Below are 57,024 nucleotides of genomic sequence, written 5' to 3' on the forward strand. Positions count from 1 at the left end.
TCGACTCCTCTCGGGCGCGCTTTTCTTTCGGGAAGTGGCTCAGCTTGGTAGAGCACCTGGTTTGGGACCAGGGGGTCGCAGGTTCAAATCCTGTCTTCCCGATATTCCCAAAAACTTGGGGCCTTAGCTCAGCTGGGAGAGCGCCTGCCTTGCACGCAGGAGGTCAGCGGTTCGATCCCGCTAGGCTCCACTTTATTTATTATATGTCTCGGAGGTATACCCAAGTTCGGCTGAAGGGATCGGTCTTGAAAACCGACAGGCGGTGAGAATCGCGCGGGGGTTCGAATCCCTCTACCTCCTCCATTTTCTTTTTAAATGGTTTAGATACATATAATAATAAAATTTTTATTTTTTCCTTCATGGAGGTATACCCAAGTTCGGCTGAAGGGATCGGTCTTGAAAACCGACAGGCGGCGAGAGTCGCGCGGGGGTTCGAATCCCTCTACCTCCTCCATTTTTTAAAAAACATTATATTGTCGCGGGGTGGAGCAGCACGGTAGCTCGTCGGGCTCATAACCCGAAGGTCACAGGTTCAAATCCTGTCCCCGCAACCAAATGGTCCCGTGGTGTAGTGGTTAACATGCCTGCCTGTCACGCAGGAGATCGCCGGTTCGACCCCGGTCGGGACCGCCATTTATGTTGGCTCGGTAGCTCAGTCGGTAGAGCAGAGGACTGAAAATCCTCGTGTCGGCGGTTCGATTCCGTCCCGAGCCACCATTTTTTTATGCCGACTTAGCTCAATTGGTAGAGCAACTGACTTGTAATCAGTAGGTTGGGGGTTCAAGTCCTCTAGTCGGCATCCTTTAGGGGCATAGTTTAAAGGTAGAACTGAGGTCTCCAAAACCTCCAGTGTGGGTTCGATTCCTACTGCCCCTGTAAAAGTGTATGGGCCTATAGCTCAGCTGGTTAGAGCGCACGCCTGATAAGCGTGAGGTCGATGGTTCGAGTCCATTTAGGCCCACCATATATTATTCCGCAGTAGCTCAGTGGTAGAGCTATCGGCTGTTAACCGATCGGTCGTAGGTTCGAGTCCTACCTGCGGAGCCATGGCCCGTTGGTCAAGTGGTTAAGACACCGCCCTTTCACGGCGGTAACACGGGTTCGAATCCCGTACGGGTCATAAAAAAAAGAGTCAGCATATTGCTGACTCTTTTTTTATTTTGTGGAATCCTCCTTTATCAACTGATTTTCCTGAAATAAATAAAGGGATTTAGGAAAAGCTATGGTATGTATAAAAAGGAGGAGACAAAAATGACACGAGTGAGAGACTTTATGAGTACTGATGTTGTACATTGTACACCGCTAGACAATGTATATGAGGCTGCTGTAAAGATGAAAGAAGAATCGATTGGATTGATTCCGGTTGTTGAAAATGAGCAAGTTGTTGGTCTTGTTACGGATCGAGATTTAGTTGTTCGAGGGATTGCTGAGAAACATCCTGGATCTAATAAAATTACAAATGTAATGACAACAAACATTGTTTCAGTTTCTCCAGATGAACCTATTGAAAAGGCTACAGAGTTAATGGCACAGTATCAAATTAGACGATTGCCAGTAGTTGAGAGTGGTCAACTCGTTGGGATGTTAGCACTAGGAGATTTAGCTATAAAAGAATCGGCAGATGATCAAGCGGGATTTGCTTTAAGTGAAATATCAGAGCATACGGAATGAAGTGAGACTTTAATTAGTGGAATAAGTTACGTATAAAAATCAGATACATTATTCTAGTATATAGGGTTAAGCTAATATGTTAGCATGATGTATCTGAGCCATTATATAATAAGTATACAGTTAGTAATTTCAACAGTTTATTTAAATTTGTCATTCCTAATTTTAAATAAGAGAAAAAATGATATACTGATAGATATAAGTATTATGATAGATTTCGAATATAACAATATTTATTGTTAATGATGTAATAATGGATTAATATTTCCTATGTAGACAAAAGGGAAGGGGAATTATATGAGGGCTATACAGCGCGATCCAAATTGGAATTTGGTTACAGATACATATATAGAACCAAATAATTTCGCTGAATTATTTTCTTTACTTGTACCTTGTCATCCGAAAGGTGAAGGGAAAGAAAGAACTATATTAGTGTGGAAAGAAAAAGAATTTTATAAAGAAGAAAATTTAGCGGCATTTATCGTATATGGAATGGATAAAGCAAAAAATTTACCACAGTTTCATAAAGATGAAATTCCAACTTTATTACGTATTCTTCGTTTATGCCAAGAGATTGGCTGGTATGAAGAAGCAAATACTTTTATGGTAACTCAAGGCCTAGCTGAGTTTGTTCACACTTCATTGGAATATGAAACGTGGGATCTTTTGACACAAGCGGTTGCTTTAAACTATTTAATTATTAAATATCGTATTGGTGAATTAACTGATGAGGATGTAGCAATTTGGGATAGAGTTAAATTTAATGAGAAATGTATAACGGACTGTAAACATTTATTATCCCATAAAGAAGTATTAGAATTTACATTCTTTTATATGTGTAAGAGAGCTAAATCTCTATCAAAAGAGCAATTAAATAGTGATATGATGAGTCTAGCAATGTATTGTAATACTTTTGTATATGACTTATATACACATGACTTATTACGAAAATATCGTAAGTGTACAGACTTCCTATCATACTATGGACCTAGTCAAGCGGTGTTAGCTTGTCAAAGAGCTGTACTTTCTCAAATTTCAGATCGATTAGACCCACTCAAGACTACTCATGTAGATGATTATTTATATGTAATGAAAGATATGATGGAGCACATGACGATAGGAATAATGGATCGATATGATCATTTCATCGGAAAACTATTATCATATGTGCCATTTTTCGAAATGATTCAAGTTCCACAACATGCGTATTATTGTGAAGAATTATTGTATATTTGTAAGGGCATTGAATATAAAGAAGAAATATTACGCAATTATATATTTATACAATTACATGATTGTTTACCATCATTCTTTAAACTATTTCTTAAAAATAAGCGTTATGCAACAATTCATGATATTCTGTTCTATTGGTGTGATGATGAACAAAGAATGAGCTTAGAGAAAAAATATAATCTTAGCTTTATTTATGAAAAATATGCTTGCGGATAAAGAGCATTTTCTATATAAATTAAAAAGGATCTCAAGTTTATGTGAGATCCTTTTTTTATTAGTAAAGCAAGGAGAACGCAATTAAGACGAGAAATAACATTCCATAAAGGAGAAATTGTGCCGTATTACTTCCTTGTATACCAAAAAAAGTATTTATTTTTGTGTATAAATTCAATATATATTTTATCGGATTATCTTTGAAAGATCGGTACACAGTGTCTCCTCTTTCTAAGCTTCTTGTTCGTGTTTTTTGGTATTAGGGACATGAATGTATCTAGCTATGAATAATAAAACAGCCATAAAGAATACAGGAAATACGGTAGATAAATAAAAACCATTACTAATAATATTTGTTATTAGGGCACTTAATAGAAAGATGGCATTATATATATGAGCAATTTTTTGTTTTAGTTGTACTTGAAAGGATTCCATCATAATTTCTAAAGTAACAAAAGCAATGATAATAGATAAAAATACAGTGTTTGTATTGTAAATGATTAAACAACAGATTAAACCTAAAAAGGCGAAGTATTCAATTAAGAGAGGTATATTGATATTGCGTTGCATACAATTTACCTAACTAAATATGGCAGTGGGTTTACTGCATTTGTTTTTTCAAAATTCCATTCTCCATTGTGTAATTCAAAATGAAGATGTTGCCCGTATGAATGACCTGTGTTTCCCATATGACCTACTAATTGTCCAGCTTGTACTTGATCACCAGCTTGTACAGTGCGATCTTTCATGTGTGCATAGACTGTTGTATATAATTTCCCGTTTATTTGATGGGCGATGAACACAACATTGCCATAGCTAGCTGAATAATATGATTTCACAACTTTACCTGCAGCTGCCGCCTGGATTGAGACATTACCTTGAGCCGCAATATCTATACCATAATGCATTTGTTCCCAACGTATATCAAAGGTTGAGCTAATTCTTCCTTGAGTAGGGAATTTGAAAACTGCTGGAATGGAAGTAGGTTGAGCCGTTTGAGCTTGTGATTGCATTTGATTTTGCACCACATAATGTTTTGCCACGTATCCGTATCCTGTGCCAAAACGAATTTTATACCAAGTTCCTACAGTTTCCACTACTTGTATTTGTGTACCATTTTGTAATGAACCAAGTAGTGCACCACTTGTACTAGCGTTGCCACGTACATTAAGTTTAGGTGTTGCAACTGTGTATTTCGTATTAGTTTGAACTGTGATGCCTTTTACTAAAGGCTGTGAACCATTGGATACGAATGCTTTTTGTACGTAACCTGTTTTGCCATTATGTAAAATTTTATACCACTCGCCTTGTTCTTCTTGAATGGTAACGAATTTCCCATTTGGTAATACATCTAAAATTGAAGATTCTAAATTAGGTTCAGAACGAACGTTTAATGCATTGGCATTAACGATGTATTGATTATTAGATTGAAGTTTGTTTTTTAGTAGAATAGCATCTTTTTGTACGTAACCTACTTTATTATTAACAGATACTTTATACCAGCCATTAGTTGTTTCAAGTATGTTTACCTTCGTATTAAAGCGAATTGTATCAATTGATGAGCTATTTGCGTTATCTTTTGTATGTAAGGCTACTTGATCGACTTTGACATATCCAGTTTTCACATTAGATAATTGTTCAGCGTTGGCTGTTTGTACATTTGTTTCTCCCATAGAAGGAAGTAAAGAGGCAATTGCGACAGTAGTTGCTGTTAAAGCAGTAGCTTTCATATTCATATAATAGAGACCTCCTCTAGTTGTATAGTTGTAATTTTATTATAGTATAAAGATATAATATAGTGGGTGTATTCACATAAATGTAATATGAAATCAATATAAAAATAAATTTTTTGAGGATAATGATTCCTTTTTATCCAATTAATTAGGATAATAATTTCTAAGATAGAATATAAGTATTATATAGTTTTGTTATTTTGTTGACAATTGGGAAAATTAAAACAGTTGATGATGTCTTATTACGATGTTATACTGACAGTGTTAATTTCATAGTTTGCTAGGAGAGCTGGTGTTGCCAGCTGAGAGTAGGCCGTAAGCCTTTGATCCTTTTCATTACCTGATCTAGATTATGCTAGCGTAGGGAAGCAATTCGGACACTAATAATGAGTCCCCGTTTCTTTGCGTATAGAAACGGGGCTTTTTTGTTTGAAAATTTCATATTGAAACCACTAGGGGTGCTTGTTGTGCTGAGAGAGGAATAATCCTTAACCCTTACAGACCTGATCTAGGTAATACTAGCGAAGGGAAGTGGAACAACGAATAAATTATAATTTTATTTGCTGTAACCACTTCTTATTTAGAAGTGGTTTTTTATTTAGATATATAAATTGAAAGGGGATAGAGAAATGAAATTTTGCGATAGATTATTAGAAACTGTACAACCAGTTTGGGAGATGAGTCATAATCACCCGTTTGTAGTAGGTATGGGAGATGGCACGTTAGAAAAAGATAAGTTTCAGTATTATATTATTCAAGATTATTTATATTTGTTAGATTATGCAAAGCTATATGCGATTGGTGTTGTAAAAGCAACGAATCCACAAGTAATGGGGAAATTTGCTGAACAAATTGATGGCATATTAAATGGAGAAATGACGATCCATAAACAATATGCAAAAAGACTTGGTATTTCTATAGAGGAGATAGAATCTGCAAAACCATCTGCTAAAAATTTAGCCTATACAAATTACATGATGTCTGTATCTCAAAATGGCACACTTGCGGAATTAATAGCAGCACTTCTTCCATGTATGTGGAGTTACTGGGAAATTGGAAAGCGTTTAAACGATATTCCTGGAGCAAGAGATCATGAGTTCTTTGGTGAGTGGATTCAAGGATATAGTTCAGAAGAATACGGTAGCCTTTGTATTTGGTTAATAGATTTATTAAATGAAATGGCAGTTGGAAAGTCTGACAAAGAGTTAGATCGATTAGAGGAGATATTCCTATATTCCAGTCGATTTGAATATTTATTCTGGGATATGTCCTATCGTAAGGAGATGTGGGGATTTGAGGAGCAAGAACATACTACAGTTTCATAATGTTTCTTTTCATTATGATGAGAAAACAATCATCAATGAATTAAATGCTTCTATACAAGATAAAGAGTTTGTAAGTATTATCGGACCGAGTGGATGCGGGAAAAGTACTTTATTTCGCCTTATTACAGGTTTAGAAGAGGTGAGTACTGGACAGATAGAGCTGACAGAAACAAAGAGACATCCTGTAGGCTATATGCCCCAAAAAGATATGCTCCTGCCATGGAGAACGATTATTGAGAATGCTGCCCTGCCGCTAGAGTGCCAAGGTGTACAGAAGAAAGAAGCGCAAATAAAGGCAAAGGAACTGTTACATAAATTTGGTTTACAAGGGTATGAGACAAAATATCCGAAAGATTTATCTGGTGGTATGAGGCAACGCGTATCTTTCATTCGAACTTTATTAACAGGCGGGGAGATATTGTTGTTAGATGAACCGTTTAGCGCGTTGGACGCTTTAACGAAGGCATCTTTGCAAGAATGGCTGTTTGAACAATGGAAAGAGTGGGAAAAAACAATTTTATTTATCACTCATGATGTGGAAGAAGCGTTGTTTCTTTCTAATCGAATTTTAGTAGTAGAGCAGCAACCGATAACTACTTTAACCGAGAGGGTTGTACCACTTGATCGTAATCGAACAAGAAAAGATTTATATAAGCCTGAAGTGTTAGCGCTTAAAGATGAGCTTCTTAGTATGTTACAAAGGCAGGTACTCGTATGATGAACCGGTTGAAGGAGCTATTACCTGCCCTTACACTTACTAGTATTTTACTTGCCTTTTGGGAAGTAGGCGCAAGAATCGTAGACGAAATGTACATTTTACCGTCACCGTCTGCAATTGTGATGAAGATATGGAAACTAAAAGATATATTATTTACGGTTCATTTGCCGGCAACCTTATCCGTCGTTTTAATAGGGGTGGCTATTTCTATCGTACTTGGGGTAGGGCTAGCGATGTTAATGAATGCGAGTAATTGGATGGAGAGAGCATTTTATCCACTATTAGTTGCCTCACAAACGATTCCGATTACAGCGCTTGCTCCGCTCTTCGTTTTATGGTTTGGATATACGATTTGGAGTAAGGTTGTTGTTACTGTTTTAATTACGTTTTTCCCAATTGCGGTCAATACGTATGATGGACTACGCAGTACGAAAAAAGAATGGGAGGAGCTATTAGTTACGTATGGGGCAACGAAAAAAGATGTTTTTCTTAAATTAAAATTGCCGTCTGCTCTTCCTTATTTTTTCTCAGCTTTAAAAATTGCAGTTCCGCTTAGTGTAATTGGGGCAGCAATTGGTGAATGGCTCGGTGCACAAGCTGGGCTAGGGTATTTCAGTAAAAGAATGATGACGCAGTTAGACGGAGCAGGTGTATTTGCACCCATTGTATTGTTATCATTATTAGCTATTTTCTTCGTCATACTTATTTCGATTTTAGAAAAGAAATTTATTAGTTGGAGGAAGCATGCATGAAATTTTTAAAACGCATCTTTATGTTGACATTATTAGTTGCAATGATTACTGGATGTTCTAGTAATTCAGCGTCAGATAAGGGGAAAAAGGAAAAAGAAATAACGGTCATGCTTGATTGGTACCCAAATGCGGTACATAGCTTTATTTATGCAGCAATTGAAAAAGGCTATTTTAAAGAAGAAGGAGTAAAGGTGAATATAAAATTCCCTTCTAATCCGACTGATCCATTAACTTTAGCAGCTGCAGGAAAAGTAACGGTTGGCTTATATTATCAGCCAGATGTTGTCATGGCAAAAGCAAATGAACAAATTCCAGTGAAATCAATTGGAGCTGTCGTACGTTCACCATTAAATCATGTTGTATCGCTGAAATCAGCAGGCATTCAATCGCCAAAAGATTTAGAGGGGAAAACAGTTGGCTATTCTGGAACACCTTTAAGTGAGATGTATTTAAAAACGATGGTAAAAGAAGCTGGTGGTAATCCAGATACAGTGAAAGTAGTCGATGTTGGCTTTGATTTAGTACCGGCATTAATTACGAAAAAAGTGGATGCGGTAACAGGGGCATACATTAACCATGAAGTACCTGTTATGCGTCATGAAGGTCATGAACCAGCGTACTTTAACCCAGCAGATTACGGTGTACCGAATTACCATGAGCTTGTATTTGTAACAGGTGATAAAACGTTGAAAAAAGATAAAGAAGCGTTACAAGCCTTCTTACGTGGTACGAAAAAAGGCTATGATTTCATGAAGAAAAATCCAGATGAAGCATTAAATATTTTATTAAACCATCAAGAAAAAGAAAACTTCCCTCTTGTACCAGAAGTTGAAAAAGAGAGCATGAAAATTTTATTAGAGAAGATGGAAACGAAAGATGAGCCATTCTTATCGGATTCAAAAGAGTCATGGGAGAAACAAAATAAATGGCTGAAAGATAAAGGAATGACGAAAAAAATCGTTCCGGCTGAGGAATTATTCGAAAACATTTTAAAGTAGGCGAATGAATATGAAAAATGAGCTTCATGTAATCTCAAATGGTCACATGTCATTCGAAGAGTTAGTGAATGTAGCGATGCAAATTGAGAGTGAGATTGATTATTTGCATATTCGTGAGCGTGAGAAAAGTACGAAGGATTTGTATGAAGGTGTGGAAAGTCTTTTGAAGAAAGGCTTTCCAGCATCAAAAATAGTGATAAATGATCGAATTGATATCGCTATTTTATTAAACATTCCACGCGTGCAGCTCGGATATCGAAGCGCAAATGTAAGGTCAGTGAAAGAAAAGTTTTCTTATTTGCATGTCGGCTATTCTGTACATTCTTTAGAAGAGGCGATCGATGCATTTAAGAATGGAGCGGATTCACTCGTCTATGGTCATGTATTTCCGACAGATTGTAAAAAAGGTGTACCAGCGAGAGGGCTTGAAGAGCTTTCAGACATTGCAAAGTGTTTATCCATACCGATTACAGCAATTGGAGGAATCACCACGGAAAACACTAGGGATGTTCTTGCTAACGGTGTCAGTGGTATTGCTGTTATGTCTGGGATTATAAGTAGTAGTAACCCGTATAGCAAAGCGAAATCTTATAAGGAATCAATAAGAAAGTGGGCGGAAAAACATGTGTAAGAAGTATGATGTAGCAATAATTGGCGGTGGTGTAATTGGTAGTTCAGTTGCACACTTTCTAGCAGAAAGAGGGCATAAAGTAGCGATTATAGAGAAGCAAAGAATCGCATCTGAAGCTTCGAAAGCAGCTGCTGGTTTACTCGGGGTTCAGGCAGAATGGGATGCATATGACCCGTTATTTGAACTTGCTAGAGAAAGCCGTGCTATATTTCCACAACTTGCAGCAGTTTTACGTGAAAAAACAGGCATCGATATTGGGTATGAAGAGAAAGGCATTTATCGCATTGCCCAAAATGAAGATGAGAAGGAAAGAATTCTTCACATTATGGATTGGCAGCAGAAAACAGGTGAAGATTCTTATTTTCTAACGGGAGACCTTTTACGAGAGAAAGAGCCGTTTCTATCGGAGTCAATTATAGGTGCTGTATATTATCCAAAAGACGGTCATGTTATTGCACCGAAGCTTACGAAAGCATTCGCACATTCCGCATCAATTTCGGGTGCTGATATATATGAACAGACAGAAGTGTTTGATATTCGTATTGAAAATAATAAAGTGACTGGGATTGTTACAAGCGAAGGTATTATCGCGTGCGAGAAGATTGTGATTGCGGGCGGTTCATGGAGCACGAAGTTACTAGGTTATTTTCACCGCGAATGGGGTACATATCCAGTTAAAGGAGAAGTAGTAGCGGTAAGAAGTAGAAAACCACTTTTAAAGGCGCCTATTTTCCAAGAAAGATTTTACATTGCCCCAAAGCGTGGTGGACGTTACGTAATTGGAGCAACGATGAAGCCTCATACGTTTAATAAAACAGTGCAACCAGAAAGTATTACTTCTATATTAGAGCGTGCTTATACAATATTGCCAGCTTTAAAAGAAGCAGAGTGGGAAAGCACATGGGCAGGATTAAGGCCACAATCAAATCACGAAGCTCCTTATATGGGAGAGCATGAAGAAATAAAAGGTCTATATGCTTGTACTGGACATTATCGAAATGGCATTTTATTAAGCCCGGTTTCTGGTCAGTATATAGCTGATTTAATAGAAGGAAAGCAGGAGAATCACTTGCTAGATTCATTGCTTTCTAAACCGGTTTAGAAAGGGGATGGAAGTTTGAATTTAAAAATTAATGGTAATCAAATAAAAGTGCCAGAGAGTGTAAAAACAGTAGCTGAGCTACTTACACATTTAGAATTAGATAACAGAATTGTAGTAGTAGAGCGTAATAAAGATATTTTACAAAAAGATGATCATGCAGATACATCTGTTTTTGATGGAGACCAAATTGAGATTGTAACTTTTGTAGGAGGCGGTTGATTATGTTAAACATTGGACCATTTTCATTTCATTCTAGACTTTTATTAGGAACAGGAAAATTCCCTGATTTTGATGTACAGCAAAAGGCAATCGATGTATCTGAGGCTGAGGTTTTAACGTTCGCAGTACGTCGTATGGATATATTTGATGCAAAGCAGCCTAATTTATTAGAGAAACTTGATGTGAAAAAATATAAGTTATTACCGAATACAGCTGGAGCAAAAAATGCTGAAGAAGCTGTTCGTATTGCAAAACTAGCAAAAGCTTCGGGGCTTTGCGATATGATCAAAGTGGAAGTTATTGGTGATGATAGAACGTTATTACCTGATCCAGTAGAAACGTTAAAGGCATCTGAAATGTTACTAGAAGAAGGATTTATCGTTCTTCCGTATACATCTGATGATGTTGTATTAGCACGTAAATTACAAGAACTAGGTGTGCATGCAATTATGCCAGGAGCATCACCAATCGGTTCAGGACTTGGTATTGTAAATCCGTTAAATTTAAGTTTCATTATTGAACAAGCGACAGTGCCAGTTATCGTTGACGCTGGTATTGGTAGCCCGGCTGATGCGGCATTTGCGATGGAATTAGGAGCGGATGGTGTGTTATTAAATACTGCTGTATCGGGAGCAAAAGATCCAATAAAAATGGCACAAGCAATGAAATTAAGTATTGAAGCAGGACGATTAGGATTTGAAGCAGGTCGTATTGCACGTAAACGTTGTGCAACAGCAAGCAGTCCTTTAGAAGGAATGAGCGTGGTTGAATAATCGATATTCTCGCCAAGAATTATTTTCTCCAATTGGAGAAGAGGGGCAACGAAAGATAAGAGAAAAGCATGTACTCATTATCGGTGCAGGTGCATTAGGTAGTGCAAATGCAGAGATGTTTGTAAGAGCAGGTGTTGGCACAGTAACGATTGTTGACCGAGATTATGTCGATTGGAGTAATTTACAAAGGCAACAATTGTACGCAGAGAGTGATGTGGAAAATAATCTTCCAAAGGCTGTAGCGGCAAAAAAACGTCTAGCAGAGATCAATCGTGAAGTAAGAGTAGAGGCTCTCGTTCAAGATGTAACAGCTGAGGAATTAGAAGAACTCGTTACAAAGGTTGACGTAATTATTGATGCAACTGATAATTTCGAAACGCGTTTTATTGTGAATGATATAGCGCAAAAACATTCCATTCCATGGGTTTACGGAGCATGTGTAGGGAGTTACGGCCTTTCTTACACAATTCTTCCTAGTAAAACGCCATGTTTATCTTGTTTATTACAATCGATTCCGCTGGGCGGGGCGACATGTGATACAGCGGGCATTATATCACCTGCTGTATCTCTCGTCGTTTCTCATCAAGTAACGGAAGCTCTTAAATTGTTAGTGGAAGATTATGAATCACTTCGAGATGGACTTGTGTCGTTTGATGTGTGGAAGAATGAATATTCATGTATGAATGTGCAAAAGCTTCGTAAGCATAATTGTCCTTCGTGCGGAGAGAATGCGATATACCCGTATTTAAATAAAGAAAACACATCGAAAACAGCAGTTTTATGCGGGAGAAATACAGTTCAAATTAGACCACCTCATAAAGAGGAAATGGATTTTGAACGATACAAAGAGCTGCTGAATGATCGTGTGCATGATTTAAATGTAAATCCATATTTATTATCATTTTCTGTGGAAGAAAAGAGATTAGTTGCTTTTAAAGATGGTCGTGTACTTGTACATGGAACGAAAGATATAAGCGAAGCAAAAACAATTTATCATCGCTATTTTGGATAGAAAAGGATGAGTGGGATGAAAGTAAATAAAGCTTTAACAATTGCAGGATCTGATAGTGGCGGCGGTGCCGGCATTCAAGCAGATTTAAAAACATTCCAAGAGCTTGGTGTGTATGGGATGACGGCTATTACGGCAATTACTGCTCAAAACACGCTTGGCGTTCAAGGGGTATATCCAGTTTCGTTAGAAGGTATTACGGAACAGTTGAATTCAATTGGTACGGATTTAACACCAGATGCTGTGAAACTAGGAATGTTATTTAGCAGCGAAATTATTCAAATTGTAGCAGAACATATTAATAAATTTGGCTGGAATAATATTGTACTAGATCCTGTTATGATTGCTAAGGGCGGTGCATCATTATTACAACAAGAAGCAGTACAAGCATTAAAAGAATATTTATTACCAGTAGCAACGGTTGTAACACCGAACGTGCCTGAAGCAGAAGTGTTAACTGGAATGGAGATTCATAATATTGAAGATAGTAAGGAAGCTGCGAAAGTACTGCATGAATTGGGTGCAAAATATGTGCTTATGAAGGGCGGACATGCAGAGTATCAAGGTAATGAAGTAGTTGATTTACTCTTTAATGGTGAGCAGTTTATCGAATTTAAAAGTGAAAGAATTCCTTCAAAGCAAACGCATGGAAGCGGGTGTACATTTGCTTCAGCGGTTACAGCAGGGCTTGCGAAAGGATACTCAATTGAAGAGGCAGTTCAAGAAGCAAAACAATTTATTAGTATAGCAATTGAAGAGCCGCTGCATATTGGAAGTGGTCATGGACCGACGAATCATTTTGCATATAAAGTGAATAAAACGCGTGTATAAGTAAGTGGAAAGTCAGTTTTGTAACTGGCTTTTTTTCTGTTTACTTTTTCCAAATACAGGAGTAATATATCAGCCAGAATATATTTTTTGTAATACGCTGAGTCCAATTATATGGAGCGGAGGAACCAACTTGTGCAGTGTCACTAGGGGTGAATCTTTCAGTTTTGAAAGTAGGGCTACTCTCAAAGTCCGAATCCGACAGCTAACTTCGTAAGCGTCTTGAGAGAGGACGGTGCCATGATGGATACATCACTTCATCGATCTGATTAGTATAGGGGAATATCAATCTATGTTTGAGTTCTTTTATGCTAAGGAGGATGAGGTATATGGAATTAACACTTATTTGTGTTGGGGAAGAAAGCAAGGTAAATAGTTTAAGAGATTTAGTAGCATTTCAACATGAGTTAATTATTTTTACAGCAAATGAAGAGATAGCTGCTGAAGTTAGGAATTGTGGGTTTGATTGGACTTATAGCTGTAGTAAGGCACAAGATTTTACTAGTATTTGTGAGTGTATTAAGAAGGTGATTTTACTAGGGGATGAGCTTCCAATCATTAGTTTCTTCACAGAACACATTCGCTTTTCTTTTCAAGCACCTATTACTGTTGTTACAAAGAATAAACGATATCCAACGAGGCTCTATGAAACAATTGGAGCTACATTTGTCGTGTTTACGAATTGTGATAATATTTCTTTTTTATTTTTTGAATAGGGCGGGGGAAAAAGATGAAGGTGTTGTTACTAGGAGATATAGCGAATCGTTGGGCGGTATCAGTAGAACGAGTTCAAGAATTGGTGGTGCTTGATCCCATTTTTCCGAGGCCCTATATCATATTGCCATCGAAAGATGCTTTATATTTAAAAACAGATGTTATCGAATATGAGCAGCTACATGCAGAATTGTTACAAGTTTATATTCGTGGGAGAAATTTGCGCGCGTTTTTGCGTAGAGAATAAATAGTGAAAAAAAAGAGCGAATGCTAAGTGCAACAAGCTATGCACTTCATGTCATTCGCTCTTTTTGTTTCGTATTTAAAAGATCATTTCTGTGAAAAAGAAAGAAAAGACGAGAAAACAGATGAAATAATATTAATAACACTCAATGTAAGCGTTTAAATAGATGGATATTTTCTTATTTTAAGTAATTTGACTCTTTACAAGTTAAATATAGAGGAGTATATTTACTCTCATAAATCATTCATAAAATTTCCAAAAAAACCTAAAATCGCTGAGTTCCAGAAATGGAGCGGGGGAACCAATTTTGTGCATCGTCACTTGGGGTGAATCTTTCAGTTTTGAAAGTAGGGCTACTCTTTAGGCCCGAATCCGACAGCTAACCTCGTAAGCGTTTAGAGAGGAGGTTTACTTTGTGTTGTTCATTTCGAACACTAAGTAGAGCTTAGTGTTCTTTTTTTGATAATTTAATGGTAAATTTTTACAGTAGGGAGAGGGGTAGCTATGTTAGATGTTGTAATGATCGGGATTTTTGTTGTGTTAGTCGCATCGATGGTAAGTCTTGCAAGTTGGTCAGATAAAGTTGTGAAAGAAGGGAAGCAATCATGACGGTTGCCTTATCGGTTATTGTTGCAGCAATTACTGTGTACTTAGTGTATGCATTATTAAATCCAGAAAAGTTTTAATTAGGGGGAATCATTCATTATGATTTGGGTCGCAGTTGTTATTACAATGCTGTTGTTTATTCTTGTGGCAAAGCCAATGGGGATTTATTTAGAGAAAGCCTTTCAAGGTAGTAAAAAGTTAGATAAAGTATTCGGGCCTTTTGAAAAACTTATTTTTAAAATTACGGGTGTAAAAGAATACAATCAAACGTGGCAACAGTACGCATTGTCATTAGTTTTATTAAATGGATTTATGATTGTTGTCGTATATTTCATTTTCAGACTACAAGGAGTATTGCCATTAAATCCAGCGCATATTGAAGGGATGGAGCCTACGCTTGCTTTTAATACAGCAATTAGTTTTATGGCTGATACAAACTTACAGCATTATAGCGGTGAAAATGGTTTATCTTATTTATCACAATTAATCGGAATTACATTTTTAATGTTTGCAGCACCAGCAACGACTTTAGCACTTGTAATGGCGTTTATAAGAGGGCTTGCTGGGAAGGAACTCGGTAACTTTTTCATTGATTTTACGAGAGCTTTAACGAGAGTATTTCTTCCTATTGCGTTTGTTGCAGCGCTAATCTTTGTCGCACTTGGTGTACCACAAACGTTAGACGGGGCAGTTACAGCACAAACAATTGATGGGGCAAAGCAAAGTATATTACGTGGGCCTGTTGCATCATTCGTGTCCATTAAGGAACTCGGAAATAACGGCGGTGGATTTTTCGGAGCAAACTCTACACATCCTTTCGAAAATCCAGGGCAAATGAGTAATATTTTACAAATGATGCTTATGATGTTATTGCCAACAGCACTTCCATTTACGTACGGACGAATGGTAGGAAATAAAAAACAAGGTCGTATCCTTTTCGTATCACTATTCATGGTGTTTTTACTAGGATTTATAACGATTACTACATCTGAATTACATGGGAATCCAGCGTTAAATGGAATGGGCATCGAACATGTACAAGGGAGTACAGAAGGAAAAGAAGTACGATTTGGAACAGTATTTTCTTCCCTATACGCAACAGTGACGACAGCTGCTGAAACAGGAGCCGTTAATACGATGCATGATACGTTAACACCAATTGGCGGGTTAGTACCACTCGTAAATATGATGTTAAACACAGTGTACGGCGGCGTTGGGGCAGGTTTTGTGAACATTATTATGTATGCGATTATCGCAGTCTTTATATCTGGATTGATGGTTGGACGGACACCAGAGTTTTTAGGTAAGAAAATTGAAGGTAAGGAAATGAAATTAATTGCGGTAACGATACTATTTCATCCACTGCTTATTTTAGGGTTTTCAGCATTAGCTCTTTCAACAAGTTTAGGAACGGATGCCATTTCTCATTCTGGTTTCCACGGTTTAACGCAAGTGGTATATGAATACACATCGTCAGCTGCGAATAACGGATCCGGATTTGAAGGGTTAGCGGATAATACACCGTTTTGGAATATTACAACTGGCTTAGTTATGTTTTTAGGGCGCTATTTCAGTTTAATTACGATGCTAGCTGTTGCAGCTTCATTGAAAGAAAAGACGGTAGTACCAGAAACAGTCGGAACGTTCCGTACGGATAATAGTTTATTTGGCGGCATTTTCATCGGAACAATTGTAATTGTCGGTGCATTAACATTCTTCCCGATGTTAGTACTCGGCCCAATTGCAGAATTTCTTACATTGAAGTAATGGAGGGTAAATGATGAGACCGGTAGTAGTAAAAGAAAAGAGAGTAAATGAGTCACAAATACATGCTGTAGAAGATGAAGTTAGACAAGCGAAAACGATGGATCGTGATATCGTGAAACATGCGATGAAACAATCCTTTGCGAAATTGAATCCGAAAGTCATGATAAAGAATCCGATTATGTTTGTTGTAGAAATTGGATTTATCATTACGTTCATTTTATCGTTTCTTCCAAGTCGTTCTAGTAGTGTACCAGGATGGTTTAATATAACAGTTTCTCTCATTCTATTATTTACAGTTTTATTTGCTAACTTTGCAGAAGCGTTAGCGGAAGGACGGGGGAAAGCTCAAGCCGATTCTTTAAAACAGTCGAAGAAAGATGTGTTTGCAAATGTTGTAAAAGAAAATGGAGACATTGTTCAAGTTTCAGCAACTGATCTAAGAAAAGATGATGTTGTTATTGTAAAACAAGGAGAAATGATTCCGAGTGATGGGGAAGTAATTAAAGGATTAGCGTCTGTTGATGAATCTGCGATTACAGGGGAATCAGCTCCTGTAATAAAAGAAGCGGGCGGCGATTTTTGTTCCGTAACAGGCGGGACGATGGTCGTCAGTGATGAGATTACAATTGTCATTACGAGTAATCCTGGTGAATCATTTATTGATAAAATGATTTCGTTAGTAGAAGGAGCTGCTCGTCAAAAAACGCCGAATGAGATTGCTTTAAATACAGTATTAACGAGTTTAACGCTTATTTTCTTAATCGTTGTTGTGACGTTGCCGATTTTTACAAACTATTTAGGGTTTCAAATTGATACAGCTGTACTTGTAGCGTTGTTAGTTTGTTTAATTCCAACGACAATTGGTGGTTTATTATCAGCAATTGGTATTGCTGGGATGGACCGCGTGACAAAGTTCAATGTGTTAGCGATGTCGGGTAAAGCAGTAGAAGCTGCGGGTGATATTAATACAATCATTTTAGATAAAACAGGGACGATTACTTTCGGGAACCGAATGGCTCATACATTGCTTCCTGTAGGAAATGAAACGATTGAGCAAGTAGGAAAATGGGCTGCGATTAGTTCAGTTTTAGATGAAACACCAGAAGGTCGATCGGTTATAGAATATGTAAAAATGAAATCTATATCATATAATCGAGAAATTGCAGAACAAGGTGAGTTTGTTCCGTTTAAAGCAGAAACGAGAATGAGTGGTGTCGATTTACAGGACGGAACGAAAGTGAGAAAAGGTGCTGTAGGTAGCGTAATTGAATGGGTTAGGTCACAAGGTGGAACGATTCCGAAAGATGTAAATCAAAAAGCAGATTCCATTTCCAAAGAGGGCGGGACACCACTTGTAGTTGCAGTGGATAATCGTATTTACGGTTTAATTTATTTAAAGGATACAGTAAAGCCAGGTATGCGTGAGCGTTTTGAGCAATTGCGTCAAATGGGGATTAAAACGGTTATGTGTACAGGTGATAACCCGTTAACAGCAGCAACGATTGCAAAAGAAGCAGGGGTAGATGAGTTTGTTGCTGAGTGTAAGCCAGAAGATAAAATTGCGGTTATTAAAGCAGAGCAAGATAAAGGGAAACTTGTAGCGATGACGGGTGATGGTACAAATGATGCGCCGGCATTAGCACAGGCTGACGTTGGATTAGCGATGAATAGTGGTACGACAGCTGCGAAAGAAGCAGCGAATATGATTGATTTAGATTCGAACCCGACAAAAATTATTGAGGTTGTAGGGATTGGTAAGCAATTGTTAATGACGCGTGGTGCGTTAACGACGTTTAGTATTGCGAATGATATCGCAAAATATTTTGCAATCATTCCAGCAATGTTTACACTTGCGATTCCGCAAATGGAAGCATTAAACATTATGAAACTAACATCACCACTGTCAGCGATTTTATCAGCATTAATATTTAATGCAGTTATTATTCCATTACTCATTCCATTAGCGATGAAAGGTATCGCATATAAACCGATGAGTTCGAATGCACTACTTAGCCGAAACCTACTTATTTATGGACTTGGCGGGGTTATTGTACCGTTCATTGGAATTAAAGTAATTGATATAATTGTCGGCTTGTTCATATAAGGGAGAGGGGAAAAAGATGGCGAAGAAACAAAGTATACTATCATCGATTGTCCGTATTACTTTTACATTTTTAGTGTTGTGCGGCCTTGTATACCCGCTTATTGTAACTGGTATTGCACAAGCGGTAATGAAGGATAATGCGGATGGAAGTCTAATATATAATGATAAAAATGAAGTGATTGGTTCTAAATTAATCGGTCAAAATTTCACAGATCCACGTTATTTTCATGGGCGTGTTTCTAGTATTGAATATAAGGCAGAAGCATCTGGTTCAAATAACTATGCACCGTCTAATCCAGATTTAGAGAAACGAGTAGAGAAAAGTATTGAAGAGTGGAAGAAACAAAACCGGGCTGTTCCGGTAACAGAAGTGCCGATTGATCTAGTGACGAATTCAGGTTCAGGGCTAGATCCTGATATTAGTTCGCAGGCAGCTTCTGTGCAGGTGGATCGTATCTCTAAATTAACGAATATTCCAAAAGAAAAGCTAAATCAGTTGATTAAAAATCAAACAGAAGGTGCTGCACTTGGCTTATTTGGAGAGAACCGCGTAAACGTTTTAAAGTTAAATTTAGAATTGCAGAAACTACTGAAATAGTAACAGTGCTACCTCAATCTAACGGATTGAGGTAGTGTTGTTTCGAAAGAAAGGTTGTGAGTGTGTTGTATGCGGATGACTATAAACCAACGTTTCAAAGGCGAACACCAGAAGAGTATTTAGAATATATTCGTCAGCAAAACCGCGGGAAGTTAAAGCTATACGTAGGAGCGGCTCCAGGAGTAGGGAAAAGTTATAAAATGCTACTTGATGCTAGAGAGATGAAAAAGGACGGTATGGATATTGTAATTGGTTTAATTGAAACGCATGGAAGAAAAGAGACAGAAGACGCAATTGCTGATTTAGAAAAGGTTCCTTTAAAAGAAATAGATTATAAAGAGAAAGTGTTTTATGAACTCGATGTAGAAGGAATTATAAAACGTGCACCACAAGTAGTTGTTGTGGATGAACTTGCGCATAGTAATATTCCTGGATCTAAAAATAAGAAACGTTATATGGATGTACAGGAATTGCTAGACGCTGGTATATCCGTATTATCAGCGTTTAATATTCAACATTTAGAAAGCGTACATGACATTGTAGCTCAAATTACAAATGTTAAAGTGCGAGAACGTATTCCAGATTTTATTTTACAAAAAGCAAATGAAATTCAGCTCGTTGATGCAACCCCAGAAGTATTAAGGAAGAGATTAATAGACGGGAAGATATATAAGGAAGAAAAAATAGAGCAAAGCTTACAAAATTTCTTCACGCTTAATAATTTAGGGGCACTAAGAGAATTATCACTTCGGGAAGTTGCCGATGATATGGACGAGAAAATTAGCCAAACCGTTATAGAACCGATTGGTGTGAAAGAAAAAATTCTCGTTTGTGTACAATACAGTTCAACAGCAGAGAAGTTAATACGAAGAGGTTGGCGTATGGCGGATCGGTTAAATGCTGAATTGTATGTATTAAATGTTGAAAGGGAAAATATAGAGTCCCTTTCAGCAGGGAAAAAGCAAACGATTGAAGAGTGGAAGTTGCTAACGAATCAATTTGATGCGAGTTTTGTTTTAGAAGAGGCAAAAGGAAGAAAGCCAGCGGGTGTTATTATTGAAGTCGCGAAAAGGCTACAAGTAACGCAAATTTTACTCGGACAATCAGCAAGAACAAGATGGGAAGAAATTCGAAAAGGTTCAATTGTAAATGAAATTATGAGGCAAACGAAGTATATTGATATTCATATTGTTGCGGATCAAAGAGTTTAGAATAGAGACCATTTGTAGGTCTCTATTTTGCTTTTTGTGTGGCAGGGAAGCGTAGCAGTTTCATCGCATATAAGATTATGAGTAGAAACATAATTGCACCTATGAAGAAAATCCAAAATTAATTTTGATTAAATAAAAGAAATCCACCTACAAGTGGTCCTGTTCCCATACCGAGATAGCGAATAAAGTTGTACATACCGATAGCAGTTGCGCGTTCTTGTACGAATTCTTCTGTTAATAAAGTAGTGTGAGTTGGCATAGAAAGTCCCATACTAAAACCATATAAAGATGTAACGATAATGATGAATGAGATATTGATGCTATATGTGAAAGAGAATAAAGTGACACATATAATATTGAAGAAACTAGTGATGAATAAAGCTTGCTTTGTTGTGAGGCGTTTTTGCAAAAGCTTGTAGCAATAACTTCCTAACATAATAGAAAGGGACATCGGTACAAATATAAGACCAATTTCACTTGCAGTTAAGTGAAATAAATTTGTTAAAATGCTCGGTAAAAAAATGAGGAAGCAAAAATAAATACAAAATTGAATAAAGCCAATAAGAGTAATAGAAAATCCAGTTTGATTTTTTAAGATAAACCAGTAATTCTTTTTTGCTTGTGGTTGCTTAATTACAGTGGGTTTTGTTTCTGGAAGTAGTGAAATGTTTATAATTAATAAGAGAATGCCAAGTGTAGATAAAAACAAAAATACGTATAAATGGCCATTTATACTGCCGAGATAACCACCTATAAGAGGGCCAATTGCAGGTGCGAGAGCAAGTAACATTTGATACAGGCTCATCGCTTCTCCGCGTTCTTTTCCTTCAAATAAATCACCGATAATCGTTGCTGCAACTACAGGTATAGCCGCTATTCCTATTGCTTGAACAGCTCTAAAAAATAGAAATAAATAAACGTTCGCCGAAAAAGCATATCCGATTGAACCAATTGTACTAATGATTAAACTAGGGATAAGGATAGATTTTCTCCCTTTTGTATCAATTAAAGGTCCATATATGAGCTGCATAATTGCAAGAACGAATGTGAATAGTGAAACTGTTAAATTTACTAGATAAAGAGAAGTGTGAAAAGAAGCTTGAATCATAGGCAAGATAGGTGTGTAAATATTTTGAGCGAAGGAACCGAGTAAGGCACTCATACAGACAACGTATAAAATGAAATGTAGTTTGGATTTTTTCATTATGTTAACCTCCTTGTAATTTAGTTTCCTAGGAAACTAAATTTATTTTAACATGTTTTTCTCACTTGTAAATATGAAAAAATGATTTTAAAATGGTATATAGTTAAATTGTTTCTTTGGAAACTTAGGGGGCGAACGGATTGGATCATGCAACGAAACAAATGGAAATACTTTCGGACATTCGTACACTTTTGCATAAAAAAGAAGAACATTTGAAAGGGCAAAATGAGAAGTTTCTTCGTGAGACAGGTATAAGTGGTATGTCTTTATCTGAACTACATGTGATCGAGTGTATCGGAAAAAATGCTCTGATGAATGTAACTGCTATTACGACAGAAATGGGAATGACGAAGGGTGCAATCTCTAAAATTTGTACAAAGTTGTTTCAAAAGCAATTCGTTGAGAAGATGCAAATGTTAGATAATCAAAAAGAAATTTTCTTCCGCTTAACGGAAAGCGGAAATGAAATATATAAAGCTCATGATAAATTGCATAAACAAGCTGAAGAAAAGTGGCTATTACTTTTAGATGGATATACGAAAGAAGAACAAGATTTTATTCAAAGGTTTATAAAGGATGTCTCCGGTCATTTGGAAATATAATTGGAAGAAAAAACTCCTTTATTTCAAGACTTTTGAATATAATTTCTAAAAGAACTCATATATAATAGAAAAAGATACTTAACATGGTGAATAATTAAAGAGTCAATATATAAAGAGGAGAGAATAACATGCTTGAAAATACGGGGTTAGTATTAGAAGGCGGCGGTATGCGTGGTGTATATACGGGCGGGATATTAGAATACTTTATGGAACAAGATTTATATTTTCCATATGTAATTGGTGTATCAGCTGGTGCTTGTCATGCAGCGTCGTATCTTTCCAGACAAAGAAATAGAAATAAAACGGTCAATATTGATTATGCATCACACCCACAATATTTATCGTATAAAAATTTATGGAGAAAACGCCAATTGTTTGATATGGAGTTCATTTTTCATGAAATTCCAGAAAAACATGTCCCGTTTGATTTTGAAACATATTTTAATAGCCCAGAGCGTTTCCTTGTAGGAACAACAGATTGTGAAACAGGACAGTCTGTTTATTTTGAAAAAGAAGGAACGAATGATGATGCACTAAATTTATTACAAGCATCTAGTTCATTACCTTTCATTGCACCTGTAGTAAATTACCGTGGTAAGCAGTTATTAGATGGTGGGATTTCTGATCCAATTCCAGTTCGTAAAGCACAGGAAGATGGGTTTAAAAAATCAGTCGTTATTTTAACGAGAAATCATGGTTACGCGAAGAAAAAGTCAAAGTTTGGATGGGTGGCAGCGAAAGCATATAAAAAATATCCGAACCTTGTGAACACGATGTTGAATCGTTATGAAGTATATAATGAAACACTTCACTACATTGAAAAAGAAGAGCAAGCCGGGAATTTATTTGTTATTCGCCCAGAAGTGCCGCTTCAAGTAGATCGTATGGAAAAAGATACAGCAAAACTACAAAATCTATATGAGCAAGGCTATGAAGATGCAAAGAGACAGTTTGCAGATTTACAGTCGTTTTTACAAAAATAAGTATTAGACTGCGGGGAAGAGTTTCTCCGCAGTCTTTTTTGTATTGCTCGCTTATCCGTTACTTTTTAAAAATGTATGAATGTTTAAGTGTTTAAAGAGTTTGTAAAACATATGGGTGTCTTATTGAGGAGAATTTACTTGAGAGGTATTATGACGATGTAGCGCTACAAAAAAACTATTTAATTTACGAGGTGATTGTTAATGAAGGGAAAGTTTTTTTCGATTACGACTTTAGTATTATTAGCAACATCAATCTCAACAAGTGCATTCTATCCAACTCTAAGCGGTCACATAAGCGGTAACCCACTATCTTACTGAGCTCAAACAACTACGAATCAAAATGCATCTCGTTGTTCAGTAGCAATTTCTTTTATTAATTCAAATGGAAATAATTCATATATTGAAAGCGCTTCGGATAAATTAGGATCCCATGAATCTGGAAGAGCATTAAACGCAACTGTGAGTAATGGTGCATATAACGCCTTTGGTGCAAAAGGACTATACTCTGAGCATTATGCTAATGAGAATAATGGCTATCAAGAAGATACACACAAAGGTACTTTTACTTCTTGCATTGAAAGTAGTTCGTTGGATTGTTACAAATGGAAAGTAGCGCATCGAAATTCGATACGCTACTTTTTACGTATAAAAAAATCCCTCTTTATGAGGGATTTTAATGTGGTAAGAAAATTAATTGATAAGCGAACAAGATTCCGAATACATACACAAGTGGGTGAACAGAACGGAATTTACCTTTTGCCACTTTCATAAGTGGGTATGAAATAAATCCAAGTGCGATACCTGTTGCGATACTTGATGTAAGTGGCATGCTTAATATTACTAAGAATGCTGGGAATGCTTCATCAAATGCGTCCCAATCGATGTGGCGAACTGATCCCATCATAAGACTACCAACGATAATTAATGATGGTGCAGTAATAGCTGATACGCCAGAAACAGCACTTACTAATGGTCCGAAGAATGCTGCTAGTACAAATAGAACAGCTACTGTAACAGTTGTTAAACCAGTACGACCACCAGCTGCAACACCAGCAGATGATTCAATGTAAGCTGTTGATGGTGTTGTTCCGAACATAGAACCGATTGTTGCTGAGAATGAGTCAGATAGAAGAGCTCGTCCAGCTTTTGGAAGCTTTCCATCTTTCATAAATCCACCTTGTTGAGCAACTCCAAGTAATGTACCTGTTGTATCGAATAATGTAACAAGGAAGAATGAAAATACAACGCCGTACAATCCGTAGTTAATTACATCAGATACAGCAGTAATTGGATTGGAAACGATGATTCCTTCTGGTAATCCAGGCATTGATGTAACGCCGTTTGAGAACGATAATTGTCCTGTGAAGTAAGCGATAATACCAGTTAATAGCATGCCGATAAATAGTGCACCATTTACATTTAAAGACATAAGGACAATTGTAATTCCAAGTCCAGCTAATGCTAGTAGTACTGGAGCAGAGTGAAGATCACCAAGTCCAACTAAGTTTGCTTCATTTTTTGTAACGATACCTGTTAAACGTAAACCGATAAAGGCGATGAAAAGACCGATACCAGCAGTAATTGCATGTTTTAAGTTTTCAGGAATTGCTTCCATTAATTTTGTACGGAAAGATGTGAATGATAACAAAATTAAAATCATACCTGCTACGAATACAGCAGAGAATGCAATTGCGAAAGTCATGCCTTCATGAGCTTTTACAACAGAGTAAGAGAAGTAAGCATTTAATCCCATACCTGGTGCGATTGCGATTGGTAAGTTTGTAAAGATTGCCATAAATAATGTTCCGACAACAGCAGCGATAATTGTTGCTGTAAATGCTTGTTCAAATGGAACACCTGCATCCCCAAGGATGACAGGGTTTACGACAATGATATATGCCATTGTTAAGAAGGTAATAATACCTGCCATAATTTCAGTTTTAATAGAAGTTTTATGTTTTGAAAGGTTAAACATATAAACATCCTTTCTGTTTACGAATAATTTTCACAACAGTTATATATAATATTCGTTTTTTAACTATTTTGCAATAGTTTTGCATAAAAAGTTTACAACAATTCATATTTTGTGTCTTAAATTCGAATATTAATCGTAAAACGATGTGTGAATTTCAGTTTTTATTGTGCGCATATTATAAGGAAAAGGAGTTGAAAGAAGATATGCCGCAGCAAAAAAACTTTGTAACAATGCCAGCGCAACATCAAAATAAACAACCTGGTATTGAATCCTTAATGAATCCTCTACCACAGTGCGAGGACCCAAATTATAAAGGAAGCGAAAAGTTAAAAGGAAAAAATATATTAATTACAGGAGGAGATAGTGGGATTGGACGCGCAGTTTCCATCGCTTTTGCGAAAGAGGGAGCAAATATTGCGATTGCGTATTTAGATGAGGAGGAAGATGCAAATGAGACGAAACAATATGTTGAGAAAGAGGGGGGGAAATGTGTATTGTTGCCGGGTGATTTAAGTAATGAACAGCATTGTAAAGATATTGTAGAAGAGACCGTTCGGCAGCTAGGTAGTTTGAATGTTTTAGTAAATAATGTCGCGCAGCAATATCCGCAGCAAGGGCTAGAGTATATTACAGCAGAACAGCTAGAAAAGACTTTTCGTATTAATATTTTTTCTTATTTTCACGTTACGAAAGAAGCACTTTCTCATTTAAAGCAAGGGGATGTCATTATAAATACGGCGTCTATCGTTGCGTATGAAGGAAATGAAACTTTAATTGATTATTCCGCAACGAAAGGAGCAATCGTAGCTTTTACAAGATCGCTTTCTCAATCGTTAGTGCAAAGAGGGATTCGTGTAAATGGTGTTGCGCCGGGACCAATTTGGACACCACTTATCCCATCGAGTTTTGATGAGAAGAAAGTCTCTCAGTTTGGAAGCAATGTCCCGATGCAAAGACCTGGTCAACCATATGAACTAGCGCCAGCATATGTATACTTAGCGTCTGATGATTCATCCTATGTTACCGGACAAATGATGCATGTAAATGGAGGCGTTATTGTAAATGGATAGTTTTCATTGATAAGAGCAAAGTAAAGTTAATTCCACTAATTATATTAAGCGCTAGGGGAGGGATATAGATGAAAAAATTATATTTCGTCATACTATTATTTTTCATCCTACCGGTTAGTGCTTTTGCTGATACAGATCATTTAATATTAGTGAATCTTACGACAAACCAGTTGTCTTTTTTTGAAAATGGAAATTATACAAAAACATTCCCCGTAACAACTGGAAGAGATCGTACACCTACGCCTGAAGGTAATTTTTGTATTATAACTAAATTTAAAAATAAAGAATACCATCGAAAAAAAATAGCTGGTGGTGCACCGAATAATCCTCTCGGTACGCGTTGGTTAGGTTTAGATAAAAAGGAGTATGCGATTCATGGAACAAATCGGGAATGGACGATTGGAAGCCGGGAGTCGAATGGCTGTATTCGCATGCATGACCGGGATATACAATGGTTATATGATCGGGTGCAATTACAGACGAAAGTAATCATTTCTCGTTTTCATATGAGCCCCGAATATGAAGCGAATAAGCTTGGTTACCGCGTTGTGAGCTGGAATGGTCGTAAAGTAGAAGAAGAGCAAATTGGCATGCTTACGTTAGTAGACCGTGCTGATATATATTGGCAAGAACCAAATGGGCAGTTAACGAAAGTGAAAACGGTATTGCCGAACGAAAGATATGCAGTGTACTCAAAACGAAAAGATGGAATATATTATATAGGAAACAATTTGTATATTGTGGATGAAACAGGAGAAAAAATTCGTTATGAGCAAATTCCTGCCTCGACTTTAAGTAATATATATAAACGGAAATATAATGTTCCATAATGGCTACCGTATTACAGACGGTAGCTTATTTCTACTTCGAGTTTAACTGCAACTATTGTATTTTGATGAATATAATACAGTACAGATAGGGGGCGGTTACATTATGAAAAGTGAATTTGCTTTTAAAGTTTTCTTAGTAACGACCTGTTTATTTATCGTGTACTTGTATGCGTTTCTCGTCTTTTCTTTTTATGTTCCATATTTTGATTTAATATTATTTTTCGGATTTATTTGGGCATTTGTGAAAGCGAGAGAAGGAGAGAAGAGTATATATCGGCGCATTACCTTATGTGGGACAGTTGTTCTCGTTATTTTGTACTTTTTTATCATGCATGATTTTTGGAGAGGAATGTAAAAAAAGCATACGAGTAATCGTATGCTTTTTATGTTTAATATTTTGGCTTAAATGTATGACAACAAGTTTCTACACTCGTTGCTACAGAACTTTCTAGCGTCTCGTTTGTTAAAACCGCACCTGTATACGAATCATTTGCATTCGAACCAGCCTCTTGTGCATCTGGTTGAACAACGATTGCACTTGCTTGACAAAAGTTACCTTGTCCCCAAAATGAGCAATTGGAAACAGAACATTTCACTTCTGGCATAAAACCCCCTCCTTATACATTAGTTTGGGATTTTACGCCCATTTCATGTGTAGAAGGAGTTTCCTTTTCGCATTATTTTTTCGTTTGCTCAAGCCATTCTTTTAATTTGTCTTTCGGTTGTTCACCACTAATACGGCTTACTTCTTTGCCATCTTTAAAGTGAATGATTGTTGGAGTTCCTTTAATTTTATATTCATCCCAAGGAGCATCTAGTTTTTCAATATCCATAACTTTCATATCAACGTTCAAGTCTTTAGCCATTGGTACTAAGACAGGAGATAGCTTTTGGCAATGAACGCAAGATGTTTGATAAAAGTATACTGTTTCTTCTTTTTTCTCTTTTAAATTCTTTTGAAGATCTGAAAGAGAGATTTTGTTTGTATAGTAGTCAGGGCCATTTGTCTTACTCTCAGTAGTATTATCAATTTTTTGGCTAGTAGCATTTTTTTCTTCCATTTGTGTGACAGCGAAAATTGCTGCAAACAAGGCGATAATAATACCACCAAATATAAGCATTTTTTTCATTGTTTCATCTCCTTATTTGTTTTTTATTGCAATAAAGCTACATACAGCGATTGTAATAAAGCCGATAAGTGCTAAAAACGGGATTGTAATAAAACCAAACCAGTTTATGAATTCTCCGGTGCAAGGTACACGGCCGCAAGCTGCTCCAGCAGCTGAAAATGCTGCAACTTTTTGAATTGCGTAGTGATATAAAGAAATACAAGCACCGATACTTGCAATTGGTAAAGAATAACTTGCGATGCGATAATCTTTCTTTGCTACAGCGATACCAAGCCATAAAACGAATGGATACATAAAAATACGTTGATACCAACAAAGTACACAAGGCTCAAATTTCATGATTTCGGAAAAATACAGACTTCCTAGTGTAGCGACAAAAGAAGCTCCCCATGCGGTAAGTAAAGCATATTCTTGCTTTTTTTCTCGTCTCATATTTTATACCTCTCTTATAATAGTTACATACTAAATTATAGTATGAAGTGGCACAGAAAAGAAAGAAAAAATATGTTTATCAATAAAAGTTTTATAAGGAAAACTTTTATTGATATCGATATTTAAAAAAGCGCCATTCTCCTGAAGAGAATAGCGCTATATTTTACATTTGAATTTGCTCTACTTCTTCTATATGTGACTTTTGGGATGCATGGTCAATATATTGAAATAGGAGCTGCAATTGTTTATCAACTTCTGGCATTTCTTTACTGTATTGATAAGCGTGTAAAAAATGTTCAATACGCTTAGAAAATAGTTGATCGTTCGTTTGAACCATAAGAACGAGTAATTTATCCCAATTACAGCTATACGTGTAATAGAGAGCTTTGTCATAGTCGTTATATGTTTGCACTGTGTACCCTCCTTACTGAGGAGTTATATATAGTGTGTGACAAGTAAGGGGAAATACACTTGAAAGAATTTGTTAAGAAAAAAAGTGAATGAAAAGAAAAAACGAGGTGTTTCCTCGTTTTTAAGCTTTTGGCATTGGTGTAGGTGTTGGTTTTCCATATCCTTCTTTATATTTATTGTCAATATAGTTGCGAATTTCCAATGTTGATTTTCCTTTTTGTTTCATGGACGCAGATTCAATTGCGATTTCTAAGCAATTGACACAAGTCGTTGCGTGGGAATCCCAAACAACTTCACCATTCTTTTTAATTTCACGAATAAAGCAGTTTTTATTATTTTTATGTCCTACACTCTCACCACAACCGCAGTAACATGGAATCCAATCTAATAGCTCTGCATTTTGCCCAGCGACAGTGTAGATATCTTTCATTTGTGGATCAAGCTTGTCTAGGAAGGTAGGAAGTGTGTCGACTCCTTTTGTTTTTTCTTGAATGTCAGCTTGCTGAGTATGCGATGCGTGGTCATGCTCTTCTTTTGATTCAGATGATTTCTTTTCATTTGTACTAGTAGCTCCGCAACCAGCAAGAATTAAACTCAGTATTGCAAGTAAAGAAAATACATATTTCTTCATACGCTTGTCCCCTTTACAAATGTATTAATCAAATTGTATCAGAGATTATGGTGTATCGGTTGAAGATTTTTTCGACTGATTTTTGAAACGCCATCGTAGTGAATGAAATAGAAATAGAATTGGGATATAGGCGTATACAATATATAAACCAGCTTGAGATAGCACCGTATTTAATGTATTGATACTCTCACGGTTTGTGAAAAATAAGGAAGCTGTAAAGACCATGAAAATAAAAAATGGTAATGTGAATGTAAAGGGAATATGGAATGAACGCTTCATCGTTTGACATGATGACCAAATGGTTAAACAAAGGTTTGGCAAAATAATTAAAAACCAAACGAAAATAATAATATATTCAAAGCGTTGAATGAAAGGGACTTTAATGATTTTTAACATTGTTAAAGTAGGCCAAATCGTGTGATTTAATTGGCCCTCGCTATAATACATAAAAGATACGATGGCTAAAACTACATAAATTAAGGTACTAAAAGCAATACCTGCATGAGCCCATCTTTTTAAGGATTTTCCTTTTTCAATAAATGGATAGAAGATTAAGATTGTCTCAAAACCAAGAAACTCTAACGCAGAGTGTTTTGCAGATATAAGCATGTCAAAAGGTGAATGTGTAAAAACTGGTAAAATATTGCGGAAATGTGCATATTTCATTGGATAAATTAAAAAGAATACAACGAAAATAGGAAGAACGACTCCCCAAAAACATATTCCCGTCACAGAGCGAAATCCTCCCTTTATAATATAGTAAGTCACTAATAAAAACATAAGGGTTAGTTTCCATAACTTAATGGTAGGGAAAATCCAAACTTGTATTACTTCCATATATGTACGAAGAACAGTAAGGCAAAATAATAAGCAATAAAGAGTAAAAATTACAGAAAATATAGAACCAATCCATTTTCCAAAGCTCGTTGTATGAATGCTAATTAAATCGCCATCTTTTTCTAACATTTTTAGCATGCAAAACAGTACAATATGAGTTGCAATACCTGCTATGATTAGAGATATCCAAGCGTCATAACCAGCATTTTTTAAAATTACCCGTTGATATCCTAGAATTCCTATTCCAATTTGAAGAGAATGTAACAAAACAAATGCAAAATATGGAGAGACAGTCTTTGTTTTATTCATTGTATGCATTGCTTATTTCACCTCACTATTCCCCAATTCCAGATTGTACAATGTTAATATCTAAATTTATATCCACAGCTATATTCGGGTACATATTCCGAATTTGGTTTATATTCCATTTTCTCGTATGGCTTCTAATTTCATCGCGTATTCCTAAAGGATCAATTCTCTTTTGTTGAAATTTTTTTATTAATTCTTCACAATCTTGTTCAACGTTTCGTTCAATTTGTTTTTTTATATAATTGATATTTGTTTTTTTTCTTAAATCAATCCAATTAGGGGAGTTTTTAATTAGTCCATTTAGTTTTAAATGGATTTTTACTTTTGGTATGTCACCAGTTTGATCAATATCATACTTGCTTTCCCCAGCTAAGTTTTGTATGACAATCATACCTTTATGTTTGTTCTTCTTTATCGCTGCTTCGTAACGTCCATTTTTCGTAGGGTTAATAAGTAATTTTGCTAAAACAGAATGTCTTTTATCTGTATACATAACGACTTTATCACCTTTTAAAAAAGCAAGTCCTTTGACAGCCACGGAATGATTATCGTCCATTTTAATATAAGGAACATACGCATCACATACAGAAGAGTAGTAATTATATAAAAAAATGTTTAATGTGGTTTGTGGAATGTTCTCGTTTCGTATATTTTGTTCAAGTAAATCAGCAATGTATAACGAACCATTTTTTTTTCCATAATTTAAAAGCTCTTCAGCCGATCCATCTACAATTGCTAGTTGTACATCACGCCCGATATTTGGGTCACGTTGTAAGTTAGTAATAATTTCCCCCATTCCTTGTTCTCCTAGATCTTTTCCAAATAGAACGACACGCATTTGACCTACAACTACATTGTGGGGGGATTTTGCATTTAATCGTGAAGCGATTGTTTCAAGTGAGCGGGCAGATGTTGATTGAGTTTCTGGTTTCGATTTTACACCATGTGTATACTCTGGAAATAAGATCGTTCCTTGGAATCTTTTGTTTTTTGTGATGTCAAATCCAGCAATATGAATAATACGCTGTGTATCCACTATATACGTTTGTGTACAGCCAGTTTGTAGAACAAAAAGGGTTATAATAAGGAACAATAAGAGTTTTTTCATTCATTATCACCATCACGTTTTTGCTTCGCTTTGTTCGGATTATAGCGCCATTTAGATTTTGGTCTAAGGAAAGAAGGCCTTTGTGCAGTTTGGCTAAACGGTAAACGGAAAAAACCTTCCGCTGTACCTAAACCACGAAATGGGTATAAAGGTAATAAATAAGGTGATCCAAGTGATTTTAATTTAATTAAATGAGCTAAAATAAACACAAACCCGACAATAAGACCTAATCCACCAAATGCACCAGCTAAAAGAATAAGCGGAAATCGTAACAACCGAATAGTAGAAGACATTTTTACAGTCGGCGTTGTGAAAGATGCAAGAGCGGATAAAGCAACTGCAATTAATAAAATCGTACTCGTTAAAGCGGCTTCAACAGATGCTTGCCCAATTACAATCCCGCCAACAATACCAATTGTTTGTCCGACTTTCGTCGGTAAACGTGCTCCCGCTTCACGAAGCAATTCGATTGTAATCTCTAGAAAGAGTGCTTCTAGAATAGGCGGGAAAGGTACGTTCGCTCTCGAGAAAATAATAGGTCCTAGTAAATCAGCAGGAATCATTTGATAATGATATGTTAAAGCCGCTGTATAAATAGCGGAGGAAAAAAGAGAAAATATAGCTCCGAAAAAACGGATAACGCGAAAGAACGATCCAATCATCCACGGTAAATAATAATCTTCTGGTGAAATGAAAAAATCTAGTAACGTTGTCGGTCCTAATAAAGCATATGGAGAGCCATCTGTTAAAATTAAAACTTCCCCGTTAATTAATGCAAATACGGCTCGATCTAATCGTTCTGTAGGTAATAGAACAGGGAATGGTGAATTGCTATTATCACTAATAAATTGCTCAATCATAGTCGAATCAAATGGAACATCAAAGTCAATGTCTTCTAGTCGTTGTATTGCAGTGTTGATAAATTGTTCATTTGTAACCCCTTCAATATAAGCAACTGCTACTTTCGTTTTTGACATAGATCCAACGATAACTTCTTTGAAAATGAGTTGCTCCGTTACAATATTTCGGCGCAATAAGTGTATATTTGTATCAAGGTTTTCAACGAAACCGATTTTAGGTCCAATTACGCTATACTCATTTTCTGTATCGTTATATAATCGTGTTCCTAAAACAGTACTTTCGGCACGAATTAAAGCATATTGATCGGGATTCGAATTGCTTTTTAAGCGTACTAAAATATATCCACCTAATAATTTCTCACGAATATCATCAATAGAGGGAGAGGTAATAATATCTTCAATGGAGACAATATTACATAGGTCAGAGATATTCTGAATATGTTCTGATTCCTTTTTCATAGGAGTTAAAATAAACTGTTTAATAATAAGTGCTTCCACGACAGATTTATAATAAAACAAGCATAACGTTTCATCTTCAAGTACGTTATAAGATACAAAATCGCTAGATTCTTTCATGGTATGTATAAATTCTGGAATAGAACAAAGTGGTTTTGCCGTAGTCTTTTTGGATTTTTCAGATGAGAAACCGAACATTTTTACCCCCCTGACATATATCATTTACTTATGTTAGTTTTTGGGAAAGGCGGGAATTTATACTTGAAAATTGAAAGTTCATAAAGAAAAGGAAGGATATTGGGAATCCCTTCCTTTTTTTGGCGTATTAATTTGTTTTCTTTTCCTTAATAGACTTCACTAATTTAATCATTTCTGCTCGTATATCTTCCTTTTTTACATTTAATTTTTCTGCAATTTGTTTAATATCCATTCCGTCTTTTTTCATTTTTAGTACATCGTCAAGAGGGGTATTACTTTTTTGAGAGATGATTGTTAATACCGTGAGCTGACGTAATCCGATATTATAATCTTTCATTTTTTGTTTTAGTCCGTCTGGTGTAGATTTTTGCATATTTGCTAATTCTTGCAGCAGTGCTTTTTTCGTCTCTTTATTCATATGATGCTTTTTTACTTTACTTGGATCTACACCGAAATGCTGGGCTGTTTTCTCCCAAGATTTATTTTGCTTATAGTAAGCTAAAACGTCTTTTATTTCTTTTTTACCGATTCTTGCAATATGAGCAGCTTTCCAAATTTCATGTTTGTTATAGCCGAGTTTTTCGAGCGACTGCATTTCTTCTTCTGAAATAGGCTTATGATGGTGCAATGTTATTTCTTTTGGCGTGGCAGCGAAAGTAGGGAAGACGGTTGCCCCGAATAATAATGTTGCCATAGTCATACTTACTGCGATTTTTTTGTACATATAAACTCCTCCTAGATGGATAATGTGGAAAACTGTACACATATCATTTCCATAAAATGTGAAATACTTGTGAACAAGTTAAGTTTTTTTATTCACAGTATAAAATGACGTTTTTGGAAGTTTTCCAACATAAAACATTGATTAATAGTAAAAAACTAAGGTATAATCGAAATTGAAAATCAATATCAATAACAAATGTATACATATAGATGAAAATAAGGGAGAGAAAAATATGACTACATATACTTCCATCGCAAATGTGATTAAAGAAAGACGCTCTGTACGTACATTTACAGATAAAGCTGTAGATAAAGAGTTATTAATTGAACTATTAAACGACGCAACATGGGCACCGAATCATAAACACCGTGAACCATGGAATTGTAAATTATACATTGGAGAAGGCCGCAAAAAATTAGTAGATGCAGTATTAAACTCTTTCACAGAAGAAGAAAGAGCGAAACGCGGCAAAATTTTATCAGATCGTTTCTTAAGCACGCCGGCACAAATTGTTGTTTATATTAATGAAGATCCACGTCAAATTCAACGCGACGAAGATTACGCTGCAACATGTGCATTTATGCAAAACTTCCAACTGCTTGCTTGGGAACGCGGATTAGGTTGCGTTTGGAAATCAGGCGGATTAAACTACAATCCATTATTTATAGAAGGACTTGGTTTAACAAGAGGTCAACGCATCGTTGGAATTCTTCACCTTGGCTATTTCGATAAAGCACCAGAAGGAAAAGCTCGTACACCGATTACTGAGAAGATGGAGATTATTGAAGGTTAATAGATGAGACATTCTCGTTTTTATGAGGATGTCTTTTTATTATGCAATCAATCCTCATGAAAGCTTGTTCCTCATCATACACTTTCTTAAGGGAAAGTGTAAGGAGGGAAAATAATGAGAGCAAGTGAAGATAAAGCGCTGCAATATGCGATTGCGGAAATTACGGAAATTGCGACTGGATTTGGGCTTGATTTTTATCCGATGCGTTATGAAGTATGTCCAGCGGAAATTATTTATACATTTGGTGCATATGGGATGCCGACGAGGTTTTCGCATTGGAGTTTTGGAAAGCAATTTTTCAGAATGAAATTACAATACGATTTAGGACTTAGTAAAATTTATGAACTCGTTATTAACTCTAATCCATGTTACGCCTTTTTATTAGATACGAATTCTTTAATTCAAAATAAATTAATCGTGGCGCACGTTTTAGCGCACTGTGATTTCTTCAAAAATAATATTCGTTTCTCTAATACGAAACGCGATATGGTGGAGAGTATGGCAGCGACAGCAGATCGTGTGAAGGCGTATGAACATAAGTATGGAAGAGAAGAGGTAGAAACGTTCTTGGATGCAGTACTTGCCATTCAAGAACATATTGATCCATCGCTTATGCGTCCGAAACTTGCTTGGAGTATTGGAGATTTAGAAGAGGATGTAGAAAAGAAAAAGATATCACAGTACGATGATTTATGGAATTTAGATGATCGAAACAAAAAGAGGGAACGACCTAATATGCATAAAAAGAAGAAAATCCCACCGCAGCCAGAAAAAGATTTACTCCTCTTTATTGAAGAATATAGCCGTGAGCTAGAAGAGTGGCAGCGCGACATATTAACGATGATGCGCGAGGAAATGTTATATTTCTGGCCACAGCTTGAAACGAAGATTATGAATGAAGGCTGGGCTTCCTTCTGGCATCAACGCATACTTCGTGAAATGGACTTAACATCTTCTGAAGCGATTGAATTCGCAAAGCTTAATGCAGGTGTAGTTCAACCATCAAAAACAAGCATTAACCCATACTACCTCGGTATTAAAATGTTCGAAGATATTGAAGAACGCTACAATAACCCGACAGAAGAAATGAAGCGACGCGGTGTAAAACCAGGATCTGGTCGAGACAAAATTTTTGAAGTACGTGAAATTGAGTGGGACGTATCGTTCTTAAGAAACTACTTAAATAAAGACCTCGTAATGAGAGAAGATATGTACTTATTCCAGCGCCAAGGAAAAGAATATAAAGTGATTGATAAAGAATGGGAGCATGTGCGTGATCAACTTGTAAATATGCGTACTAATGGAGGTTTCCCGTACTTAGTAGTAGAAGATGGAGACTACTTAAAGAATGGGGAATTGTACATTAAACATAGCTATGAAGGAATTGAACTAGATTTAAAATACTTAGAAAAAGTATTACCGTATCTTCATCAGCTATGGGGAAGAACGGTGCATATGGAGTCCATTGTGGAGAGTAAGGGCGTTGTGTTTTCTTATGATGGGAAGATGGTGCATCGGAAGTATGTGTGATGAAAAGACCGGACATAGAATGCTATGTCCGGTCTTTTTTTATTTGGAACAAGGTTAAATATGCTATTCTTGAAAAAGGGAGTTACATAGAGAAATGGAGTGATTCAAATGAGCAAAATAGGGGTATGCAAGGTGGATATTACGCCGCCTGTCGGTATTGATTTTGTCGGATACCATAGAGAGACAGGAATAAATAATATTGAAGAGCGTATTTACGGGACGGTCTTTGTATTTGAAAAAAATGAAATGAAAACGGTGTTTATAAGTGTTGATAATATTGGGATGTTAGTAGAAGATACGAATGTTATTCGTGAGCGAGTAGCTAGTAGGCTTCATGTGCCATTTGAGCGAATAACAGTTGTTTATACACATACACACTCTGGTCCAGAAACAGTCGGTGAGCAACCTTTAGTAAAGTCGTATAAAACGATTTTAGTAAATAATGTAGTGCAAGGTGCGGTTACTGCGGATAACAACTTGAAGCTCTGTGAAGTTGGCTGGGGTGTTACGACAGGTGATATTGGGGTCAACCGAAGAGAGAGAACATCTGATGGAAGAGCAAAGATGGGAACAAATATAGAGGGTGTTGTAGATAAACGAATTGGTATGTTAGCCATAAGAAATGCTGAAACGAAGGAGCTATCTGGGATTGTAGTATTTTGTACGGCTCATCCGAATGTTTTAAAAGGTGATAGTGATGTGTTATCAGCGGATTATCCTGGACTGACGAGAGAGGTTCTTGAGAAGATAGTAAACTGTCCTGTTATTATTGTGCAAGGGGCTGCTGGTAATGTAAATGCGAAGTATCGCGGTTCAAGAGAAGCATTAAAGAAAATGGCTTACACACTTAGTGGACATGTATTAACGATGTTGCCAACAGTTACATACAGCCCAATTGTAAATTTAAGAACGATTTCGAGTACGATGCAAATGAAGTTGAAAGATATTCCTGAAATGAATGAGATACGAAGCATGGCTCGATCGGCCGAGAAGCAGTGGGGGATGAATACGGATGAATGGCTTACTATCGTTTTAGAGAAATATAAGCAAGGTATTCGGCAGTTACGTATTGATTTAGAAGTTCAACTGTTTCAAGTTAATGATGGTATGTTCTCTGGTATACCGATGGAACCTTTTTCAGAAACTGCGTTAGAAATGAAAGAGAGTCTTCAAAATGAACTAGCTTTCTTTGGTGGATATACGAACGGATATATTTGTTATTTACCTACAAAGGAAGAGTTTGTATATGGTGGATATGAAGTGGAATTAAGTCCTGTCGTATATGGGCCAGCTACAAATTTGTTGATGCCACCGGAGGAGAATACGGCGAGTTTGATTGTGCAGAGAGTTATGAAATCATATAATGTTTAAAATATAGACTTTCATGTATTTAATATAAAATTTAAAAGAAACAATAATTATTAATAAAACTGTAAAAAACAAATCCATTTTGAAAAAGAATAATCAAAATGGATTCTTTTTTTATATGGAGTTTTTGTTTACCAAACAGGGCGTATATTTGATGATAATTTTCCTGTATTTTTTTTAGTAACGAATGTTGTTAAATCTTCTTTAAGCATTTGCATTCGTTCTGCACCTATGTTTTCAATCCATCGCTGTTCTATTTCAGCTATTATTTCTTCTTTTGCTTTCATTACTGACAAACCACGTTCAGTTAAAACAATGATCTTACCTCTTTTATCAGTAGGATGCGTTTTACGTGTAACGTAACCACTACTCTCAAGAGAATCTACCATTTTACTTACAGCTTGTTTGGAAATCCCTAAATACTCAGCTAGTTCTATACCAGTTGCTCCATTAGGAAGAATGCGTTTGAACATAAAACCATGTGCTGGCCTAATATCTTCAAATCCTAATTCACTTAATTTTTCATGTAGTTCAGTAATTAATGTACTGAAAGATAATGATAAAAGTGAAGTAAGGTCTAGTTCGTTAAATGTTGAATGATCCATGTATATAACCTCCGTAATTATAGTCAATCAAGTTGACTACATGTGAAACCTATTGTACTATACGGAATATACATGGTTAATATCGTTAAAATTAGAGGGAGTGTATTTGCACCATATGCATCGCTGGAACCTATTAAGGATTCTGCAACAGGAAGAGTGTTTGAATATGCTGGAGATGCACGTGAGTTTACACCATACGCTGTGAACACAAAGCGTTCAAGATTAGAACAAGAAGTGAATATTGATTTTTATAAAAAAGAAATTTTCACATATGCAGATGCTTGTATCGTCACTGTGAAGATTACAAATCCAGATGGCTCAATTGAGTATCAAAAAGGAGAAACAAGTACAGAAAGCATTGTATGTACAAATATTGTATGGAGTGAAGATGAAGTTTCATTTGAAATGAGAGCAAGTGCAAGTAATCCGTTAAACACGACAGCACCTGCAGCTGACTATTTTTTGACTATACGAGTTAATGAATGTGGTACTGTGCATGTTGAAGGTGTACATGATGGTTTCCCTTGCTATGAATTTTATAAACAAATAGACTTTGGTTCATTTGAATTAATATACACACATGATTTCAGAGAAACGGATGATACCCCAGCAGCACTAGCTGGAGAAATGGAATATAGTTTTAAAACGACAATCTAATAAATATAGCGCTATTTTTCAGAAGGAAGTAGCAAACGTTAAAAGAGAAATCTATTGATTATGGGACCGAAATTGTGATCTGTTTTACTCAATGATATGCAGTATTTAAAATAAAATTATAGAGGTGTTTCTTATGACTAATATCGTTAAAATTAGAGCCAGTGTATTTATTCCAATGTCTTGGACTGAAGCTAAGAAGGATATGGAAACGGGAAAAGTAATCCAATTCGAAGGTGATTCCCGTGAATTTACACCGTATGCGGTAAACGCTATGCGCTCTAGAGTTGAGCAAGAGATAGTAGTGGATTTTTATAAAGAAGAAGTGTTTTCATATGCGGACACGGGTATTACGACAGAGAAGGTTACAAACCCAGATGGTTCGGTGAATAAAAGAACAGGAAAAGCGAGTACTGAAAATATTGTGTGTACGGATATTGAATGGAATTCTGATGGTGTGCAATTCAAAATGAGAGCAAGTGCAAGTAATCCGTTAAATGTGTATGCTCCTCCTGTGGACTATTTATTAACTGTATGTGTGAAAAAGGATGGTAGTATCGATATTCAAGGAGAACATGATGGTTTCCCTTGCTATGAATTTTATAAGCAAGTAGATTTCGGTTCATTTGAACAAATTTATACACATGATTTTAGAGAAACTGGTGATACACCTGAAGCGTTAGGTGGAGAAATGGATTATCGTTTTACAAAGATTTTATAGGAAGTATGACAAATTACTTCATTCGTAAATGAATTCAGCCGTCAAAAATAAGTATTACTCCATACTACGCCGCCTTTAGGCATGGATTTAATCATACAGAAAGGAACCTGGAGATAGCTAGGTTCTTTTTTGTTTCGAATTTGTGAACAAAAGATATATATATTGAAAATGATTTTTGTATATTTTATTATATACCCATACGGGTATAAGTTTTCTGTTTTTGATACATTGAGTAAATAAATCATATGGAGGTTTAAAATATGTCTAGAAAAATTGTAGTAGTAGGTGGAGTTGCCGGCGGGGCATCAGTAGCTGCAAGGCTTCGTCGTTTAAGTGAAGAAGATGAAATTATTATGGTGGAGCGTGGTGAATATATTTCATTTGCGAATTGTGGATTACCATACTACATTGGCGGTGTTATTACAGAAAGACAAAAGTTATTAGTACAAACTGTTGAAAGGATGTCAAAGCGTTTTAATTTAGATATACGTGTATTGAGTGAAGTGGTAAAGATTAATAAAGAAGAGAAAACAATTACGATAAAGAATGTAACTACAAATGAAACATATAACGAGGGATATGATATTTTAATTCTTTCACCAGGAGCAAAACCAATCGTTCCATCTATTCCAGGTATTGAAGAAGCGAAGGCGATGTTTACGTTACGAAATGTACCTGATACAGATCGCATTAAAGCGTATATTGATGAGAAGAAACCACGTCATGCGACGGTTATTGGTGGCGGATTTATTGGAGTTGAAATGGTTGAAAACTTAAGAGAACGAGGAATTGATGTTACTCTTGTAGAGATGGCAAATCAAGTAATGCCACCAATTGATTATGAAATGGCAGCATATGTGCATGAGCATATGAAAAAGCACAATGTTGAGCTTGTTTTAGAAGATGGTGTAGATACATTAGAAGAGAACGGGACTGTTGTACGTTTAAAAAGGGGTTCAATCATAAAGACAGATATGATTATTTTAGCAATTGGTGTGCAACCAGAGAGCAGTTTAGCGAAGGATGCAGGGTTAGCACTAGGAGTTAGAGGAACGATAAAGGTAGATGAGAGTTTTCAAACGTCGGACCCGCACATATATGCAATTGGTGATGCGATTGAAGTAAAGGATTTTGTTACAGAAACAGAAACGATGATTCCGTTAGCGTGGCCAGCTAATCGTCAAGGTCGCATGTTAGCAGATATTATTCATGGTCATACGGATTCTTTATATAAAGGTACGCTGGGAACTTCTGTAGCTAAAGTTTTTGATTTAACAGTTGCTGCGACGGGAGTAAATGAGAAAATATTAAAACGATTAAATATACCCTATGAGGTAGTACATGTACAGGCGAATTCGCATGCGGGATATTATCCGAATGCGACGCCAGTGTTAATAAAATTAATTTTTAATAAAGAAAGCGGAAAAATTTATGGGGCGCAGGCGTTAGGGCGTGACGGTGTAGATAAGCGTATTGATGTTATTGCAACGGCAATGAAGGCAAACTTAACCGTAATTGATTTGCCAGATTTAGAATTATCATATGCCCCGCCTTATTCTTCTGCAAAAGACCCAGTAAACATGGTGGGGTATGCGGCAAGTAATATAGTAGATGGTTTTGTGGACACAGTACAATGGCATGAGGTAGATCGTATTGTTGAAAATGGTGGATATCTTATTGATGTTCGAGAGCCTAATGAACTCAAACAAGGAATGATTAAAGGTTCTATTAATATCCCCTTAGATGAGTTACGTGATCGTTTGGATGAAGTACCGGTAGATAAAGAAATATATATTACTTGTCAACTTGGTATGAGAGGTTATGTCGCAGCGCGCATGTTAATGGAAAAAGGATATAAGGTAAAGAATGTAGATGGTGGCTTTAAATTGTATGGGACAGTATTACCAGAACGTGTTGCGTATTAATATTTTTTCATCTTCCACTTCAAAATTTAGTGGAAGATGAAAGCTTATGTATTAAGGTTTCACGTTTTGTTTTGTGAACATATAAGATAAACATTAAAAATAGGGGTTTGCAAAATACCCTATAGGGTATAATATATTGTCATAGGTTATAAATAGTGACATAATGGTAATGAGGTGATTATAGAATGGAATATAATCAAGATATGAAAAATAGATTGAAACGTATTGAAGGTCAGGTTCGTGGTGTGCTTCGTATGATGGAAGAAGGAAAAGATTGCCGAGAGGTTATTACACAGTTAACGGCATCTCGTTCTGCACTTGATCGTACAATTGGACTTGTTGTGGGAACGAATTTAGAGCAATGTTTGCGTGAGCAGTTTGAAAGCGGTAATGGTTCAAATGAAGAGTTAATTAAAGAAGCTGTTCAATTACTTGTAAAAAGCCGATAATCTGTCAAACATAAGTGTTGACAGATTTTCAAAAACATTTTAATATACCCCTACAGGTATATGTGTATAAATTATGGAGGAATCGACTATGAGTATAAAAGTGGATATGAGTTTAGATTGTAAAGGTTTGGCCTGTCCGATGCCGATTGTGAAGACGAAGAAGGCGATGGAAGGTTTGACATCAGGGCAAGTGATTGAAGTTCATGCAACAGATAAAGGGTCTACTGTAGATATACAAAGTTGGGCGAGTAAAGTAGGTCATCAGTACATCGGGACGAAACACGAAGGTGATCTATTGATGCATTACGTTAGAAAAGCACACGAGCAGGAAGTGAATGAAGTAGTGAAATATCCTCAAACAATTACGAATTCGGAATTGGAAGAGATATTATTAAGTGGTGAAGAGTGTATTGTATTAGATGTTCGTGAAGCGGCGGAATTCGCTTTTGGTCATATTCCATCGGCTGTTTCCGTGCCGTTAGGAGAATTAGACAGTGCAGCGTTAGATCAGAAGAAGCAAATTTATGTTGTTTGCCGAACTGGTAACCGTAGTGATGTAGCTTGCCACATGTTGAAAGAGAAAGGTTATGCAAATGTGAAAAATGTCATTCCAGGCATGTTAGAGTGGCAAGGCAATGTGGAAAAATAAAATTTTTTAAATAAAAATATACCTATGGGGGTAATAAGATGAACGTTAAACCGTTACAAGCAAAAGATGTTGCAGAGAAAGTTTTATTCGGAAAGTTATTTATTTTAGATGTTCGTAATGAGGCGGATTATGAAGATTGGAAAATTGAAGGAAAAAAAGTTACTTCAATGAATGTGCCGTACTTTGATTTATTAGAGGGTGTAGATCATATTGTAAGTGAACTACCTAAAGATAAAGATGTTTTAGTAGTATGCGCAAAAGAAGGGTCTTCTATATTTGTGGCAGAGCAATTAACAGAGGCTGGATTAGAAAATGTTTATTATTTATCTGGTGGTATGAAGGCTTGGAGTGAATATATAAAGCCTATAAAAGTTGGAGATTTAAAAGATGGCGGAAGTATGTATCAGTTTAACCGTCTTGGAAAAGGTTGCTTATCTTATATGGTCGTTTCAAACGGTGAAGCAGCAGTTATTGATGCAGTAAGAACAGTTGAAGCGTACGAAGAGTTTGCGAAAGAGCATGGTGTTACGATTACGAATGTAATGGATACACATTTACATGCAGACCATATTTCTGGCGGACGTAAGTTAGCGGAAAAAGTAGGTGGTACGTATTGGCTGCCGCCAAAAGATGCGGAGGAAGTTGTGTTCTCATATAAACCACTTGTTGAAGGATCTGTTATTACGGTGGGGGGGACTAAAATTGAAATTGACGCATTATACTCACCGGGGCATACGATTGGAAGTACGTCATTTATTGTAGATGATTCCTATTTATTATCAGGCGATATTTTATTTGTAGATTCAATTGGGCGTCCAGACCTTGCTGGGAAAGCTGAAGATTGGGTAAGTGATTTACGTACTACTTTGTATAGCCGATATAAAGAACTATCTCAAAACTTAGTTGTGTTACCGGCTCATTATTCAAAAATAAGTGAAATGGACGAGAGTGGCATTGTTAGTGCTAAATTAAAAGATTTATTTGCGTATAATGCAGGATTAAATATTGAGGATGAGGGAGAGTTTCGTAAAGTTGTAACAGAGAATTTACCACCTCAACCGAATGCATATCAAGAAATTCGTCAAACAAATATGGGGCGATTAAATCCAAGTCAAGACGAAGAGCGTGAAATGGAGATTGGTCCAAACCGTTGTGCTGTTCATAATTAATTCGGTTTCAAATGAAATAAAAATAGGAGGTATATAAGATGAAGGTGAAAGTGAAAGAAGTATTAGATGTAAAAGGATTAGCATGTCCAATGCCAATTGTGAAAACAAAGAAGGCGATGGAAGCATTACAATCGGGTTAGAAGTACACTTAACAGATAAAGGTGCGATTAAAGATATTCCAGCATGGTCACAAAAAGGCGGGAAGTACACTTAACAGATAAAGGTGCGATTAAAGATATTCCAGCATGGTCACAAAAAGGCGGTCATGAAGTGTTAAAGCATACAGAAGAAGACGGCGAATTAAAGTTCTGGATTAAGAAAGCTTAATTATAAAAATAGGAGGCATATAAGATGAAAGTGAAAGAAGTATTAGATGTAAAAGGATTAGCATGTCCAATGCCAATTGTAAAAACAAAGAAGGCAATGGAAGCATTACAATCGGGTTAGAAGTACACTTAACAGATAAAGGTGCGATTAAAGATATTCCAGCATGGTCACAAAAAGGCGGTCATGAAGTGTTAAAACACACGGAAGAATCTGGTGAATTAACCAATGCCAATTGTAAAAACAAAGAAGGCAATGGAAGCATTACAATCGGGGGAAGTGTTAGAAGTACACTTAACAGATAAAGGTGCGATTAAAGATATTCCAGCATGGTCACAAAAAGGCGGTCATGAAGTGTTAAAACACACGGAAGAATCTGGTGAATTAAAATTCTGGATCAAGAAAGCATAGCAGTTCAATAACAAGTGGAAGATTACATCCTCTGCTTATTATTGAAAGTAAAGAGGATAATCATATATGTTTTATATAGTTATATCTCTACTAGTATGGATGCCAGGAATTTTAGTAAAACGTTACATTCCGGTTTTAAACGTTGCATATATTTCGTTAGAACAAGTAAGGAAAATGGAAAGTGTTGTTGTAGATGTACGCAACTATACAGAGAGTCACAGTGATAACACTTCTAGAATTATGTGTATACCGTATGCGTATTTAAAACGGTATTATCATGAAATACCAAATAAGCCTTTGCATCTTATTGTTCATAATAAAGTGGATCGGAATTTAAGTGTTCGTTTTTTAAGAAAGAAAGGGTTCCATATTCAAAGCTATAGTATATATTTGGACGGGAAAAAAGCACAAAAGGAGTTTAAATAGTTTTATGGATGTAAAGACAATATTAAATGTAATCTTAATTGTACTTGTATCGTGGTTTATTATTTCTCGCTTCTTACCAGTTAGAGGAGTAAAAAATATTTCAGGAAAAGATTTAAAACGGATGATGGGGCAAAAGAATAAACAATTTATCGATGTACGTACAGTAGGTGAGTATAGAGGGAATCATATGAAAGGGTTTCAGAATATCCCATTAAATGAGTTAGCTAGTAAAGCAAATCAATTAGATAAAAATAAGGAAGTAATCGTTATTTGTCAGAGCGGGATGAGAAGTAAGCAAGCAGCAAAGGTATTAAAGAAATTAGGATTTCAGCACGTTATCAATGTTTCAGGCGGTATGAATGGTTTGTGAGGAGGAAATTTAAAATGAAAGAAATGACAGTAAAAGAATTAGAAGAAAAATTGTTACGTAAAGAAGCAGTCAATATCGTAGACGTACGTGAAGTAGAAGAAGTTGCCGAGGGGAAAATTCCAGAAGCGTGTAATATTCCACTAGGGCTATTAGAGTTTCGTATGCATGAGTTGGATAAAAAGAAAGAGTATATTATCGTTTGTCGTTCTGGCGGAAGAAGTGCACGAGCAGTTCAGTTTTTAGAGAGCTACGGTTTTCAAGCAATTAATATGGTAGGTGGTATGTTAGCATGGGAAGGTAAAGTCGTATAGTACAGAGATACATGATTTGAGCCTTTTTATAAATGATAAAATACCCCTATAGGTAATCGGAGGGAGAAAAACATGGAACAACAGAAGAAAACAACAATCGTTTTATTTAGCGGAGATTATGATAAAGCAATGGCTGCTTATATTATTGCAAATGGTGCAGCGGCGTATGATCAAGAGGTAACTATTTTTCATACTTTTTGGGGATTAAATGCTTTAAGGAAAGATGAGCATGTGAAGGTGAAGAAAACTTTCATCGAAAAAGTATTTGGAAAGATGATGCCACGCGGTGCGGATAAGATGGGATTATCAAAAATGAATTTTGCAGGTATGGGACCAAAGATGATTAAAGGTATTATGAAAAAACATAATGCGATGCCTTTACCAGATTTAATCGATTTGGCGAAAGAACAGGGGATTAAACTTGTCGCTTGTCAAATGACAGTAGATTTATTAGGGTTAAAAGAGGAAGAGATTATGGAAGGGGTAGAGTTTGCAGGAGTAGGAGCTTATTTAGCAGATGCTTCGGATGGGAATGTAAACTTATTCATTTAATTCACCTTCTTTTTAGAAGGGAGGGGATGTAAGATGAGCTTAGTCGTATTACTTTTTATAATTGGGTTTATAGGATCGTTTATATCAGGAATGGTTGGAATTGGCGGTGCGATTATTAATTATCCGATGATCTTATACATTCCGGTATTGCTGGGGTTTACTGGCTATACGTCACATGAAGTAAGTGGTATTACAGCGGTTCAAGTATTCTTTGCAACTTTTGCAGGGGCATGGGCCTATCGGAAAAGTAATGATATGGATAAAACGCTAGTTGTATATATGGGAGCTAGTATATTAATAGGAAGTTTCATAGGGAGTTTTGGTGCTAACGTATTAGAGGAACATACGGTCAATGTTGTTTATGCAGCGTTAGCAACAATAGCTGCTATTATGATGTTCGTACCGAAACGAAATAATGGTGGTGAAGTGACATATAATAAATGGTTAGCAAGTTTGTTAGCATTTATTGTAGGCGGAGCATCAGGCATTATAGGTGCTGGAGGTTCTTTCTTATTAGTTCCCATTATGCTGGTCATTTTAAAATTGCCGATACGTACAACAATAGCAACATCTATCGCAATTACGTTTATTTCCTCAGTAGGAATTACGACTGGAAAAGTAATAACTGGGCAAGTAGTTGTAATTCCAGCTCTTATTATCGCGATTGCAAGTATCTTTGCTGCGCCGCTTGGAGCGCGAGTCGGGAAAAAGATCAATCAAAAAGCATTGCAATATATGTTATCGATTTTGATTGTAGGTACAGCTATTAAGATGTGGATTGATATGATATTGAAATAAAAGGATGGTGCTGCTTGCAGCTCATCCTTTTATTTATGCCGCTATTTGAAGGTAGTAAACGCCCGATTGGTGCAGGCTGATTTATGCCCAAATAACTTTCATTAAGTTTTTATATTCGTCATTTGCTAATTTATATAGCATTCTCGTATGTTCAAAGACAAGTGCTGGATTAAAGTTTGGTTCTGAGAATGCAAGCGATGCTGAAATATCAATTGCATTTTGCTTGTTTAATGTGAATTTTGCAAATCGATAAGATGTGTTTAATTCATTGATAACATGCAAAATATCATTTGTTGATGTTGCATCAGGTACGTGAGCAACATTGAAGCAGTATATATCCACAGTAGGATGTTCGTTTTGGAAAGCAGCGATAAGTTGAATTTTTGCGCCAGCTTCTGTTTCTAAGCCTACTGAAAAATGAACAGAACCATCATTTTCATCTATATTTTCTTCCATGTATATATCGTTGGATTTTAAGTAGTCTTTAAAATCTGAGATGTTATGTTTTACTGCAGCTTTCATATGTATGAGCCCCCTGATAATTGGAATAGATTGCTACTATTTATTATAATTTAAAAATATTAAAAAAGATAGTTAGAAAGTTCTGATTTTTGATTTAGAAAAAATAAAAAGAAGCAGTACTCTACCTCCATAGAGAACTGCTTCTTTTTTATTCATTGTCGTTAGACGATGTTTCTGTATCTTCACTGCTATTTTTATTCTTATTTTTCACTTCATTGTTACTTGATTCGCGTTCACTTGAATTTTCAGACTTAGATTCTTTTGTTTTCTCTGTGCTTGTTTTCTTCGAATCAGAGTCTGTTTTTGTATATGCAGGTAATCCAAGGTGAGCGCGAAGCCCGTTTGTTACATTTGCTAATTCTTTTTTATCTGGATTGTAGTAATATGTTCGGCCGCCGCCAGCAGATTTGCTACATGTATCGTCACCTTTTTCCATATAGCAGTCTTCACCTTGAATTTGTAATTTCTCAATTTCCGAATCCGATCCGTACTTATAGAATGAAAGCATATCATCGAATGTTAAGTTCGTAACGAATTGGCCGTTAATATCATCAATGATGTTACCAACTTTTGTTACAGATCCAACGCTTGTTAGTTTCTTTAAAATAGCTTCAATAACGAGCTGTTGGCGTTGTCCACGCATTGCATCACTATCGATGTGGCGCGTTCTAGCAAGGGCAAGAGCTTCTTCACTATTTAGCTTTTGAACACCTTTCTTCAGGTGAATCGCATCAGCAGTATCATTACTATCTTGTTCAGTAAATTCAACTGGTACATCGACTTCAATACCACCTAAATCGTCGACAATTTTCATAAATGACTTGAAGTTAAACTTTACAAAGTAATCAACGGGAACATTCATTAATTTTTCAACTGCATCAATGCTTGCTTGGGGTCCACCATCTTTTCCGTTTTTAGTAGAACCGTATGCATGAGCGTGTGTAATTTTATCTTTTTTCTTTTCCACTGGGATATAAGTATATGTATCTCGTGGAATACTTAATAGTTTTACAGTTTTGCTATCTTTATTAAACGTTGCAAGTAGTAGTGCATCCGTTCTTATAGCTTCTCCATATTCTTTCCCGCGGACATCGCTTTCATCAACACCCATGATTAAGACGGAGACGTTATTTGTGATAGGTTTTACAGCTTTATCACGTAAATCAGATTTATCACCGCGCGCTAAATCGTGTGCGGCATTTCGAACAGCAGAAGATGCTTTATTTACTAAAAACCAAGTATAACCGCCACCTATTATTAAAAAGAATAGAATAACGCTTATAATAATTTTTGTTTTTTTCCTACTTTTTTTCGGTTTACTGCGTGTATTTTCTTGCAAAGATGGGTTTTGCTCCATTTCCTGTACTCCTTCATTTGGATTGAAATACGACACTCACATCCACTTATTATAATGAAATTTGACGAAAAAAGACATTACAAATCATTTACATTTCGTAAAAATTCAATATATTTATAAAAAGTCAGATTTTCTATATTTTATTTTTCAGATGTAGAATAAGTATAAGTTGTTTTAGTGGAAATGAAAACATGTATTGTGAGAAAGTGATAGAGAAGTAAGATTTGTTGAAATATAGCCAAGAAGAAATGAGTAGGTTTACTGGTTTCTTCTATATAATAAAGAAGAATTTTACGGATAAAGGAGCGGGCATAGTGAATCATACATCATTCCGAGCAATCGTTGTGAACGAAACAGAAAGTAAGCAGTTTGTAAGAAACATTGTAGAGAGAGAAGTAAGTAGTTTACCTGAGGGGGACGTATTAATACAGGTTCACTATTCTTCATTAAATTATAAAGATGCGCTTTCAGCCACGGGTAATAAAGGTGTTACGAGAACATATCCTCATACGCCAGGAATTGATGCAGCAGGAGAAGTTGTGAGTAGTGAAGGGGAAACCATTAAGGTAGGAGATCAAGTCATTGTAACGGGATATGATTTAGGTATGAATACTTCTGGTGGTTTCGGAGAATATATTCGCGTGCCAGCATCTTGGATCACCCCTTTACCAGAGGGAATGTCATTAAAGGAAAGTATGATGTACGGGACAGCAGGTTTTACAGCTGCTTTATCAGTATATAAGCTTATTGGAGCAGGCATAACGCCTAGTATGGGAGATGTTTTAGTAACGGGTGCCACAGGCGGCGTAGGGAGTGTAGCTGTTAGTATTTTAAGTAAGCTAGGATTTAACGTAGTAGGAGCGACAGGGAAAATGGAAGAGGAAGAGATGCTACTACGTCTAGGAGCGAAACAAGTGATTCATCGTACGGAGTTGAATGATGAATCAGGAAGACCAATGTTAAAAGGGATATACGCCGGGGTTATCGATACTGTAGGTGGACATATGCTAGAAACCGCTTTAAAAACGGTAAAGTATGGTGGTTGTGTAACGACATGCGGTAATGTGGCAGGGCAGGAGTTACAAACAACGGTATATCCGTTTATTTTGCGAGGTATAAGTCTTTTAGGAATAGATTCTGTGCAATGCCCAGTGGATGTGAGAAGAAATGTGTGGACGCTCTTAGCAAGTGAATGGGAAAATAATGAGTTACTATCTTATACAGAAGAATGTACATTGGAAGAGTTAGATGAAAAGTTTACACTTATATTGCAAGGAAAGTTAAAAGGAAGAACGGTTGTAAATATGAAATAAAAAAGAGACGCTAACTTAAGCGTCTCTTTTTTATTATAATGATTGTTTTAAATTGATTTTACCTTGTTCACCTAAAACACCATCAGCGATATTTACAGCGTGATCACCGATACGCTCTAAGTTACTTACCATATCAACGTAGATGATACTTGCATCACCTGAACAGCTACGTTCATTCAGACGTAATACGTGACGTTTACGAAGAACACGTTCCATTTGGTCAATTTTACGTTCTTTTGCAATAACCGTTTGAGCTAGTTCAGTGTCGAAGTTAGTTAAAGCATTGATTGCATCTTGTAATGTTGAAATTGTTAACTCAAGCATTTCATTTAATTCAGCTAGTGCTTCGTCTGATAGTGAAACACGATGTGAAATTTGGAAATCTACAAGTTCTACAAGGTTTTCTACATGATCACCGACACGTTCAATATCTCCAACGACACCTGCTAGCACCGAATGCTTTTCAGAGTCTGTAGGTGAAAGTGGTTTTTCTGATAGTAAAACTAAATACTCGATAATTTTTTTATCTAAATTGTTAATAGCTCCTTCTAATTGAGTAGCCATATCAGCGTGTTTTTTGTCTTGTGTATTTAAAAATTGATTCGCTTCTTTTAATCCGTGTAATGAAAACTCAGCCATACGGATGATTTCTTTTTGAGCTTCTGTTAAAGCAATAGCTGGAGATTGCTCAATAAAGATTGGGTTTAAATGTTGCGGTTTGAAGTTAATAGATGAATCTTCACCACGAATGATTTTTGTTACGATCCATGCTAATACTGCAATGAATGGGAACTGAATAATTGTATTCGTTACGTTAAATGTTCCGTGTGCAAATGCAATTGTCATTTCTGGATTTAAATTTAATGACGTTTGGAAATATTGAATTAAACTTGTAAATGGTATTAATATAATCGTAAAGATAAGGGTACCGATAATATTAAAGATAACGTGAACTAATGCTGCACGTCTTGCAGCAATTGAAGTACCGATTGCTGCTAATACTGCTGTAATTGTCGTACCGATATTATCACCGAATAATACAGGAAGAGCAGCTTGTAAATCAATAGCACCTTGACCGAATAGTTCTTGTAAAATACCGATTGTTGCGCTTGAGCTTTGTACAATTAAAGTGAACACTGTACCGACAATAATTCCTAAAATTGGATTGTCACTCATGCTAACCATTAACTCTTGGAATGCCTCTAAAGAACGAAGAGGTTTCATACCTGCGCTCATTAATTCTAAACCGAAGAATAACATACCAAAACCAAATACAACTTGACCTACAGAATGTACTTTTTTATTTTTAAAGAAGAATAGCAAAATTGCTCCAACTGCCATAACTGGGAGAGCGTATTCTCCGATTTTAATTCCGATAATAAATGCAGTAACTGTCGTACCGATGTTCGCACCCATAATAACACCGATTGCTTGTCTTAATGTCATAAATCCGGCACTTACAAGTCCGACTGTTAAAGCGGTTGTTCCTGAACTTGATTGGATTAATACAGTAACTAACATACCTGCTAGCACACCCATAAGTGGGTTTGTTGTAAAGCGATCTAAAATATCGCGAAGACGATCTCCAGCTGCTTGTTGCAGTCCATCGCCCATGTATTTAATACCGAATAAGAAAATACCTAATCCACCAATGAACTGGAAGATCATATCTTGAATATTGTATTCCACGCATTCCACTCCTTAAATTTCATGTACGATGTAATTATTAACTAAACCTTGAGGCACTGTAAACGGTTTATCAGTAAAATTTACACTAAATTTACAAAGTGATAAAAAGTTTACAAACCTTTAAAGAAACACCTGGATTTAATTGGTTTTTTAGATGATATATCTAATCGGTTTGTAAAGAAGTCACATTTGTCACACTATTTATTGATAGTAAAAATAGGTGAAGGGAAACTACCCAACTGGGTATGCGGATTGGAATTTTATTTTGTTATGATGATGGTTCTTTGCATATTTTTTGATTAAAGTTAGAAAAATATGTAGGGAAACGGGGGAGGTTTGAAATGGATTTATTTAATGAAAGTAAAAAACGATTAAATTATTTTAAACTGTTTTCTTTTGAGATGCTCGCAACAATAAAAAAGAGCAATTCGCATATGAATTTGCTCTGCCTTTTTATGTTAAAAACTTTTGGTGCCGTGCATTTTAACAAGTATGCAAAGTGTTTTTTCTTTATGTAGAATCGTCATTATGCTCCATAGTTATGACGACATTTCCCCTCTTATGTCCTTTTTCAACATATATGTGAGCTTCAATAATTTCCTCAAAAGTGTATTGCCTATCAATGACCACTTTTATTTTACCGTCCTCAACAAGTTCTTTAAGGAAATTTAATGCTTCGGAAGTTTCAGGTGCGTTTTGACTTAATATGAGTTTCACGCGACTTGTCAATTTAGTCCAGAACATTTGAGCACTTGGTAACGGTTCAACAATATTTATATAGGTACCATCTTCCTTTAACATTTTAATACACTCTGAAAAGGAGCTCCTGTTTACCGCTTCAAAGATAACATCATAAGTTTCGTCTGTAGTAGAAAAATTTTTTGTGGTGTAATCAATTACTTCGTCAGCTCCTAGAGATTTGACCAATTCTAAATTGGAGCTACTGCACACACCTGTAACTGTTGCGCCGAAATACTTGGAAATTTGTACTGCATAACTTCCGACACTTCCAGAAGCTCCGTAAATAAGAATGTTTTGACCGCTTTGAACGTTAGCTTTCCTAAGGAAAAACAAAGCTGTACGTGCTCCAATTGGGATGGCTGCGGCTTCTTCATAGGATATATTGGAGGGCTTCATGCACACTGCTCCAACTTCAGGTAGACAAATATACTCAGCATAAGAACCAAAATTTACTTGGGTAGCTGCAAAAACTTGGTCTCCTCTTTTAAATCGTGTGACGTCTTTTCCTACTGATTCAACTTCACCAGCCAATTCCATTCCAAGTATTTGTTTTTTCGGTTGCTTAAAGCCAAGTGCGATTCGAGCGGGTAGCCAAACAGAAGAGGGAACCGTAAAACTTCGTGAGCGAATATCTCCTGCTGTTACGGTTGTCGCTTTTATTTTTACTAATATTTCATTGTCCTTAGGAGCAGGTTTTTCTATCTCTTTCAGTTGAAGAACGTCGGGGAGACCGTATTTTGTATATACTATTGCTTTCATTAATATTTCCTCCAATTCGTTCTATATGTTAATATCATACGAACAACATGAATAAATAGAACAGCGGTTCACTCTTCAATACAATGCAAAAAGCAGTGTGATTTTTTAGGAATCCACTGCTTTTTACAAATGTGTATACATGATTTTTTGGTCCAAGTACTTCGAAAAAGAACCAATTAGCATTACCCAACGGCTTTTTCTTTTGTTTTATCCCCTTGTTTTTGCTTCCGTAAGCTTGTGATGTAAATGAAAAGAAAAGCGATAAGTAATAGAGAGGAATATCGATATACAGTTGCATAGTTGGTAAAGTGTGCAATGAATCCAAATATAATTGCGCCAGCGCCAATGCCGAGGTCAAATGCTGAGAAGAATGTAGCTGTTGCGACTCCTCGTCGGTGTGGTGCTACTCGGTCGATCATCCATGCTTGTAGTGCAGGTTGAATCGCTCCAAAACCACTTCCGTAGCATGCTGCTGCAATAATTAAACTCGGAATTGTAGTTGTATACGACAATAAAATAATACCTGTAAACGTAATGATAACCCCTGGAATAATAACGAATGCATGACCTTTCGCATCGTATAACTTTCCAGAAAACGGACGAGTGACAGCGATTGCAAGTGCATTAAATAAGAAGAAGAGGCTTATATCAGCAATTCCGACTTCCGTAGCAAATAATGTAATAAAGCTCCCGATTCCGCCGTACATTAATGTAATACATAATATTAATAATGAAGGAAGTAAAGCTTTGCGCTCAATAAATCCATCGAGAAAAGTACCAGATGTTTGCTGTGGTGGTTGCGGCGATTTTTTGATTTGAAGTAGTTTCGTTAATATTAATGAAACAATTGTACATGAAAGTGCACATAAAAAAAGAATCGTGAAGTTATATGTTTGCATGAGCCAAAGTCCGATAAGTGGACCGAGCGCCATTGCAATCGTTCCAGAAAGACCGAAATATCCCATGCCTTCGCCGCGACGAGCTTGCGGAATTAAATCTGAAACGACAGTTCCATATGTAGTCGTTGTAATACCAAAGCCAGCTCCGTGTAAAATTCGCACGGCAAGCAATAGGAAGACGGTTGAAGCGAAAAGATAACTACCCATAGCGAGTAAACAAATAGCAGTACCGATCATTAAAATGATTTTTTTGTTGAATTTTTGCAAGGCGTTTCCAGTCAGTGGTCGAACAAAAAGTGCCGCCACGGTAAACATGCCTACAACAAATCCGATATTAGAACTTGTGCCGCCAATTTCTTTCACATAAACAGGTAAAGTAGGAATTAACATTTGAAACCCTAAAAACATACATAAGTTTGCAAAAATTAAAGCGACAAACTCTTTCGTCCATAACGATTCTCGTTTTACGAGTATTGCTTCTCCCATATATTCATCCCCTATATAAAATTTTCTCTTTTCTTTCGAGTATATGTATTGGTCAATGTAACAGTCAAGGAAGGTGCCTTGAAAACGTATAACAATTTCCGAGGTGGAAAAACTGACAAATTTGTGTAAAAGCTACACAACTATGAAAAAAAGTTGTAAAGTATAGATGTATAGACTTGTAGTTGTTATGAATGATAGAAATTGTTTTTTCTTTAAAGAAAGCGGATTCGAAAAGTAGTGAATGAGAAGGGGATACATACTTTTTCACTACATATATTTGAAAAGGTTTACAAAACAATGAAGAAAGAGGCGTGTACATATGAGACGATTAGGTATTTCTATTTATCCAGAACATTCAACAGTAGAGAAAGATAAGGAATATTTAACATTAGCAAGTAAATACGGATTTACACGTGTATTCACATGCTTATTGTCTGTAGATGGAGAAAAAGAGAAAATTATAGAAGAGTTTAAAGAAACGATCTCTCATGCAAATGCATTAGGGTTCCAAGTATTAGTTGATATTAGTCCGTCTGTTTTTACACAATTAGGTATTTCATATAATGATTTATCTTTCTTCCATGAGTTAGGAGCGTACGGTATTCGTTTAGATGTTGGATTCTCTGGTTTAGAAGAATCGATTATGACTTACAATCCATACGGCTTAAAAATTGAAATTAATATGAGTAACGGTACGAAATATGTAGATAACATTATGAGCCATAGACCAAATCGTGAAAATTTAATTGGTTGCCATAATTTTTATCCGCATCGTTATTCAGGATTATCATACGATCATTTCATTAAATGCTCGAAACAATTTAAAGATTACGGTATGAGAACGGCTGCGTTTATATCATCATTTGATGCAACATACGGACCTTGGCCAGTAACAGAAGGGTTATGTACGTTAGAGCAGCATCGTGAATTACCGATGACAACACAAGCGAAGCATTTATTTGCGACAGAATTAATTGATGATGTTATTATTGCGAACGCGTATGCATCAGCAGAAGAATTACAAGCACTAGGTGCATTAAATAAAGAGAAACAAACATTTGATATAGGATTATATGATACAACAACAGAACTAGAAAAAATTATCGTATTAGACGAGCCTCATTTTTACCGCGGAGATGTATCTGAATATATGATTCGCTCGACACAAAGTCGTGTGAAATATAAGAAAGAAGAGTTCAAACCGCATAATACACGCCAAATTAAACGCGGTGATCTTTTAATTGATAATGAACAGTATGGTCAATATAAAGGTGAATTACAAATTGCTTTAAAAGATATGGTGAATACAGGAAAAACAAATGTAGTTGGTCGAATTGTGGAAGAAGAAATTTTCTTATTAGATTATTTACAAGCATGGGATAAATTCGGATTTACATTAAAGAAATAGATAAAATGAAAAAGGAAAAAACTACTGACCTCAGCAGCTTTTTCCTTTTTATATATAAATTGTGAGAGGAAGAGCTATGACAAAAGTGCATCAGCGATTAATTTCTATTTTAGAGGAGTTTTTAGAAGAGAAATCGATGTTAAATCGAGCTTTTTTAGCGAGCCGTTTACATGTATCAACGAAGACGATTCAAAAAGATATAAAATTATTAAATAATATATTGGAAGAAAACGGGGCGAAAATTGAATCGCAAAGAGGGACTGGATACGAACTAGAAATTATACAAACGAAGAAGTTTGAAGAGTTTTGCGTGGGTCTATTTCAAAAACAGACGGAAAAGATCCCAACTTCTTATGAAGAAAGGATAGCGTACATTCTGCAACGTATTGTAACGACAGAGGGGTATGTGAAGCTTTCACAGTTAGCAGAGGAGATTTATGTGAGTAAATCGACTGTAAATTTAATTATGAAAGATGTGACAGATATATGTGGTCGCTATCAATTACAAATTGAAAAGAGACCGTATTATGGTATACGTATTGTGGGAGAGGAGTTTCATATTCGTTCTTGTTTATCACAATATGGTTTA

61 protein-coding genes, 12 tRNA genes, 4 pseudogenes and 4 riboswitches (1 of these 81 only partly in view) are annotated in these 57,024 nt (G+C 36.1%); of the genes and pseudogenes, 58 read left to right on the plus strand and 19 right to left on the minus strand.

Annotation, left to right across the window (positions count from 1 at the left end; all coding sequences use genetic code 11):
* Positions 1–28 precede the first annotated feature (28 nt).
* The 14 genes from DM800_RS21940 to DM800_RS22005 all read left to right on the plus strand — a co-directional run bounded on the left by DM800_RS21940 (position 29) and on the right by DM800_RS22005 (position 3,117).
* Positions 29–102, plus strand: a tRNA-Pro gene (locus tag DM800_RS21940).
* A 15-nt stretch (positions 103–117) separates the two neighbouring features.
* Positions 118–190, plus strand: a tRNA-Ala gene (locus DM800_RS21945).
* Positions 191–210: 20 nt separating this feature from the next.
* Positions 211–303, plus strand: a tRNA-Ser gene (locus DM800_RS21950).
* Between the two features lie 58 nt (positions 304–361).
* A tRNA-Ser gene (locus DM800_RS21955) sits at positions 362–454 on the plus strand.
* 23 nt (positions 455–477) lie between these two features.
* Positions 478–554 (plus strand) — tRNA-Met (locus tag DM800_RS21960).
* Between the two features lie 3 nt (positions 555–557).
* Positions 558–633, plus strand: a tRNA-Asp gene (locus tag DM800_RS21965).
* An 8-nt stretch (positions 634–641) separates the two neighbouring features.
* Positions 642–717, plus strand: a tRNA-Phe gene (locus tag DM800_RS21970).
* A gap of 9 nt (positions 718–726) precedes the next feature.
* Positions 727–799, plus strand: a tRNA-Thr gene (locus DM800_RS21975).
* Positions 800–805: 6 nt separating this feature from the next.
* Positions 806–876, plus strand: a tRNA-Trp gene (locus tag DM800_RS21980).
* A gap of 11 nt (positions 877–887) precedes the next feature.
* Positions 888–964: transfer RNA gene (locus DM800_RS21985), tRNA-Ile, on the plus strand.
* 8 nt (positions 965–972) lie between these two features.
* A tRNA-Asn gene (locus DM800_RS21990) sits at positions 973–1,047 on the plus strand.
* Position 1,048: 1 nt separating this feature from the next.
* A tRNA-Glu gene (locus DM800_RS21995) sits at positions 1,049–1,120 on the plus strand.
* A gap of 131 nt (positions 1,121–1,251) precedes the next feature.
* Positions 1,252–1,671: a CBS domain-containing protein gene (locus DM800_RS22000; protein WP_087985846.1), complete on the plus strand. Its 420-nt coding sequence runs from the start codon at positions 1,252–1,254 to the stop codon at positions 1,669–1,671.
* Positions 1,672–1,965: 294 nt separating this feature from the next.
* Positions 1,966–3,117 carry a DUF3965 domain-containing protein gene (locus DM800_RS22005; RefSeq protein ID WP_088061960.1) on the plus strand — a complete coding sequence of 384 codons (1,152 nt, stop codon included), beginning with the start codon at positions 1,966–1,968 and terminating at the stop codon, positions 3,115–3,117.
* 228 nt (positions 3,118–3,345) lie between these two features.
* Here the strand turns inward: DM800_RS22005 and DM800_RS22010 are convergent, their stop codons facing one another.
* Together DM800_RS22010 and DM800_RS22015 are read right to left on the minus strand one after the other, a co-directional pair.
* Positions 3,346–3,684 (minus strand): hypothetical protein, encoded by a 339-nt coding sequence (locus DM800_RS22010; protein WP_088061961.1) that lies wholly within the window; start codon positions 3,682–3,684, stop codon positions 3,346–3,348.
* A gap of 5 nt (positions 3,685–3,689) precedes the next feature.
* A complete protein-coding gene (locus DM800_RS22015; protein WP_088061963.1) occupies positions 3,690–4,850 on the minus strand; it encodes an SH3 domain-containing protein in 1,161 nt (386 codons plus the stop codon).
* Between the two features lie 269 nt (positions 4,851–5,119).
* A riboswitch (TPP riboswitch) is annotated at positions 5,120–5,231 on the plus strand.
* 60 nt (positions 5,232–5,291) lie between these two features.
* Positions 5,292–5,394, plus strand: a riboswitch (TPP riboswitch).
* Positions 5,395–5,476: 82 nt separating this feature from the next.
* Between DM800_RS22015 and tenA the strand changes: the two genes are divergently transcribed.
* The 18 genes from tenA (at position 5,477) to kdpDN (ending at position 20,446) form a co-directional block, all read left to right on the plus strand.
* Positions 5,477–6,172: a thiaminase II gene (gene tenA, locus DM800_RS22020; RefSeq protein ID WP_000666832.1), complete on the plus strand. Its 696-nt coding sequence runs from the start codon at positions 5,477–5,479 to the stop codon at positions 6,170–6,172.
* The gene (locus tag DM800_RS22025; RefSeq protein WP_147787576.1) at positions 6,141–6,890 is read left to right on the plus strand and encodes an ABC transporter ATP-binding protein; all 750 of its coding nucleotides are present in this window, start codon (positions 6,141–6,143) and stop codon (positions 6,888–6,890) included. The genes tenA and DM800_RS22025 overlap by 32 nt, the downstream gene beginning before the upstream one ends.
* Entirely contained in the window at positions 6,890–7,642 is a 753-nt protein-coding gene (locus DM800_RS22030; protein WP_097890218.1) for an ABC transporter permease, read from the plus strand. The genes DM800_RS22025 and DM800_RS22030 overlap by 1 nt, the downstream gene beginning before the upstream one ends.
* Positions 7,639–8,640 (plus strand): ABC transporter substrate-binding protein, encoded by a 1,002-nt coding sequence (locus DM800_RS22035; protein ID WP_147787577.1) that lies wholly within the window; start codon positions 7,639–7,641, stop codon positions 8,638–8,640. Before DM800_RS22030 ends, DM800_RS22035 begins: the two co-directional genes overlap by 4 nt.
* Before the next feature lie 10 nt (positions 8,641–8,650).
* Positions 8,651–9,271 carry a thiazole tautomerase TenI gene (gene tenI, locus DM800_RS22040; RefSeq protein WP_088061970.1) on the plus strand — a complete coding sequence of 207 codons (621 nt, stop codon included), beginning with the start codon at positions 8,651–8,653 and terminating at the stop codon, positions 9,269–9,271.
* Positions 9,264–10,373 (plus strand): glycine oxidase ThiO, encoded by a 1,110-nt coding sequence (thiO, locus tag DM800_RS22045; protein ID WP_147787578.1) that lies wholly within the window; start codon positions 9,264–9,266, stop codon positions 10,371–10,373. The genes tenI and thiO overlap by 8 nt, the downstream gene beginning before the upstream one ends.
* 15 nt (positions 10,374–10,388) lie before the next feature.
* On the plus strand, positions 10,389–10,592 hold the full coding sequence (thiS, locus tag DM800_RS22050) for a sulfur carrier protein ThiS (protein WP_088061975.1): 204 nt from the start codon (positions 10,389–10,391) through the stop codon (positions 10,590–10,592).
* 2 nt (positions 10,593–10,594) lie between these two features.
* Complete coding sequence (gene thiG / locus DM800_RS22055; RefSeq protein WP_000931990.1) at positions 10,595–11,365, plus strand: thiazole synthase; 771 nt, start codon at positions 10,595–10,597, stop codon at positions 11,363–11,365.
* Positions 11,358–12,377 carry a thiazole biosynthesis adenylyltransferase ThiF gene (gene thiF, locus DM800_RS22060; RefSeq protein ID WP_088061977.1) on the plus strand — a complete coding sequence of 340 codons (1,020 nt, stop codon included), beginning with the start codon at positions 11,358–11,360 and terminating at the stop codon, positions 12,375–12,377. Before thiG ends, thiF begins: the two co-directional genes overlap by 8 nt.
* Positions 12,378–12,383: 6 nt before the next feature.
* On the plus strand, positions 12,384–13,205 hold the full coding sequence (gene thiD, locus DM800_RS22065) for a bifunctional hydroxymethylpyrimidine kinase/phosphomethylpyrimidine kinase (protein WP_002006945.1): 822 nt from the start codon (positions 12,384–12,386) through the stop codon (positions 13,203–13,205).
* Between the two features lie 85 nt (positions 13,206–13,290).
* Positions 13,291–13,438, plus strand: a riboswitch (cyclic di-AMP (ydaO/yuaA leader).
* Between the two features lie 93 nt (positions 13,439–13,531).
* The gene (locus DM800_RS22070; protein WP_000424084.1) at positions 13,532–13,918 is read left to right on the plus strand and encodes a hypothetical protein; all 387 of its coding nucleotides are present in this window, start codon (positions 13,532–13,534) and stop codon (positions 13,916–13,918) included.
* Positions 13,919–13,932: 14 nt separating this feature from the next.
* Positions 13,933–14,163: a hypothetical protein gene (locus DM800_RS22075; RefSeq protein WP_147787579.1), complete on the plus strand. Its 231-nt coding sequence runs from the start codon at positions 13,933–13,935 to the stop codon at positions 14,161–14,163.
* 259 nt (positions 14,164–14,422) lie between these two features.
* Positions 14,423–14,568: riboswitch (cyclic di-AMP (ydaO/yuaA leader) on the plus strand.
* Between the two features lie 96 nt (positions 14,569–14,664).
* Positions 14,665–14,769 carry a SipW-dependent-type signal peptide-containing protein gene (locus DM800_RS22080; RefSeq protein WP_000887892.1) on the plus strand — a complete coding sequence of 35 codons (105 nt, stop codon included), beginning with the start codon at positions 14,665–14,667 and terminating at the stop codon, positions 14,767–14,769.
* The gene (gene kdpF, locus DM800_RS22085; protein WP_000214976.1) at positions 14,766–14,846 is read left to right on the plus strand and encodes a K(+)-transporting ATPase subunit F; all 81 of its coding nucleotides are present in this window, start codon (positions 14,766–14,768) and stop codon (positions 14,844–14,846) included. Before DM800_RS22080 ends, kdpF begins: the two co-directional genes overlap by 4 nt.
* Before the next feature lie 19 nt (positions 14,847–14,865).
* The gene (kdpA, locus tag DM800_RS22090) at positions 14,866–16,533 is read left to right on the plus strand and encodes a potassium-transporting ATPase subunit KdpA (RefSeq protein ID WP_147787580.1); all 1,668 of its coding nucleotides are present in this window, start codon (positions 14,866–14,868) and stop codon (positions 16,531–16,533) included.
* 13 nt (positions 16,534–16,546) lie between these two features.
* Complete coding sequence (gene kdpB, locus DM800_RS22095; RefSeq protein ID WP_141555594.1) at positions 16,547–18,637, plus strand: potassium-transporting ATPase subunit KdpB; 2,091 nt, start codon at positions 16,547–16,549, stop codon at positions 18,635–18,637.
* A 16-nt stretch (positions 18,638–18,653) separates the two neighbouring features.
* Positions 18,654–19,235, plus strand: a complete 582-nt coding sequence (gene kdpC / locus DM800_RS22100; RefSeq protein ID WP_147787581.1) for a K(+)-transporting ATPase subunit C — start codon at positions 18,654–18,656, stop codon at positions 19,233–19,235.
* Positions 19,236–19,291: 56 nt separating this feature from the next.
* Positions 19,292–20,446: a KdpD-like non-kinase potassium sensor gene (gene kdpDN, locus DM800_RS22105; RefSeq protein WP_147787582.1), complete on the plus strand. Its 1,155-nt coding sequence runs from the start codon at positions 19,292–19,294 to the stop codon at positions 20,444–20,446.
* A 22-nt stretch (positions 20,447–20,468) separates the two neighbouring features.
* Here the strand turns inward: kdpDN and DM800_RS22110 are convergent.
* A pseudogene (locus DM800_RS22110) lies at positions 20,469–21,650 on the minus strand (MFS transporter).
* A 140-nt stretch (positions 21,651–21,790) separates the two neighbouring features.
* On the opposite strand from DM800_RS22110, the gene DM800_RS22115 reads away from it, so the two are divergent.
* From DM800_RS22115 to DM800_RS22125, 3 genes and pseudogenes are all read left to right on the plus strand, one after another.
* Positions 21,791–22,252, plus strand: a complete 462-nt coding sequence (locus DM800_RS22115; RefSeq protein WP_098857300.1) for a MarR family transcriptional regulator — start codon at positions 21,791–21,793, stop codon at positions 22,250–22,252.
* 128 nt (positions 22,253–22,380) lie between these two features.
* Positions 22,381–23,235 carry a patatin-like phospholipase family protein gene (locus DM800_RS22120; RefSeq protein WP_087985830.1) on the plus strand — a complete coding sequence of 285 codons (855 nt, stop codon included), beginning with the start codon at positions 22,381–22,383 and terminating at the stop codon, positions 23,233–23,235.
* A gap of 201 nt (positions 23,236–23,436) precedes the next feature.
* Positions 23,437–23,912 (plus strand): annotated as a pseudogene (locus DM800_RS22125) (hypothetical protein).
* Here the strand turns inward: DM800_RS22125 and DM800_RS22130 are convergent.
* On the minus strand, positions 23,909–25,210 hold the full coding sequence (locus DM800_RS22130; RefSeq protein WP_147787583.1) for an NCS2 family permease: 1,302 nt from the start codon (positions 25,208–25,210) through the stop codon (positions 23,909–23,911). The pseudogene DM800_RS22125 and the gene DM800_RS22130 overlap by 4 nt on opposite strands.
* 203 nt (positions 25,211–25,413) lie before the next feature.
* On the opposite strand from DM800_RS22130, the gene DM800_RS22135 reads away from it, so the two are divergent.
* The 3 genes from DM800_RS22135 (at position 25,414) to DM800_RS22145 (ending at position 27,465) form a co-directional block, all read left to right on the plus strand.
* Entirely contained in the window at positions 25,414–26,280 is an 867-nt protein-coding gene (locus DM800_RS22135; protein ID WP_147787584.1) for an SDR family oxidoreductase, read from the plus strand.
* Positions 26,281–26,348: 68 nt separating this feature from the next.
* Positions 26,349–27,110, plus strand: a complete 762-nt coding sequence (locus DM800_RS22140; RefSeq protein WP_147787585.1) for a L,D-transpeptidase — start codon at positions 26,349–26,351, stop codon at positions 27,108–27,110.
* A 103-nt stretch (positions 27,111–27,213) separates the two neighbouring features.
* Positions 27,214–27,465, plus strand: coding sequence for a hypothetical protein (locus tag DM800_RS22145; RefSeq protein WP_088062008.1), 252 nt, complete (start codon positions 27,214–27,216; stop codon positions 27,463–27,465).
* A gap of 34 nt (positions 27,466–27,499) precedes the next feature.
* On the opposite strand, the gene DM800_RS22150 is transcribed toward DM800_RS22145, so the two are convergent.
* The 9 genes from DM800_RS22150 to DM800_RS22190 form a co-directional block, all read right to left on the minus strand.
* Positions 27,500–27,715: a DUF1540 domain-containing protein gene (locus DM800_RS22150; RefSeq protein ID WP_088062010.1), complete on the minus strand. Its 216-nt coding sequence runs from the start codon at positions 27,713–27,715 to the stop codon at positions 27,500–27,502.
* A gap of 72 nt (positions 27,716–27,787) precedes the next feature.
* A complete protein-coding gene (locus DM800_RS22155; protein ID WP_147787586.1) occupies positions 27,788–28,240 on the minus strand; it encodes a thioredoxin family protein in 453 nt (150 codons plus the stop codon).
* A 12-nt stretch (positions 28,241–28,252) separates the two neighbouring features.
* Entirely contained in the window at positions 28,253–28,672 is a 420-nt protein-coding gene (locus DM800_RS22160) for a disulfide formation protein C (RefSeq protein WP_147787587.1), read from the minus strand.
* A 163-nt stretch (positions 28,673–28,835) separates the two neighbouring features.
* Positions 28,836–29,084: a YhdB family protein gene (locus tag DM800_RS22165; protein ID WP_001195461.1), complete on the minus strand. Its 249-nt coding sequence runs from the start codon at positions 29,082–29,084 to the stop codon at positions 28,836–28,838.
* A gap of 120 nt (positions 29,085–29,204) precedes the next feature.
* A complete protein-coding gene (locus DM800_RS22170) occupies positions 29,205–29,714 on the minus strand; it encodes a PCYCGC motif-containing (lipo)protein (protein WP_147787588.1) in 510 nt (169 codons plus the stop codon).
* Between the two features lie 45 nt (positions 29,715–29,759).
* Complete coding sequence (locus tag DM800_RS22175) at positions 29,760–30,869, minus strand: GerAB/ArcD/ProY family transporter (protein ID WP_147787589.1); 1,110 nt, start codon at positions 30,867–30,869, stop codon at positions 29,760–29,762.
* A 16-nt stretch (positions 30,870–30,885) separates the two neighbouring features.
* On the minus strand, positions 30,886–31,968 hold the full coding sequence (locus tag DM800_RS22180) for a Ger(x)C family spore germination protein (protein WP_147787590.1): 1,083 nt from the start codon (positions 31,966–31,968) through the stop codon (positions 30,886–30,888).
* Positions 31,965–33,482: a spore germination protein gene (locus tag DM800_RS22185; protein ID WP_088062016.1), complete on the minus strand. Its 1,518-nt coding sequence runs from the start codon at positions 33,480–33,482 to the stop codon at positions 31,965–31,967. The genes DM800_RS22180 and DM800_RS22185 overlap by 4 nt, the downstream gene beginning before the upstream one ends.
* 127 nt (positions 33,483–33,609) lie before the next feature.
* Positions 33,610–34,206 carry a hypothetical protein gene (locus tag DM800_RS22190; RefSeq protein ID WP_147787591.1) on the minus strand — a complete coding sequence of 199 codons (597 nt, stop codon included), beginning with the start codon at positions 34,204–34,206 and terminating at the stop codon, positions 33,610–33,612.
* A gap of 232 nt (positions 34,207–34,438) precedes the next feature.
* On the opposite strand from DM800_RS22190, the gene DM800_RS22195 reads away from it, so the two are divergent.
* From DM800_RS22195 to DM800_RS22205, 3 genes are all read left to right on the plus strand, one after another.
* Entirely contained in the window at positions 34,439–34,999 is a 561-nt protein-coding gene (locus DM800_RS22195; RefSeq protein WP_000214808.1) for a nitroreductase family protein, read from the plus strand.
* A gap of 114 nt (positions 35,000–35,113) precedes the next feature.
* Complete coding sequence (gene spoVR / locus DM800_RS22200) at positions 35,114–36,529, plus strand: stage V sporulation protein SpoVR (protein WP_001202728.1); 1,416 nt, start codon at positions 35,114–35,116, stop codon at positions 36,527–36,529.
* Positions 36,530–36,637: 108 nt separating this feature from the next.
* Entirely contained in the window at positions 36,638–37,900 is a 1,263-nt protein-coding gene (locus DM800_RS22205) for a neutral/alkaline non-lysosomal ceramidase N-terminal domain-containing protein (protein ID WP_147787592.1), read from the plus strand.
* 128 nt (positions 37,901–38,028) lie between these two features.
* On the opposite strand, the gene DM800_RS22210 is transcribed toward DM800_RS22205, so the two are convergent.
* On the minus strand, positions 38,029–38,502 hold the full coding sequence (locus DM800_RS22210; RefSeq protein ID WP_060487586.1) for a MarR family winged helix-turn-helix transcriptional regulator: 474 nt from the start codon (positions 38,500–38,502) through the stop codon (positions 38,029–38,031).
* Positions 38,503–38,574: 72 nt separating this feature from the next.
* On the opposite strand from DM800_RS22210, the gene DM800_RS22215 reads away from it, so the two are divergent.
* The 14 genes and pseudogenes from DM800_RS22215 to DM800_RS22280 all read left to right on the plus strand — a co-directional run bounded on the left by DM800_RS22215 (position 38,575) and on the right by DM800_RS22280 (position 47,261).
* Positions 38,575–39,159: a DUF3238 domain-containing protein gene (locus tag DM800_RS22215; protein WP_088062022.1), complete on the plus strand. Its 585-nt coding sequence runs from the start codon at positions 38,575–38,577 to the stop codon at positions 39,157–39,159.
* Between the two features lie 133 nt (positions 39,160–39,292).
* Positions 39,293–39,877, plus strand: a complete 585-nt coding sequence (locus tag DM800_RS22220) for a DUF3238 domain-containing protein (protein ID WP_147787593.1) — start codon at positions 39,293–39,295, stop codon at positions 39,875–39,877.
* A gap of 260 nt (positions 39,878–40,137) precedes the next feature.
* Entirely contained in the window at positions 40,138–41,802 is a 1,665-nt protein-coding gene (gene cdr, locus DM800_RS22225; RefSeq protein ID WP_147787594.1) for a CoA-disulfide reductase, read from the plus strand.
* Between the two features lie 185 nt (positions 41,803–41,987).
* Positions 41,988–42,251 carry a metal-sensitive transcriptional regulator gene (locus DM800_RS22230; protein ID WP_000456206.1) on the plus strand — a complete coding sequence of 88 codons (264 nt, stop codon included), beginning with the start codon at positions 41,988–41,990 and terminating at the stop codon, positions 42,249–42,251.
* Positions 42,252–42,339: 88 nt separating this feature from the next.
* Complete coding sequence (locus DM800_RS22235; RefSeq protein ID WP_147787595.1) at positions 42,340–42,900, plus strand: sulfurtransferase TusA family protein; 561 nt, start codon at positions 42,340–42,342, stop codon at positions 42,898–42,900.
* A gap of 38 nt (positions 42,901–42,938) precedes the next feature.
* Entirely contained in the window at positions 42,939–44,069 is a 1,131-nt protein-coding gene (locus DM800_RS22240; RefSeq protein WP_147787596.1) for an MBL fold metallo-hydrolase, read from the plus strand.
* Between the two features lie 44 nt (positions 44,070–44,113).
* Positions 44,114–44,396 (plus strand): annotated as a pseudogene (locus DM800_RS22245) (sulfurtransferase TusA family protein).
* Between the two features lie 24 nt (positions 44,397–44,420).
* A pseudogene (locus DM800_RS22250) lies at positions 44,421–44,617 on the plus strand (sulfurtransferase TusA family protein); the annotation flags it as partial.
* A gap of 4 nt (positions 44,618–44,621) precedes the next feature.
* Entirely contained in the window at positions 44,622–44,804 is a 183-nt protein-coding gene (locus tag DM800_RS22255) for a sulfurtransferase TusA family protein (protein WP_147787597.1), read from the plus strand.
* Between the two features lie 66 nt (positions 44,805–44,870).
* Complete coding sequence (locus DM800_RS22260; protein ID WP_147787598.1) at positions 44,871–45,230, plus strand: sulfurtransferase; 360 nt, start codon at positions 44,871–44,873, stop codon at positions 45,228–45,230.
* A gap of 4 nt (positions 45,231–45,234) precedes the next feature.
* The gene (locus DM800_RS22265) at positions 45,235–45,600 is read left to right on the plus strand and encodes a rhodanese-like domain-containing protein (protein WP_000382694.1); all 366 of its coding nucleotides are present in this window, start codon (positions 45,235–45,237) and stop codon (positions 45,598–45,600) included.
* A gap of 14 nt (positions 45,601–45,614) precedes the next feature.
* Positions 45,615–45,911: a rhodanese-like domain-containing protein gene (locus tag DM800_RS22270; RefSeq protein WP_000661816.1), complete on the plus strand. Its 297-nt coding sequence runs from the start codon at positions 45,615–45,617 to the stop codon at positions 45,909–45,911.
* Between the two features lie 72 nt (positions 45,912–45,983).
* Positions 45,984–46,463: a DsrE/DsrF/DrsH-like family protein gene (locus tag DM800_RS22275; protein ID WP_000437728.1), complete on the plus strand. Its 480-nt coding sequence runs from the start codon at positions 45,984–45,986 to the stop codon at positions 46,461–46,463.
* A gap of 33 nt (positions 46,464–46,496) precedes the next feature.
* Positions 46,497–47,261 (plus strand): sulfite exporter TauE/SafE family protein, encoded by a 765-nt coding sequence (locus DM800_RS22280; protein ID WP_147787599.1) that lies wholly within the window; start codon positions 46,497–46,499, stop codon positions 47,259–47,261.
* 81 nt (positions 47,262–47,342) lie between these two features.
* Here DM800_RS22280 and DM800_RS22285 read toward each other — a convergent pair whose 3' ends face one another.
* Together DM800_RS22285 and DM800_RS22290 are read right to left on the minus strand one after the other, a co-directional pair.
* A complete protein-coding gene (locus DM800_RS22285; protein ID WP_000642361.1) occupies positions 47,343–47,783 on the minus strand; it encodes a hypothetical protein in 441 nt (146 codons plus the stop codon).
* A 148-nt stretch (positions 47,784–47,931) separates the two neighbouring features.
* Positions 47,932–49,140, minus strand: coding sequence for an LCP family protein (locus DM800_RS22290; protein WP_087985803.1), 1,209 nt, complete (start codon positions 49,138–49,140; stop codon positions 47,932–47,934).
* Positions 49,141–49,454: 314 nt separating this feature from the next.
* On the opposite strand from DM800_RS22290, the gene DM800_RS22295 reads away from it, so the two are divergent.
* Positions 49,455–50,453, plus strand: coding sequence for a YhdH/YhfP family quinone oxidoreductase (locus DM800_RS22295; RefSeq protein WP_088608429.1), 999 nt, complete (start codon positions 49,455–49,457; stop codon positions 50,451–50,453).
* Positions 50,454–50,486: 33 nt separating this feature from the next.
* Here DM800_RS22295 and DM800_RS22300 read toward each other — a convergent pair whose 3' ends face one another.
* The 3 genes from DM800_RS22300 to DM800_RS22310 form a co-directional block, all read right to left on the minus strand.
* The gene (locus tag DM800_RS22300) at positions 50,487–52,142 is read right to left on the minus strand and encodes a Na/Pi cotransporter family protein (protein ID WP_048545730.1); all 1,656 of its coding nucleotides are present in this window, start codon (positions 52,140–52,142) and stop codon (positions 50,487–50,489) included.
* Positions 52,143–52,652: 510 nt separating this feature from the next.
* Positions 52,653–53,642 carry an NAD(P)-dependent alcohol dehydrogenase gene (locus DM800_RS22305; RefSeq protein ID WP_147787600.1) on the minus strand — a complete coding sequence of 330 codons (990 nt, stop codon included), beginning with the start codon at positions 53,640–53,642 and terminating at the stop codon, positions 52,653–52,655.
* Between the two features lie 182 nt (positions 53,643–53,824).
* Positions 53,825–55,027 (minus strand): MFS transporter, encoded by a 1,203-nt coding sequence (locus DM800_RS22310; protein ID WP_097891344.1) that lies wholly within the window; start codon positions 55,025–55,027, stop codon positions 53,825–53,827.
* 319 nt (positions 55,028–55,346) lie between these two features.
* On the opposite strand from DM800_RS22310, the gene DM800_RS22320 reads away from it, so the two are divergent.
* Together DM800_RS22320 and DM800_RS22325 are read left to right on the plus strand one after the other, a co-directional pair.
* Positions 55,347–56,435: a DUF871 domain-containing protein gene (locus DM800_RS22320; protein ID WP_147787601.1), complete on the plus strand. Its 1,089-nt coding sequence runs from the start codon at positions 55,347–55,349 to the stop codon at positions 56,433–56,435.
* A 76-nt stretch (positions 56,436–56,511) separates the two neighbouring features.
* On the plus strand, positions 56,512–57,024 hold the 5' portion of the coding sequence (locus DM800_RS22325; RefSeq protein WP_147787602.1) for a BglG family transcription antiterminator. The gene runs 1,428 nt beyond the window's last position; the window shows 513 of its 1,941 coding nt (coding positions 1–513); it begins with the start codon at positions 56,512–56,514; the stop codon falls past the right edge of the window.

The sequence above is a fragment of the Bacillus sp. AY18-3 genome (assembly GCF_008042305.1).
GTDB lineage: Bacteria > Bacillota > Bacilli > Bacillales > Bacillaceae_G > Bacillus_A > Bacillus_A wiedmannii.

Bases quoted from the DNA above. Each gene is read 5' to 3' on its own strand.
- kdpC (WP_147787581.1), top strand. From the start codon at position 18,654: ATGGCGAAGAAACAAAGTATACTATCATCGATTGTCCGTATTACTTTT.
- DM800_RS22285 (WP_000642361.1), bottom strand. From the start codon at position 47,783: ATGAAAGCTGCAGTAAAACATAACATCTCAGATTTTAAAGACTACTTA.
- DM800_RS22205 (WP_147787592.1), top strand. From the start codon at position 36,638: ATGAGCAAAATAGGGGTATGCAAGGTGGATATTACGCCGCCTGTCGGT.
- DM800_RS22140 (WP_147787585.1), top strand. From the start codon at position 26,349: ATGAAAAAATTATATTTCGTCATACTATTATTTTTCATCCTACCGGTT.
- DM800_RS22215 (WP_088062022.1), top strand. From the start codon at position 38,575: ATGGTTAATATCGTTAAAATTAGAGGGAGTGTATTTGCACCATATGCA.
- DM800_RS22320 (WP_147787601.1), top strand. From the start codon at position 55,347: ATGAGACGATTAGGTATTTCTATTTATCCAGAACATTCAACAGTAGAG.
- DM800_RS22075 (WP_147787579.1), top strand. From the start codon at position 13,933: ATGAAGGTGTTGTTACTAGGAGATATAGCGAATCGTTGGGCGGTATCA.
- DM800_RS22150 (WP_088062010.1), bottom strand. From the start codon at position 27,715: ATGCCAGAAGTGAAATGTTCTGTTTCCAATTGCTCATTTTGGGGACAA.
- tenI (WP_088061970.1), top strand. From the start codon at position 8,651: ATGAAAAATGAGCTTCATGTAATCTCAAATGGTCACATGTCATTCGAA.
- DM800_RS22235 (WP_147787595.1), top strand. From the start codon at position 42,340: ATGAGTATAAAAGTGGATATGAGTTTAGATTGTAAAGGTTTGGCCTGT.
- DM800_RS22175 (WP_147787589.1), bottom strand. From the start codon at position 30,869: ATGCATACAATGAATAAAACAAAGACTGTCTCTCCATATTTTGCATTT.
- thiG (WP_000931990.1), top strand. From the start codon at position 10,595: ATGTTAAACATTGGACCATTTTCATTTCATTCTAGACTTTTATTAGGA.
- DM800_RS22275 (WP_000437728.1), top strand. From the start codon at position 45,984: ATGGAACAACAGAAGAAAACAACAATCGTTTTATTTAGCGGAGATTAT.
- tenA (WP_000666832.1), top strand. From the start codon at position 5,477: ATGAAATTTTGCGATAGATTATTAGAAACTGTACAACCAGTTTGGGAG.
- DM800_RS22255 (WP_147787597.1), top strand. From the start codon at position 44,622: ATGCCAATTGTAAAAACAAAGAAGGCAATGGAAGCATTACAATCGGGG.
- DM800_RS22000 (WP_087985846.1), top strand. From the start codon at position 1,252: ATGACACGAGTGAGAGACTTTATGAGTACTGATGTTGTACATTGTACA.
- DM800_RS22010 (WP_088061961.1), bottom strand. From the start codon at position 3,684: ATGCAACGCAATATCAATATACCTCTCTTAATTGAATACTTCGCCTTT.
- cdr (WP_147787594.1), top strand. From the start codon at position 40,138: ATGTCTAGAAAAATTGTAGTAGTAGGTGGAGTTGCCGGCGGGGCATCA.
- DM800_RS22120 (WP_087985830.1), top strand. From the start codon at position 22,381: ATGCTTGAAAATACGGGGTTAGTATTAGAAGGCGGCGGTATGCGTGGT.
- DM800_RS22220 (WP_147787593.1), top strand. From the start codon at position 39,293: ATGACTAATATCGTTAAAATTAGAGCCAGTGTATTTATTCCAATGTCT.
- spoVR (WP_001202728.1), top strand. From the start codon at position 35,114: ATGAGAGCAAGTGAAGATAAAGCGCTGCAATATGCGATTGCGGAAATT.
- DM800_RS22070 (WP_000424084.1), top strand. From the start codon at position 13,532: ATGGAATTAACACTTATTTGTGTTGGGGAAGAAAGCAAGGTAAATAGT.
- DM800_RS22265 (WP_000382694.1), top strand. From the start codon at position 45,235: ATGGATGTAAAGACAATATTAAATGTAATCTTAATTGTACTTGTATCG.
- DM800_RS22170 (WP_147787588.1), bottom strand. From the start codon at position 29,714: ATGAAGAAATATGTATTTTCTTTACTTGCAATACTGAGTTTAATTCTT.
- DM800_RS22015 (WP_088061963.1), bottom strand. From the start codon at position 4,850: ATGAATATGAAAGCTACTGCTTTAACAGCAACTACTGTCGCAATTGCC.
- kdpB (WP_141555594.1), top strand. From the start codon at position 16,547: ATGAGACCGGTAGTAGTAAAAGAAAAGAGAGTAAATGAGTCACAAATA.
- DM800_RS22030 (WP_097890218.1), top strand. From the start codon at position 6,890: ATGAACCGGTTGAAGGAGCTATTACCTGCCCTTACACTTACTAGTATT.
- DM800_RS22080 (WP_000887892.1), top strand. From the start codon at position 14,665: ATGTTAGATGTTGTAATGATCGGGATTTTTGTTGTGTTAGTCGCATCG.
- DM800_RS22135 (WP_147787584.1), top strand. From the start codon at position 25,414: ATGCCGCAGCAAAAAAACTTTGTAACAATGCCAGCGCAACATCAAAAT.
- DM800_RS22270 (WP_000661816.1), top strand. From the start codon at position 45,615: ATGAAAGAAATGACAGTAAAAGAATTAGAAGAAAAATTGTTACGTAAA.
- kdpF (WP_000214976.1), top strand. From the start codon at position 14,766: ATGACGGTTGCCTTATCGGTTATTGTTGCAGCAATTACTGTGTACTTA.
- DM800_RS22145 (WP_088062008.1), top strand. From the start codon at position 27,214: ATGAAAAGTGAATTTGCTTTTAAAGTTTTCTTAGTAACGACCTGTTTA.
- DM800_RS22230 (WP_000456206.1), top strand. From the start codon at position 41,988: ATGGAATATAATCAAGATATGAAAAATAGATTGAAACGTATTGAAGGT.
- kdpA (WP_147787580.1), top strand. From the start codon at position 14,866: ATGATTTGGGTCGCAGTTGTTATTACAATGCTGTTGTTTATTCTTGTG.
- DM800_RS22260 (WP_147787598.1), top strand. From the start codon at position 44,871: ATGTTTTATATAGTTATATCTCTACTAGTATGGATGCCAGGAATTTTA.
- DM800_RS22310 (WP_097891344.1), bottom strand. From the start codon at position 55,027: ATGGGAGAAGCAATACTCGTAAAACGAGAATCGTTATGGACGAAAGAG.
- DM800_RS22155 (WP_147787586.1), bottom strand. From the start codon at position 28,240: ATGAAAAAAATGCTTATATTTGGTGGTATTATTATCGCCTTGTTTGCA.
- DM800_RS22190 (WP_147787591.1), bottom strand. From the start codon at position 34,206: ATGTACAAAAAAATCGCAGTAAGTATGACTATGGCAACATTATTATTC.
- DM800_RS22210 (WP_060487586.1), bottom strand. From the start codon at position 38,502: ATGGATCATTCAACATTTAACGAACTAGACCTTACTTCACTTTTATCA.
- thiO (WP_147787578.1), top strand. From the start codon at position 9,264: ATGTGTAAGAAGTATGATGTAGCAATAATTGGCGGTGGTGTAATTGGT.
- thiD (WP_002006945.1), top strand. From the start codon at position 12,384: ATGAGTGGGATGAAAGTAAATAAAGCTTTAACAATTGCAGGATCTGAT.
- DM800_RS22160 (WP_147787587.1), bottom strand. From the start codon at position 28,672: ATGAGACGAGAAAAAAAGCAAGAATATGCTTTACTTACCGCATGGGGA.
- DM800_RS22180 (WP_147787590.1), bottom strand. From the start codon at position 31,968: ATGAAAAAACTCTTATTGTTCCTTATTATAACCCTTTTTGTTCTACAA.
- DM800_RS22280 (WP_147787599.1), top strand. From the start codon at position 46,497: ATGAGCTTAGTCGTATTACTTTTTATAATTGGGTTTATAGGATCGTTT.
- DM800_RS22035 (WP_147787577.1), top strand. From the start codon at position 7,639: ATGAAATTTTTAAAACGCATCTTTATGTTGACATTATTAGTTGCAATG.
- DM800_RS22290 (WP_087985803.1), bottom strand. From the start codon at position 49,140: ATGGAGCAAAACCCATCTTTGCAAGAAAATACACGCAGTAAACCGAAA.
- DM800_RS22305 (WP_147787600.1), bottom strand. From the start codon at position 53,642: ATGAAAGCAATAGTATATACAAAATACGGTCTCCCCGACGTTCTTCAA.
- DM800_RS22195 (WP_000214808.1), top strand. From the start codon at position 34,439: ATGACTACATATACTTCCATCGCAAATGTGATTAAAGAAAGACGCTCT.
- DM800_RS22240 (WP_147787596.1), top strand. From the start codon at position 42,939: ATGAACGTTAAACCGTTACAAGCAAAAGATGTTGCAGAGAAAGTTTTA.
- DM800_RS22130 (WP_147787583.1), bottom strand. From the start codon at position 25,210: ATGTTTAACCTTTCAAAACATAAAACTTCTATTAAAACTGAAATTATG.
- DM800_RS22005 (WP_088061960.1), top strand. From the start codon at position 1,966: ATGAGGGCTATACAGCGCGATCCAAATTGGAATTTGGTTACAGATACA.
- DM800_RS22185 (WP_088062016.1), bottom strand. From the start codon at position 33,482: ATGTTCGGTTTCTCATCTGAAAAATCCAAAAAGACTACGGCAAAACCA.